At 72.1% G+C, this 55,875-nt stretch carries 53 protein-coding genes (2 of these 53 running past the window's edge); 19 read left to right on the plus strand and 34 right to left on the minus strand.

Features of this window, described 5'->3' with window-relative positions; translation table 11 throughout:
* Positions 1 to 1,312: the 5' portion of an argininosuccinate lyase gene (gene argH, locus ABZY45_RS15130; protein WP_356739966.1), read on the minus strand. It extends 122 nt beyond the left edge of the window; 1,312 of the gene's 1,434 nt are visible here — the first part of the coding sequence; it begins with the start codon at positions 1,310 to 1,312; the stop codon falls past the left edge of the window.
* Positions 1,313 to 1,571: 259 nt separating this feature from the next.
* Between argH and ABZY45_RS15135 the strand changes: the two genes are divergently transcribed.
* Together ABZY45_RS15135 and ABZY45_RS15140 are read left to right on the plus strand one after the other, a co-directional pair.
* Positions 1,572 to 2,171, plus strand: a complete 600-nt coding sequence (locus tag ABZY45_RS15135) for a pyridoxamine 5'-phosphate oxidase family protein (RefSeq protein ID WP_356739968.1) — start codon at positions 1,572 to 1,574, stop codon at positions 2,169 to 2,171.
* Between the two features lie 64 nt (positions 2,172 to 2,235).
* The gene (locus ABZY45_RS15140) at positions 2,236 to 2,937 is read left to right on the plus strand and encodes a L,D-transpeptidase family protein (RefSeq protein WP_356739970.1); all 702 of its coding nucleotides are present in this window, start codon (positions 2,236 to 2,238) and stop codon (positions 2,935 to 2,937) included.
* Between the two features lie 7 nt (positions 2,938 to 2,944).
* Here ABZY45_RS15140 and ABZY45_RS15145 read toward each other — a convergent pair whose 3' ends face one another.
* From ABZY45_RS15145 to argC, 5 genes are all read right to left on the minus strand, one after another.
* Positions 2,945 to 3,481 (minus strand): arginine repressor, encoded by a 537-nt coding sequence (locus ABZY45_RS15145; RefSeq protein WP_356739972.1) that lies wholly within the window; start codon positions 3,479 to 3,481, stop codon positions 2,945 to 2,947.
* Positions 3,482 to 3,506: 25 nt separating this feature from the next.
* Positions 3,507 to 4,703 carry an acetylornithine transaminase gene (locus tag ABZY45_RS15150; protein ID WP_356739974.1) on the minus strand — a complete coding sequence of 399 codons (1,197 nt, stop codon included), beginning with the start codon at positions 4,701 to 4,703 and terminating at the stop codon, positions 3,507 to 3,509.
* Entirely contained in the window at positions 4,700 to 5,626 is a 927-nt protein-coding gene (argB, locus tag ABZY45_RS15155) for an acetylglutamate kinase (RefSeq protein WP_356739976.1), read from the minus strand. Before argB ends, ABZY45_RS15150 begins: the two co-directional genes overlap by 4 nt.
* Positions 5,623 to 6,777, minus strand: coding sequence for a bifunctional glutamate N-acetyltransferase/amino-acid acetyltransferase ArgJ (argJ, locus tag ABZY45_RS15160; protein ID WP_356739978.1), 1,155 nt, complete (start codon positions 6,775 to 6,777; stop codon positions 5,623 to 5,625). Before argJ ends, argB begins: the two co-directional genes overlap by 4 nt.
* An 88-nt stretch (positions 6,778 to 6,865) precedes the next feature.
* Positions 6,866 to 7,894, minus strand: coding sequence for an N-acetyl-gamma-glutamyl-phosphate reductase (argC, locus tag ABZY45_RS15165; RefSeq protein ID WP_356739980.1), 1,029 nt, complete (start codon positions 7,892 to 7,894; stop codon positions 6,866 to 6,868).
* Between the two features lie 512 nt (positions 7,895 to 8,406).
* Between argC and rox the strand changes: the two genes are divergently transcribed.
* The gene (rox, locus tag ABZY45_RS15170; RefSeq protein WP_356739982.1) at positions 8,407 to 9,834 is read left to right on the plus strand and encodes a rifampin monooxygenase; all 1,428 of its coding nucleotides are present in this window, start codon (positions 8,407 to 8,409) and stop codon (positions 9,832 to 9,834) included.
* Between the two features lie 160 nt (positions 9,835 to 9,994).
* On the opposite strand, the gene ABZY45_RS15175 is transcribed toward rox, so the two are convergent.
* A complete protein-coding gene (locus tag ABZY45_RS15175; RefSeq protein WP_356739984.1) occupies positions 9,995 to 10,393 on the minus strand; it encodes a hypothetical protein in 399 nt (132 codons plus the stop codon).
* 13 nt (positions 10,394 to 10,406) lie between these two features.
* Positions 10,407 to 11,099, minus strand: a complete 693-nt coding sequence (locus tag ABZY45_RS15180; RefSeq protein ID WP_356739986.1) for a hypothetical protein — start codon at positions 11,097 to 11,099, stop codon at positions 10,407 to 10,409.
* Positions 11,100 to 11,248: 149 nt separating this feature from the next.
* Between ABZY45_RS15180 and ABZY45_RS15185 the strand changes: the two genes are divergently transcribed.
* Together ABZY45_RS15185 and ABZY45_RS15190 are read left to right on the plus strand one after the other, a co-directional pair.
* Positions 11,249 to 12,322, plus strand: a complete 1,074-nt coding sequence (locus tag ABZY45_RS15185) for a hypothetical protein (protein ID WP_356739988.1) — start codon at positions 11,249 to 11,251, stop codon at positions 12,320 to 12,322.
* Between the two features lie 84 nt (positions 12,323 to 12,406).
* On the plus strand, positions 12,407 to 13,039 hold the full coding sequence (locus ABZY45_RS15190) for an SRPBCC family protein (protein WP_356739990.1): 633 nt from the start codon (positions 12,407 to 12,409) through the stop codon (positions 13,037 to 13,039).
* 158 nt (positions 13,040 to 13,197) lie between these two features.
* Here ABZY45_RS15190 and ABZY45_RS15195 read toward each other — a convergent pair whose 3' ends face one another.
* A complete protein-coding gene (locus ABZY45_RS15195) occupies positions 13,198 to 13,596 on the minus strand; it encodes a DUF5997 family protein (RefSeq protein WP_356739992.1) in 399 nt (132 codons plus the stop codon).
* A gap of 58 nt (positions 13,597 to 13,654) precedes the next feature.
* On the opposite strand from ABZY45_RS15195, the gene ABZY45_RS15200 reads away from it, so the two are divergent.
* The 5 genes from ABZY45_RS15200 (at position 13,655) to ABZY45_RS15220 (ending at position 18,677) form a co-directional block, all read left to right on the plus strand.
* The gene (locus ABZY45_RS15200) at positions 13,655 to 14,437 is read left to right on the plus strand and encodes a LysR family substrate-binding domain-containing protein (RefSeq protein WP_356739994.1); all 783 of its coding nucleotides are present in this window, start codon (positions 13,655 to 13,657) and stop codon (positions 14,435 to 14,437) included.
* A gap of 138 nt (positions 14,438 to 14,575) precedes the next feature.
* Positions 14,576 to 15,535, plus strand: a complete 960-nt coding sequence (locus ABZY45_RS15205; protein WP_356739996.1) for an alpha/beta hydrolase — start codon at positions 14,576 to 14,578, stop codon at positions 15,533 to 15,535.
* On the plus strand, positions 15,528 to 16,715 hold the full coding sequence (locus ABZY45_RS15210) for an acyltransferase (RefSeq protein WP_356739998.1): 1,188 nt from the start codon (positions 15,528 to 15,530) through the stop codon (positions 16,713 to 16,715). Before ABZY45_RS15205 ends, ABZY45_RS15210 begins: the two co-directional genes overlap by 8 nt.
* Positions 16,708 to 18,012 carry a sensor histidine kinase gene (locus ABZY45_RS15215; protein WP_356740000.1) on the plus strand — a complete coding sequence of 435 codons (1,305 nt, stop codon included), beginning with the start codon at positions 16,708 to 16,710 and terminating at the stop codon, positions 18,010 to 18,012. The genes ABZY45_RS15210 and ABZY45_RS15215 overlap by 8 nt, the downstream gene beginning before the upstream one ends.
* Positions 18,009 to 18,677, plus strand: a complete 669-nt coding sequence (locus tag ABZY45_RS15220) for a response regulator transcription factor (protein ID WP_356740002.1) — start codon at positions 18,009 to 18,011, stop codon at positions 18,675 to 18,677. Before ABZY45_RS15215 ends, ABZY45_RS15220 begins: the two co-directional genes overlap by 4 nt.
* Here ABZY45_RS15220 and ABZY45_RS15225 read toward each other — a convergent pair.
* The 4 genes from ABZY45_RS15225 to ABZY45_RS15240 all read right to left on the minus strand — a co-directional run bounded on the left by ABZY45_RS15225 (position 18,671) and on the right by ABZY45_RS15240 (position 22,471).
* Positions 18,671 to 19,834, minus strand: coding sequence for a serine hydrolase domain-containing protein (locus ABZY45_RS15225; protein ID WP_356740004.1), 1,164 nt, complete (start codon positions 19,832 to 19,834; stop codon positions 18,671 to 18,673). The two genes, ABZY45_RS15220 and ABZY45_RS15225, sit on opposite strands and share 7 nt — an antisense overlap.
* 94 nt (positions 19,835 to 19,928) lie before the next feature.
* Positions 19,929 to 20,504 (minus strand): histidine phosphatase family protein, encoded by a 576-nt coding sequence (locus ABZY45_RS15230; protein WP_356740006.1) that lies wholly within the window; start codon positions 20,502 to 20,504, stop codon positions 19,929 to 19,931.
* 70 nt (positions 20,505 to 20,574) lie between these two features.
* Complete coding sequence (locus tag ABZY45_RS15235; RefSeq protein ID WP_356740008.1) at positions 20,575 to 21,012, minus strand: GNAT family N-acetyltransferase; 438 nt, start codon at positions 21,010 to 21,012, stop codon at positions 20,575 to 20,577.
* A 10-nt stretch (positions 21,013 to 21,022) separates the two neighbouring features.
* The gene (locus tag ABZY45_RS15240; RefSeq protein ID WP_356740010.1) at positions 21,023 to 22,471 is read right to left on the minus strand and encodes a PLP-dependent aminotransferase family protein; all 1,449 of its coding nucleotides are present in this window, start codon (positions 22,469 to 22,471) and stop codon (positions 21,023 to 21,025) included.
* Between ABZY45_RS15240 and ABZY45_RS15245 the strand changes: the two genes are divergently transcribed.
* Together ABZY45_RS15245 and ABZY45_RS15250 are read left to right on the plus strand one after the other, a co-directional pair.
* Positions 22,470 to 23,432, plus strand: coding sequence for a DMT family transporter (locus ABZY45_RS15245; protein WP_356740012.1), 963 nt, complete (start codon positions 22,470 to 22,472; stop codon positions 23,430 to 23,432). The genes ABZY45_RS15240 and ABZY45_RS15245 overlap by 2 nt on opposite strands.
* A gap of 42 nt (positions 23,433 to 23,474) precedes the next feature.
* Complete coding sequence (locus ABZY45_RS15250; protein WP_356740014.1) at positions 23,475 to 23,678, plus strand: DUF1918 domain-containing protein; 204 nt, start codon at positions 23,475 to 23,477, stop codon at positions 23,676 to 23,678.
* Between the two features lie 73 nt (positions 23,679 to 23,751).
* On the opposite strand, the gene ABZY45_RS15255 is transcribed toward ABZY45_RS15250, so the two are convergent.
* Positions 23,752 to 25,005 carry a family 10 glycosylhydrolase gene (locus ABZY45_RS15255; RefSeq protein WP_356740016.1) on the minus strand — a complete coding sequence of 418 codons (1,254 nt, stop codon included), beginning with the start codon at positions 25,003 to 25,005 and terminating at the stop codon, positions 23,752 to 23,754.
* 197 nt (positions 25,006 to 25,202) lie between these two features.
* Here ABZY45_RS15255 and ABZY45_RS15260 point away from each other — a divergent pair, with 197 nt between their 5' ends.
* Both ABZY45_RS15260 and ABZY45_RS15265 read left to right on the plus strand, forming a co-directional pair.
* Positions 25,203 to 26,063 (plus strand): 3-hydroxybutyryl-CoA dehydrogenase, encoded by an 861-nt coding sequence (locus ABZY45_RS15260; RefSeq protein WP_356740018.1) that lies wholly within the window; start codon positions 25,203 to 25,205, stop codon positions 26,061 to 26,063.
* 483 nt (positions 26,064 to 26,546) lie between these two features.
* Positions 26,547 to 27,422, plus strand: a complete 876-nt coding sequence (locus tag ABZY45_RS15265; RefSeq protein WP_356740020.1) for a zinc-binding dehydrogenase — start codon at positions 26,547 to 26,549, stop codon at positions 27,420 to 27,422.
* 228 nt (positions 27,423 to 27,650) lie between these two features.
* Here the strand turns inward: ABZY45_RS15265 and ABZY45_RS15270 are convergent, their stop codons facing one another.
* From ABZY45_RS15270 to infC, 10 genes are all read right to left on the minus strand, one after another.
* A complete protein-coding gene (locus ABZY45_RS15270) occupies positions 27,651 to 28,892 on the minus strand; it encodes a sigma factor-like helix-turn-helix DNA-binding protein (protein WP_356740022.1) in 1,242 nt (413 codons plus the stop codon).
* Positions 28,893 to 29,086: 194 nt separating this feature from the next.
* A complete protein-coding gene (locus ABZY45_RS15275) occupies positions 29,087 to 29,617 on the minus strand; it encodes an NUDIX domain-containing protein (protein WP_356740024.1) in 531 nt (176 codons plus the stop codon).
* An 87-nt stretch (positions 29,618 to 29,704) separates the two neighbouring features.
* Positions 29,705 to 31,045, minus strand: a complete 1,341-nt coding sequence (locus ABZY45_RS15280) for a transcriptional regulator (protein ID WP_356740026.1) — start codon at positions 31,043 to 31,045, stop codon at positions 29,705 to 29,707.
* Positions 31,046 to 31,404: 359 nt separating this feature from the next.
* Positions 31,405 to 33,915 (minus strand): phenylalanine--tRNA ligase subunit beta, encoded by a 2,511-nt coding sequence (gene pheT, locus ABZY45_RS15285; RefSeq protein WP_356740028.1) that lies wholly within the window; start codon positions 33,913 to 33,915, stop codon positions 31,405 to 31,407.
* Positions 33,915 to 35,042, minus strand: a complete 1,128-nt coding sequence (gene pheS / locus ABZY45_RS15290) for a phenylalanine--tRNA ligase subunit alpha (RefSeq protein ID WP_356740030.1) — start codon at positions 35,040 to 35,042, stop codon at positions 33,915 to 33,917. Before pheS ends, pheT begins: the two co-directional genes overlap by 1 nt.
* A 114-nt stretch (positions 35,043 to 35,156) precedes the next feature.
* Positions 35,157 to 36,311, minus strand: a complete 1,155-nt coding sequence (locus ABZY45_RS15295) for an ATP-binding protein (RefSeq protein WP_356740032.1) — start codon at positions 36,309 to 36,311, stop codon at positions 35,157 to 35,159.
* Between the two features lie 141 nt (positions 36,312 to 36,452).
* Entirely contained in the window at positions 36,453 to 37,292 is an 840-nt protein-coding gene (locus tag ABZY45_RS15300) for an RNA methyltransferase (protein ID WP_356740034.1), read from the minus strand.
* A gap of 163 nt (positions 37,293 to 37,455) precedes the next feature.
* A complete protein-coding gene (gene rplT, locus ABZY45_RS15305) occupies positions 37,456 to 37,839 on the minus strand; it encodes a 50S ribosomal protein L20 (RefSeq protein WP_003970214.1) in 384 nt (127 codons plus the stop codon).
* 113 nt (positions 37,840 to 37,952) lie between these two features.
* A complete protein-coding gene (gene rpmI / locus ABZY45_RS15310) occupies positions 37,953 to 38,147 on the minus strand; it encodes a 50S ribosomal protein L35 (RefSeq protein ID WP_030918579.1) in 195 nt (64 codons plus the stop codon).
* 120 nt (positions 38,148 to 38,267) lie between these two features.
* The gene (gene infC / locus ABZY45_RS15315; RefSeq protein ID WP_356740435.1) at positions 38,268 to 38,987 is read right to left on the minus strand and encodes a translation initiation factor IF-3; all 720 of its coding nucleotides are present in this window, start codon (positions 38,985 to 38,987) and stop codon (positions 38,268 to 38,270) included.
* 329 nt (positions 38,988 to 39,316) lie between these two features.
* Here infC and ABZY45_RS15320 point away from each other — a divergent pair, with 329 nt between their 5' ends.
* Positions 39,317 to 39,682: a DUF1844 domain-containing protein gene (locus ABZY45_RS15320; RefSeq protein WP_014157243.1), complete on the plus strand. Its 366-nt coding sequence runs from the start codon at positions 39,317 to 39,319 to the stop codon at positions 39,680 to 39,682.
* A 59-nt stretch (positions 39,683 to 39,741) separates the two neighbouring features.
* Here ABZY45_RS15320 and ABZY45_RS15325 read toward each other — a convergent pair whose 3' ends face one another.
* Complete coding sequence (locus tag ABZY45_RS15325) at positions 39,742 to 40,470, minus strand: SseB family protein (protein ID WP_356740036.1); 729 nt, start codon at positions 40,468 to 40,470, stop codon at positions 39,742 to 39,744.
* 86 nt (positions 40,471 to 40,556) lie between these two features.
* Here ABZY45_RS15325 and ABZY45_RS15330 point away from each other — a divergent pair, with 86 nt between their 5' ends.
* Positions 40,557 to 41,459: a serine hydrolase gene (locus ABZY45_RS15330; RefSeq protein WP_356740038.1), complete on the plus strand. Its 903-nt coding sequence runs from the start codon at positions 40,557 to 40,559 to the stop codon at positions 41,457 to 41,459.
* Here ABZY45_RS15330 and mycP read toward each other — a convergent pair.
* A complete protein-coding gene (gene mycP / locus ABZY45_RS15335; protein WP_356740437.1) occupies positions 41,443 to 42,615 on the minus strand; it encodes a type VII secretion-associated serine protease mycosin in 1,173 nt (390 codons plus the stop codon). The genes ABZY45_RS15330 and mycP overlap by 17 nt on opposite strands.
* 29 nt (positions 42,616 to 42,644) lie before the next feature.
* Positions 42,645 to 43,508, minus strand: coding sequence for a hypothetical protein (locus ABZY45_RS15340; protein ID WP_356740439.1), 864 nt, complete (start codon positions 43,506 to 43,508; stop codon positions 42,645 to 42,647).
* Between the two features lie 446 nt (positions 43,509 to 43,954).
* Between ABZY45_RS15340 and ABZY45_RS15345 the strand changes: the two genes are divergently transcribed.
* Positions 43,955 to 45,157, plus strand: coding sequence for an amino acid deaminase/aldolase (locus tag ABZY45_RS15345; RefSeq protein ID WP_356740040.1), 1,203 nt, complete (start codon positions 43,955 to 43,957; stop codon positions 45,155 to 45,157).
* A gap of 83 nt (positions 45,158 to 45,240) precedes the next feature.
* Here the strand turns inward: ABZY45_RS15345 and ABZY45_RS15350 are convergent, their stop codons facing one another.
* From ABZY45_RS15350 to ABZY45_RS15365, 4 genes are all read right to left on the minus strand, one after another.
* A complete protein-coding gene (locus tag ABZY45_RS15350; RefSeq protein WP_356740042.1) occupies positions 45,241 to 46,143 on the minus strand; it encodes a DUF2510 domain-containing protein in 903 nt (300 codons plus the stop codon).
* 75 nt (positions 46,144 to 46,218) lie between these two features.
* Positions 46,219 to 47,007 (minus strand): 3-oxoacyl-ACP reductase, encoded by a 789-nt coding sequence (locus tag ABZY45_RS15355; RefSeq protein WP_356740044.1) that lies wholly within the window; start codon positions 47,005 to 47,007, stop codon positions 46,219 to 46,221.
* Positions 47,008 to 47,013: 6 nt separating this feature from the next.
* Positions 47,014 to 48,378: an aldehyde dehydrogenase family protein gene (locus ABZY45_RS15360; protein WP_356740046.1), complete on the minus strand. Its 1,365-nt coding sequence runs from the start codon at positions 48,376 to 48,378 to the stop codon at positions 47,014 to 47,016.
* Between the two features lie 8 nt (positions 48,379 to 48,386).
* On the minus strand, positions 48,387 to 49,748 hold the full coding sequence (locus ABZY45_RS15365) for a glutamine synthetase family protein (RefSeq protein ID WP_356740048.1): 1,362 nt from the start codon (positions 49,746 to 49,748) through the stop codon (positions 48,387 to 48,389).
* 38 nt (positions 49,749 to 49,786) lie between these two features.
* Between ABZY45_RS15365 and ABZY45_RS15370 the strand changes: the two genes are divergently transcribed.
* Both ABZY45_RS15370 and ABZY45_RS15375 read left to right on the plus strand, forming a co-directional pair.
* Positions 49,787 to 50,560, plus strand: coding sequence for an FCD domain-containing protein (locus tag ABZY45_RS15370; RefSeq protein ID WP_356740050.1), 774 nt, complete (start codon positions 49,787 to 49,789; stop codon positions 50,558 to 50,560).
* 112 nt (positions 50,561 to 50,672) lie between these two features.
* Entirely contained in the window at positions 50,673 to 51,401 is a 729-nt protein-coding gene (locus ABZY45_RS15375) for a gamma-glutamyl-gamma-aminobutyrate hydrolase family protein (protein ID WP_356740052.1), read from the plus strand.
* A gap of 142 nt (positions 51,402 to 51,543) precedes the next feature.
* Here ABZY45_RS15375 and ABZY45_RS15380 read toward each other — a convergent pair whose 3' ends face one another.
* From ABZY45_RS15380 to ABZY45_RS15390, 3 genes are all read right to left on the minus strand, one after another.
* Positions 51,544 to 52,002, minus strand: a complete 459-nt coding sequence (locus tag ABZY45_RS15380) for a hypothetical protein (protein ID WP_356740054.1) — start codon at positions 52,000 to 52,002, stop codon at positions 51,544 to 51,546.
* Positions 52,003 to 52,175: 173 nt separating this feature from the next.
* A complete protein-coding gene (locus ABZY45_RS15385) occupies positions 52,176 to 52,481 on the minus strand; it encodes a hypothetical protein (protein ID WP_356740056.1) in 306 nt (101 codons plus the stop codon).
* On the minus strand, positions 52,475 to 55,875 hold the 3' end of the coding sequence (locus ABZY45_RS15390; RefSeq protein ID WP_356740441.1) for a polymorphic toxin-type HINT domain-containing protein. The gene runs 3,508 nt beyond the window's last position; 3,401 of the gene's 6,909 nt are visible here — the last part of the coding sequence; the start codon falls outside the window, past its right edge; its stop codon occupies positions 52,475 to 52,477. Before ABZY45_RS15390 ends, ABZY45_RS15385 begins: the two co-directional genes overlap by 7 nt.

Consider the following 55,875-nt stretch of genomic DNA (forward strand, 5'->3'; position numbering starts at 1 on the left):
GCACGTTCAGCACGGTGCGCACCTCCGGGGTGAGGTGCTCGGAGATCTTCGCGAACTGCTCGTCCGTCAGCTCGTCGAGCTCGATGCCCTGCTGTTCGCACACCTTCACGCACTCCCCCGCGACCTCGTGGGCCACACGGAACGGCACACCCTGCTTGACCAGCCACTCGGCGATGTCCGTGGCGAGCGAGAAGCCGGCCGGTGCCAGCTCCTCCATGCGCTCGCGGTTGACGGTGAGCGTGGCCATCATCCCGGTGAACGCCGGCAGCAGGATCTCCAGCTGGTCGCAGGAGTCGAAGACGGGCTCCTTGTCCTCCTGGAGGTCACGGTTGTAGGCGAGCGGGAGGGCTTTCAGGGTCGCCATCAGCCCGGTCAGGTTGCCGACGAGCCGGCCGGACTTGCCGCGTGCGAGCTCGGCGATGTCCGGGTTCTTCTTCTGCGGCATGATCGAGGAGCCGGTGGAGAACGCGTCGTGCAGGGTGACGAAGGAGAACTCCTTCGTGTTCCAGATGATGATCTCCTCGGCGATCCGGGAGAGGTTGACGCCGATCATCGCGGTGATGAAGGCGAACTCGGCGACGAAGTCACGTGACGCGGTGCCGTCGATCGAGTTGCCCACGGAGCCCCGCTCGAATCCGAGGTCCGCGGCGACCGCCTCCGGGTCCAGCCCGAGGGAGGACCCGGCCAGGGCGCCGGAGCCGTACGGGGACACGGCGGTCCGCTCGTCCCACTGCCGCAGCCGCTCGGCGTCCCGGGACAGCGGCTGCACGTGCGCCAGGACGTGGTGGGCGAAGAGGACCGGCTGGGCGTGCTGGAGGTGCGTGCGGCCGGGCATGGCCACGTCGGGGTGCGCCTCTGCGAGCCCCACCAGCGCGTCCTGGAGCTCGGCGATGAGGCCGCCGATGATCCGGGCGTGGTCGCGCAGGTACATCCGGAAGAGCGTGGCGACCTGGTCGTTGCGGGACCGGCCGGCCCGCAGCTTTCCGCCGAGGTCGGGGCCGAGGCGCTCCAGGAGGCCACGCTCCAGCGCGGTGTGGACGTCCTCGTCGGCGATGGTGCCGGTGAACGAGCCGTCGGCGACGGCGGCCTCCAGCGAGTCCAGCCCTTCGAGCATGCGGGCCAGCTCGTCGTCGGTCAGCAGCCCCGCCTTGCTGAGCACGCGCGCGTGGGCACGGGAGCCGGCGATGTCGTACGGCGCGAGCCGCCAGTCGAAGTGGACGGACGCGGACAGCTTGGCCAGCGCCTCGGCCGGACCGTCTGCGAAACGGCCGCCCCAGAGGCGTACGTCGCTGTTTCCGGTGCCGTTGCTCACTGCGTGCTCCTCGGGAGTGCAAGGGGGTGTGCGTCCGCCTCACGGCGCGCGACCGTTAGTGGCATAACTATGCAAGGTACTGCATGGTTTGTCAAAGCTGCGGGGCTCGACCGCGCACACGCCTCGCTCCGGGCCGACTCCAGGCCACGCGGACAGCGGCGCGACGGCTCCTGGCCGTCCAGGACCTCGCCCGCGCGCGGGGCCTGCCCGGATGGTGAAACACCCCGCTCCGCACACCTGTTCGCAGGACAATGCCGCCATGGGAAAGACACACGACCGCATCGACGGCCGGCTCAGGACCTTCATCGAGGAGCAGCCCCTCTTCTTCACCGCGACCGCGCCTCTGGACGCCGGAGGCACGGTCAACCTCTCCCCCAAGGGGGTGCGCGGCTCGTTCGCCGTTCTCGACGGACGGACCGTGGCCTACCTCGACTTCGCCGGCAGCAATGCCGAGACCGTCGCCCACCTCCGCGAGAACGGGCGCATCACGCTGATGTGGTGCGCCTTCCAGGGCCCGCCGAACATCGTCCGGGTGCACGGCCGCGGCGAGCCGGTCTTCCGTGACGATCCGCGGTTCCCCGGCCTGCTGGGGCACTTCACCGGCGTGGATCCCACCCCGCACGGGCTGCGCGCGATCATCGTGGTGACGGCGGAACTGATCCGGGACACCTGCGGCTACGCGGTGCCCTTCATGTCCTACGACGAGGACCGTTCGCTGCACGCGGACCGCTTCAGGCGCGAGGACGACGCCGGCCTGAGCCAGTACTTCGAGAAGAAGTCCGACATCGGCACCAGCATCGACGGCCTGCCGGGACTCCCCCTCCCTCTCCCCGCCATGCCCGCGCCGTCCTCGGAGTGAGGCGCTGGGCCGTACGGAGCAGGCGCGGTGGGGGCGCCGCGCCGTGCGCCGTACGGTCCGGAGCATGCGCAGACTCCTGGTGACCGCGTCGGTCCTGCTGGCTCTGGCCGGTTCGCTCGCGGCGCGGCCCGCCGCACCGCCGCCCCTTCCCGAGCGACTGGCCGACACGGGCGGCGGCACCCAGCTCATCACCGCCGAGGCCCCCGGCACGGACTCCACCACGGGCACCGTCACCTGGTGGGACCTGCGTCCTGGCGGCTGGGTGGCCGCGGGTTCGGCACCCGCGCGCTTCGGGGCGAACGGGCTCGCCGAGGGCAGGACCCGTACGCAGGGCACGAACACCACGCCCACAGGGCTCTACGACCTGCCGTACGCCTTCGGGACCGAGGCCGCGGCGCCCGGGACCCGGTACCCGTACCGCCGGGTCACCGACGCCTCGTGGTGGTGCCAGGACAACGCGTCCGCCGCGTACAACCGCTGGGTGGAGCCGCGCCCCGCCGACTGCCGGGCCGACGAGGCCGAGCATCTGATCACCTACCGCGCGCAGTACGCCCGTGCGCTCGTCGTCGGCTTCAACTACCACCGGCCGGAGCGCGGCAGGGGCGCCGGGATCTTCCTCCACGTCGACGGAAAGGGCGCGACCGCCGGCTGTGTGTCCGTGCCGGCGGTCGCCATGGACCGGATCCTGGCCTGGGCCGATCCGGTACGCCGTCCGCACATCGCGGTCGGGACGGCGTCCGGACCGACCGCGATCACCCTGTACTGAGTGCCTGTCAGCGGTCGTTCTGGGCCAGTCGCAGCAGATGGTCGGCCAGCGCCTGACCGCCGTTCGGGGCACGGCTGATCAGCATCAGCGTGTCGTCACCCGCGATGGTCCCGAGGATCGCCTGGAGTTCGGCCTGGTCGATGGCCGAGGCGAGGAACTGGGCGGCGCCCGGAGGCGTGCGCAGTACCACGAGGTTGGCGGAGGCCTCGGCGGAGATGAGCAGCTCCGCGGAGAGCCTGCGCATCCGCTCCTCCTTCGCCGAGCCTCCGAGCGGCGCCTGCGGGGTGCGGAAGCCGCCCTCGCTCGGCACTGCGTAGATCAGCTCGCCGCCGGTGTTGCGGATCTTCACCGCGCCCAGTTCGTCCAGGTCGCGCGAGAGCGTCGCCTGGGTGACGCTCAGCCCGTCGTCGGACAGGAGCCTGGCCAGCTGGCTCTGGGAGCGCACCGGCTGCCGGTTCAGGATGTCCACGATCCTGCGGTGGCGTGCCGTGCGGGTCTGCGGCACCGACGGCCCGCCGTGATCGGTGTCCTGTGCCTCGGTCATCGTCGTCGCCTCATTCTCCGGATCGTCACTCCCCGGATCGTCCGTCCCCGTAAGCCGCGTCGAGGGCTCCCGGCAGAATCCGCAGGAACTCGTCCACCTCGGCGTCACCGATGATCAGCGGCGGCATGAGCCGTACGACGTCGGGGGCGGGCGCGTTCACCAGGAGTCCGGCTCCCTGAGCCGCCTGCTGCACCTTCGGTGCGAGGGGGCCGGTGAGCACGATACCCAGCAGCAGTCCGGAGCCGCGGACGTGGGAGACCGACGGGTGCCCCAGACCCTCGACGCCGTCCCTGATCCGCTCGCCCAGCCGCTTCACGTCGTCCAGGATGCCGTCGGCGGCGAGCGTGTCCAGCACGGCGAGGCCGGCGGCGCAGGCGACGGGGTTGCCGCCGAACGTCGTGCCGTGCTGACCGGGCTTCAGCAGGTCGGCCGTGGGGCCGAACGCCACGGTGGCGCCGATCGGCAGTCCGCCGCCGAGTCCCTTGGCGAGCGTGACCACGTCGGGCTCGACGCTCTGGTGGGCCTGGTGCTCGAACCAGTGGCCGCAGCGTCCGATCCCGGTCTGCACCTCGTCCAGGACGAGCAGGGTGCCGGTGGCCCGGGTGATCTCCCTGGCGGCCTCCAGATAGCCCGCCGGCGGCACGACGACGCCGTTCTCGCCCTGCATCGGCTCGATGATCAGCAGCGCGGTGTCGGTGGTCACCGCGGTCCGGAGCGCCTCGATGTCGCCGTACGGCACGTGCGTGACGTCACCGGGCAGCGGCAGGAAGGGGGTCCGCTTGGCGGGCTGGCCGGTCAGGGCGAGGCTGCCCATGGTCCGGCCGTGGAAGCCACCGTCGGTGGCGACCATGTGCGTACGCCCGGTCAGCCGGCCGATCTTGAAGGCCGCCTCGTTGGCCTCGGCGCCGGAGTTGCAGAAGTAGACCCTGCCCTCGCGGCCGAAGAGCTGGAGGAGCCGCTCGGCGAGCGCGACGGGCGGCTCGGCCGTGTAGAGGTTGGAGACGTGGCCGAGGGTGGCGATCTGCGTGGACACGGCTTCGACCACCGCGGGGTGGGCGTGCCCGAGCGCGTTGACCGCGATGCCACCGACGAAGTCGAGGTATCCGGTGCCGTCCGCGTCCCACACGCGGGCGCCCTCGCCGCGCACCAGGGGCAGCCGCGGGGTGCCGTAGTTGTCCATCAGCGCACCCTGCCAGCGCTGTGTGATCTCCTCGTTGCTCATGACTCCCCCTCGGCGCCGGGCTGTGCGGCGGCTGTTGCGTCGGGCACGACCATCGTGCCGATTCCCTCGTCGGTGAAGATCTCCAGCAGGATCGAGTGCTGGACCCGGCCGTCGATGACGCGTGCGGTCTCGACCCCGTTGCGTACGGCGTGCAGGCAGCCCTGCATCTTGGGGACCATGCCGCTGGAGAGGTCGGGCAGCAGCTTCTCCAGCTCGGTGGCGGTGAGGCGGCTGATGACGTCGTCGCTGTGCGGCCAGTCCTCGTAGAGCCCCTCGACGTCGGTGAGGACCATCAGCGTCTCGGCGCCCAGCGCGGCGGCGAGTGCGGCGGCGGCGGTGTCGGCGTTGACGTTGTAGACGTGGTTGTCCTCGGCGGAGCGCGCGATGGAGGAGATGACCGGGATCCGGCCGTCGTCCAGCAGCGCCTGGATCGCCCCCGTGTCGATGGCGGTGACCTCGCCGACCCGGCCGATGTCGACGGCCTCGCCGTCGATGACCGGGCGGTGCTGGGTGGCGGTGATCGTGTGCGCGTCCTCGCCGGTCATTCCGACGGCGAGCGGGCCGTGCTGGTTCAGCAGCCCGACGAGCTCACGCTGGACCTGTCCCGCGAGCACCATGCGTACGACGTCCATGGCCTCGGGGGTGGTCACACGCAGCCCGGCCTTGAACTCGCTGACCAGGCCCTGCTTGTCGAGCTGGGCGCTGATCTGCGGGCCGCCGCCGTGCACGACGACGGGCTTGAGGCCGGCGTGCCGCAGGAAGACGACGTCCTGGGCGAAGGCCGCCTTCAGTTCGTCGTCGATCATGGCGTTGCCGCCGAACTTGATGACGACGGTCTTGCCGTTGTGCCGGGTGAGCCAGGGCAGCGCCTCGATGAGGATCTGTGCCTTGGGCAGCGCGGTGTGCTTCCTCGCGGCGCTCATGAGCTGTACGCGCTGTTCTCGTGGACGTACTCGGCGGTGAGGTCGTTGGCCCAGATGACGGCCGACTCGTCGCCGGCGGCGAGGTCCGCGGTGATGCGGACCTCCCGGTAGCGCATGTCGACCAGGTCGCGGTCCTCGCCGACACCGCCGTTCTTGCACACCCACACGTCGTTGATGGCGACGTTCAGCTGGTCGGGTTCGAAGGCGGCCCGCGTCGTGCCGATCGCGGACAGGACACGGCCCCAGTTGGGGTCCTCGCCGTGGATGGCGCACTTCAGGAGGTTGTTGCGGGCGATGCTCCGGCCGACCTCGACGGCGTCGTCCTCGGTCGCCGCGTTGATCACCTCGATCCGGATGTCCTTGGACGCGCCCTCGGCGTCGCCGATCAACTGGCGGGCGAGGTCGGCGCAGACGCTCTGCACGGCCTGCTCGAACTCGGCCTGCGCGGGGGTGGTTCCGCTCGCACCCGAGGCGAGCAGCAGCACGGTGTCGTTGGTCGACATGCAGCCGTCGGAGTCGACCCGGTCGAAGGTGGTGCGGGTGGCGGCGCGCAGCGCGGTGTCGAGAGCGGGTGCCTCCACGTCGGCGTCGGTGGTGAGGACGACGAGCATGGTGGCGAGGCCGGGGGCGAGCATGCCCGCGCCCTTCGCCATGCCGCCGACCGTCCAGCCCTCGCCGCCCGCGACGGCGGTCTTGTGCACGGTGTCTGTGGTCTTGATCGCGATGGCGGCCTTCTCACCGCCGTGCTCGCTGAGGGCCTGCGCGGCCTTCTCGATGCCCGGCAGGAGCTTGTCCATGGGAAGCAGCACGCCGATCAGCCCGGTGGAGGCCACCGCGATCTCGCCCGCGCTGTGACCGCTGAGGACCTCGGCTGCCTTCTCGGCGGTCGCATGGGTGTCCTGGAAGCCCTTGGGGCCCGTACAGGCGTTGGCACCACCGGAGTTGAGGACGACGGCAGTCACCTCGCCGCCCTTGAGTACCTGTTCGGACCAGAGGACGGGCGCGGCCTTGACCCGGTTGGAGGTGAAGACGCCCGCGGCGGCGCGGCGGGGGCCGTGGTTGACCACGAGGGCCAGATCCGGATTACCGCTCTCCTTGATCCCGGCGGCGATACCCGCCGCCGTGAATCCCTTGGGTGCCGTGACGCTCACTGCATCTCCTCGTTCGCTACTCCGCCCACGCAGCCCAGCGGCGCGGTTTCCTTCGTTGCCCGCGGCCCCGCGGCCGCGTGTGAGCCGCTCAAGGGGCGACTCCGATCGTGAAAAGACCTGTGTCCTCGGGGAGCCCGAGGGCGATGTTCATGCTCTGCAGGGCGCCGCCCGCGGTGCCCTTGGCGAGGTTGTCGATGGCGCTGATCACGACGATCCGCCCGGCCGTCTCGTCGTGGGCGACCTGGATCTGCACGGCGTTCGATCCGTACACGGCCGCGGTGGAGGGCCACTGGCCCTCCGGCAGCAGGTCGACGAACGGCTCGTCCGCGAAGGCCTTCTCGTACACCGCCCGCAGCGACTCGGCACTCACCCCGGGCTTCGCCTTGGCGCTGCACGTGGCGAGGATGCCGCGGGGCATGGGCGCGAGGGTCGGGGTGAACGAGACGGTGACGGGTCCACCGGCGGCGGCCGCGAGGTTCTGCATCATCTCGGGGGTGTGCCGATGACCGCCTCCGACGCCGTACGGGGTCATGTTGCCCATGACCTCGGAGCCGAGCAGGTGCGGCTTGAGCGCCTTGCCCGCTCCGGAGGTGCCGGACGCGGCGACGACGACGGCCTCGGGCTCGGCGAGCCCGGCGGCGTAGGCAGGGAAGAGCGCGAGGGACACGGCGGTCGGGTAGCAGCCGGGCACAGCGATGCGCTTGGTCCCCTCCAGCTCCGCGCGGGCCCCGGGGAGCTCGGGCAGGCCGTAGGGCCAGGTACCCGCGTGCGGGGAGCCGTAGAACTTCTCCCAGTCGGCGGCGTCCTTCAGCCGGAAGTCGGCCCCCATGTCCACGACCAGCACATCGTCGCCGAGCTGCTCGGCGACCGCGGCGGACTGCCCGTGCGGGAGGGCCAGGAAGACGACGTCGTGCCCGCCGAGCACCTCGGCCGTGGTCGGCTGGAGAACGCGGTCGGCGAGCGGCCTCAGGTGCGGCTGCAGGGCGCCGAGCCGCTCTCCGGCGTTGGAGTGGGCGGTGAGGGCGCCGATCTCGACCTGGGGGTGGGTGAGGAGCAGGCGGAGCAGTTCCCCGCCGGCGTATCCGCTCGCTCCTGCCACTGCCGCACGTACCACCATCGGAAAGCCTCCTTGTCGATGGCATGACTATACGCACCTATGCAGTGTTATGCAAAGAGTTTCAAGGGTGTACGCCTGCGGCCGGGGAGTACGCGGGAGAGGACCTCGTCACCCAGGGCCCGGCTCGGGGGAGGGACCCGCCGGACGAAGTCCGCCGTCACCGATCGGGTGACGGGAGGCGCGGCGTCGCGAACGAGGGGGCGCCGGACGAAGGGGCCGCGGGCGAAGGGGAGGCGCGTGGGCAAAAAGAAGGGCAAGGAGCTCACCTACTCCTCGCCACTCTCAAGATATAGCGCACCGGGGGCCTTGCGGCAAGGCCCCCATGGTGCCGCAGAATATCCGCTCGAAGCCGGAACCTGCGGAAATCAGGGTTTCGCGGCGTACGCGCGGTTTGTCGGCATGCCGGTCTCGTCAGGGCAGCGAGACGCCGGTGGAAACCGGCGGCGTGTACGCCCATGGGCCGCGCGGAGCGGCCGGCTGAAGAGCAAGTGCGATGAATGGGGCGGGTTTTCATGATCGACGTGATCATTGCAGGCGGCGGACCGACCGGCCTGATGCTGGCGTGCGAGCTCCGGCTGCACGGCGTGCACGTGCTGGTGCTGGAGAAGGAGACCGAGCCGACCGTGCAGTCCCGCGCGCAGGGCCTGCACGCCCGCAGCGTGGAGGTGATGGACCAGCGCGGTCTGCTGGAGCGTTTCCTGGCGCTCGGCAAGAAGTTCGAGGTCGGTGGCTTCTTCGCCGGCCTCAGCGACAGGTGGCCCGACCGGCTGGACACCGCGCATTCCTACGTTCTCGCCATCCCGCAGCAGGTAACCGAGCGGCTGCTGGCCGAGCGCGCCGCCGAACTGGGTACCGAGATCCGGCGCGGCCACGAGCTGGCCGGGCTGAGCCAGGACGGCCACGGGGTGAGCGTGGAGCTGGCGGACGGTACGCAGCTGCGCTGCCGGTACCTCGTCGGCTGCGACGGCGGGCGCAGCACGGTGCGCAAGCTGCTCGGCATCGGCTTCCCCGGTGAGCCCTCCAGGGTCGAGACGCTGCTCGGCGAGGTGGAGGCGGCCGTTCCGCCCGAGACGCTGGCCGCCGCGACGGCCGAGGTGCGCAAGACCCAGAAGCGGTTCGGTTTCGCACCCCTGAAGGACGGGGTGTACCGCGTGGTCGTGCCCGCCGAAGGCGTGGCCGAGGACCGTACGGCCGCGCCCACGCTCGACGAACTCAAGGCGCAGCTGCGGGCGTTCGCGGGCAGCGACTTCGGCGTGCACTCGCCGCGCTGGATCTCCCGGTTCGGCGACGCCACCCGGCTCGCCGAGCGTTACCGGGCGGGCCGGGTGCTACTGGCCGGCGACGCGGCGCACATCCACCCGCCGACCGGTGGCCAGGGTCTCAACCTGGGCGTGCAGGACGCGTTCAACCTGGGCTGGAAACTGGCCGCCGAGGTGAACGGCTGGGCCCCCGAAGGGCTCCTGGACAGCTACCACACCGAACGGCACCCGGTGGCCGCCGCCGTACTGGACAACACCCGTGCGCAGATGGAGCTGATGGCCGACCAGCCGGGCCCTCGGGCGGTGCGCCGGCTGATGTCGGAGCTGATGGAGATCGAGGAGGTGAACCGGTACGTGATCTCGAAGATCATCGGCATCGGCATCCGCTACGACTTCGGCGAGGGCCACGAACTGCTGGGCCTGCGGCTCCGGGACGTCGAGCTGGAGCGGGGTCGCCTCTACGGGCTGATGCACGGCGGGCGCGGGCTGCTGCTCGACCCGGCGGGACGGCTGTCGGTGGCGGGCTGGGCGGACCGGGTCGACCACGTCGTCGACGGCAGCAAGGAACTGGACACGCCCGCCGTACTGCTGCGGCCGGACGGCCATGTGGCGTGGGTGGGCGAGGAGCAGCAGGACCTGCTCGGGCACCTGCCCAGGTGGTTCGGCGCCGCCACCGTGTGACCGCGCGGGCTTCCGGGGGTAGGGACGCCTCGTAACACGGGGCAGCGGAAGAACCGGCCGGGCCCGCCAGGGCGAACCGGTCGGGGCGAACCAGCCAGGCGCGTCGGGGCAAACCGGAGGAGCGGCCCGCCCCCGGGCCGGTCGCTCCTCCCCTCGGCGTTCATCCGGTCGGGCGGCCCCGGGGCACGGCACGGAACAGGGCCAGGAGCTCCTGGGCCGGCGGGGCGTCCGCGTCGAAGAACTGCGTGGCCAGGGCGGCCGTCACCGCCGTCCCCCGCATCCGGACCTCGTGGCAGCGGAAGCAGAACGCCGCCTCGTACAGCGCGAGGCCCAGCGTGTCGTCGTACGCCCGGATGCCCCAGCCCGGCGAGAAGCCGCAGCGGTGCTGTTCGCCGGGGGGCAGGGTCTCCATCAGGGCCAGGGCTGCGGCGGCCTCGCCGTCGGCCCAGTGGCCGGCCACCTCGCCCGGATACGGGTCGCTCCGCCCGGCCGGGAGAGCGGAGATCCTGACGACCTCGATCAGCGCGGTGGCGGCCACGGCGTCCTCTGGAAGCAGCACGGTCCCGTACCCCTCATTCCGCCGAGCGGAAGTCGTCGGTCAGGACGCAGCCGTCCACCTGGGCGGGGGCCGCGCTCACGTCGCCGCTCGCCTCGAAGTCCGGATTGCAGTTCAGGACGAGCAGGTTGGACGCGGACAGGTCTGCCAGCGTGTCCGGGTCGGGTGCGATGACGGCGAAGTCCTTGCCGACACCGAACCCTCCCTCGATACCGGCGTCGGGCGAGGTCTTGACCCGCTCGGCGATGTCGGCTCGGTAGGCGTTCTGCAGCGCCCTCATACCGTCGGTTCCGGTCCAGAAGACGCGGATGTAGCCGTGGCCCCCGTCGTCGCAGGTGCCCCGGAAGCGGACACCCCAGCTCTCGTCGAACTGCTCGTCCATCGGGTAGTAGCGGGTGTCGGACGGGTCGATGCTGTACTGCTCGCAGACCGTGAACCGCTGCAGGAACTCACCGGCGGCCATGACCGATCCGGACTCCGGGAGGTTGTCGAGCATGAACCGCTGCCGCGTGCTGAGCCCGCCGGACCGCTCGCCCTCTCCCCCCGCACCACCGTTGCGCGCGCCGCCTTCCGCGGCCGGTGGGTCCACCGCGCCGCCGATCGCGCCGATCTCCGCCGGGTTCGCGCCGTCTCCGTCGTCCTCGCACCCGGCCAGGGCCACCACCGCTCCCATGACCGCCAGGGCCGCCGAGGCCCGCACCCCACGCATGTCCGCTCCCCCGCTGCTCCGCCGTCGCCTGAACCCCGGACCCTAGGACATGCACATGCCGAAGATCAAAAACGGGTGGGCGCAGGTGTCCGCGCGGTCGCGGGACCGGGACGGGCGGCCGTGTCAGTGGGGTTCGCTACCTTGCCGCCATGTCGATCACCGCACAACTGCGCGAGTCGGTGACGCTGCCGGGTGGCGGCGCACTGGTCAACGGCTGCGCCTTCGAGGTCAGCGGGGAAAGGCTGCCGCGCGCCCTCCTCCGGAACGGGCACGAGCTGGAGGTCCACGACCTCCACGAGGTGTTCGCCGGCGAGCGGGCGCCTGCCGCCGTCTTCCCCCTTCCCTGGCCTGGATGGGACCTGGGCGTTCACTCGGTCAGCCCCGACGCCACCTTCGCGGTCTTCTCGGGTCAGCGCGCGGTCCGGGCCGTCGGCCCGGGCGGAGAGACCCTGTGGGAGTACCGGCACGCCTGCTGGGGGCCCGAGATCGGCCACCCGCACACGGGGGACGAGCAGGAGGTGTGCCACGGCCTCGAACACGGCTCCTGCCAGGTGTCCGCGGACGGCCGGCTCGTCTGGGCCCATGTCGTGACGGAGCAGGACGTCGAGAACTGGCAGGAGTTCCGGGTCCTCCTGGACGCCCGGGACGGCCGGGAACTCGGCCGGATCCCGCTGGACAGCGCCGCCGCGGGCTCGCGTCATCTGCGCCACCCGGACGGCGTCCACATGGGGCTGTGCATCGGTATGGGGCAGGACGGCGTCCTGCTGCACTGGGCGCGCTGGGACGGCGAGGTGCTGACCGGCTGGGATCTGGGCCGGCGTACAGACCGCATCCTGATGGACGCCCACCCCGCGCATCCGGGCTTCCTGACGGTCGAGCACTACGGGACGGACCTGGAGCTGCACGCCCTGGACGGCACGACGATCGCCGAGGCCTGCCTCGATCCGGAGGACGACGAGGACGACCCGCCCCGCTGGGAGTACGACTGCGGCTTCGTCGACGCCAATACCGTCATCGCCTCCGTGACCGCTTCCGACGGCCTGGAGTGCGCCCGCCACCGGCTGCTCGACGGCCGCACCCTTGAAGTGCGAGGGACGGTCGATTACCCCAAGGGCCCCGTCGACAGCTACGTACGCCCGCTCGGCGACGGCACCTGGCTCACGTACGACGACACGACCGGGACGCTCAGCCGCTGGGCCGAGGCGGACGCCTGTGCCGGCTGAGGCGGTACCGACCGAATTTCGGTTACATGGGCTCGGGTGCCCGGCACCACCGAGCGGACCGGCAGGCGGAGGAAGGGAGCGGCCATGAACGAGATCCTCGACGAGATCGAGCACGTGCACCGGGAGGTCGGCACGCGCCATGTGGCGTCGGACGAGGCCGGGACGGTCCTGTTGCGGCGGACCTTCGACGCCGCGGCCCCGGACGTCTGGGACGCGCTGACCTCGCCGGAGCGGATCGCCCGGTGGTTCCTCCCGGTGACCGGGGAGTTCCGGGCCGGCGGGCGCTACCAGCTGGAGGGGAACGCCGCCGGCGAGATCCTGGAATGCGTGCCCCAGGAGCGGCTCCGGGTGTCCTGGCTGTTCGGACCCGATCCCGGCTTCAGCGAGGTGGAGGTGCGCCTGACACCGGGGAGCGGCGGTGGCACGGTGTTCGAGCTGGAGCACGCGTCCGTGGTTCCGGAGGAGTTCCGGAGCCAGTACGGCCCGGGAGCGGTCGGGATCGGCTGGGACCTGGCCCTTCTGGGGCTCGGCTGGCACCTCACGGGCGGCGGGCTCAGCCCGGAGGACGCCGTCGAGTGGCAGAACTCACCCGAGGCGAAGGCCTTTGTGGCGCGCTCGGGCGAGGAATGGGGGCGCGCCTTCGCGGCCTCCGGGGCGGACCCGGAGATCGTGACCGCCACGACGGTGGCCACGATCGCGTTCTACACGGGGGAATAGACCGCCGACAGAGACCTTCGTGCCGCGGTCCTCACGAACGGGACGGCGGTCGCCGGCCCTTCGTGTCCGGTCCCGCGGTCGGGACCGCCCGGGACGCCGGTCACCGCCCCGGCGTCCCGCGCGTGGACGGCGGCTTGGAGAGCGCCCCGGCGGGCACGTCAGTCGCGGTCGGCCTGCTCGGCGCGGGCGGCGTCGCGCTCCTTGATGCGGACCGCTTCCTTGCGGACCTCGGCCTGGGTGGCGCGTTCCTTCTGGAGCCACTCCGGGCTCTCCTGCTTCAGCGCGTCGATCTGCTCGGTCGTGAGCGGCTCGGTGACACCGCCGCGCGCGAGGCCGGCGATGGAGACACCCAGCTTCGAGGCGACGACGGGCCGGGGGTGCGGGCCGTTGCGGCGCAGCTCCTGCAGCCACTGGGGCGGGTCGGCCTGCAGCGCGTTCAGCTCGGCGCGCGAGACGACGCCCTCCTGGAACTCGGCGGGGGTGGCTTCGAGGTACACACCCAGCTTCTTCGCCGCGGTGGCGGGCTTCATCGTCTGGGTGGTCTGGTGCGACGTCATGGTGTCCAGGGTATCGAGCATGTGCGCCGCCTCCGACCACGGCCGGTAACCTGGCGGGGTGACAGGCTCGGAAGTACCCCCTGCGTTCCGGCTCGCCTACGTCCCCGGCGTGACCCCGACCAAGTGGGTGCGGATCTGGAACGAGCGGCTGCCCGGTACCCCGCTGACCCTCGTCGGAGTGCCCGCCGCGGAAGCCGTGGACCTGCTGCGCGACGGCGGCGCCGACGCCGGTTTCGTGCGGCTGCCCGTCGACCGTACGGACCTCAGCGCGATCCCGCTCTGGACCGAGACGACCGTGGTCGTGATCCCCAAGGACCACGATGCGTCGGCCGTCGAGGAGATGGCGGTCGAGGATCTCCCCGAGGAGATCGTGCTGCACCCCCTCGACGACGTCCTCGACTGGGAGCGCCCGCCGGGCCGGCCCGCGCTCGAGCGGCCCGCCACGACGGCGGACGCGGTCGAGCTGGTGGCGGCGGGGGTGGGGCTGCTCGTCGTACCGCAGTCGCTGGCCCGCCTGCACCACCGCAAGGACCTCACCTACCGGCCGCTGACGGGCGTTCCCGAGTCGCGGATCGCGCTGTCGTGGCCGGAGGAGAAGACGACCGACCTGGTGGAGGAGTTCATCGGGATCGTCCGTGGGCGCACGGTGAACAGCACCCGGGGCCGTCCCCCGACACCACCGCAGCCCAAGGCCGGGCGCGACGCCGCGAAGAAGAGCGGCACCCCGCGCAAACCGGCGGCGGGCAAGACGTCACGGGGCGGCGCCAAGAGCGCCAAGGGCGGCGGCGCGAAGAACCCCAGGGCCGCGGCCAAGCGCGGAAAGCCCCGCCGCCGGCCGTGACGGGAGGTCCGCACCCCTACCCGTAGTACTTCGGAGCTACGCGGCAGGTGCGCTCCCCGGCGGGACGCCGGTCACACGGCCCGCTCCATACCTTCGGTACCGGATTCAACGAGACCGTCCGGTACGGAAGGACTTCCCATGGCGTCCCGCCCTTGGAGCAGCCGCGCGCGGCGCGCGCTGCTCAGCGCACTCGTCACCGCGTCGGTGGCGCTACCCGTATCGGGGGCTGCCCGGCCCGCAGCGGTTCCGGCACCCGCGCCGGCCGCCCTCACCCCGCTGGACGGGGCGGGCCCCTCGGCGCTGGACGCCAGGTACGTGGCCGGCCGCGAGGAGATCCGGGCGGCGCGCGAGACGGCCGCCCTCCACGGCGACCGGCGACGGGCCGCCGCGCTCGCGGCCATGGCGGCTCCGGGGCGTACGTTCCTGATGTTCGACGGACGCGACGGTGGCCGCAGCGTGGAGGTCTTCGGAGACCTGTCCTCGGCGCGACGGATCGCCGTGATGGTGCCGGGGGCGGGCGTCGGCCTCGATCACTACTGGCGTTTACGGCGTGACGCCGGAACGCTCCTGGATGAGCTGGCCGGCGGATCGGCCGTGGTCGCCTGGCTCGGCTACCGGACGCCCGACCTGCTGAGCCCTTCGGCCCTGACCACGGGGCGGGCCGGGGAAGCCGCGCCCGGCTTGCGGTCCTTCGTACGGGAGCTGGCGGGAGCCAGGCCTGCCGCACGCATCTCGCTCCTCTGCCATTCCTACGGCTCCGTGGTCTGTGCCCGGGCCGCGTCCGGGCTCGACGTCGCGGACATCGTGCTGTACGGAAGTCCTGGGACGGGGGCCGGCAGCGCCGCCGGACTGCGTACCCGCGCCAGGGTGTGGGCGGGTCTGGGAGCGGAGGACTGGGTCGGGCATGTCCCGCACACGGCTCTGCGACTGCCGTCCCTCACGGTCGGGTTCGGGGCGGATCCGGTGTCGCCGGGGTTCGGAGCCGAGGTCTTCGACGCGGGGGACGCCGCGCACAGCGACTACCTGAGACCGGGGTCGGTCTCGCTGCGCGGCATCGCCGCGATCGTCACGGGGGCGACCGGGGGCCGTGATGCGTGACCTCGCGCGCCACGGCGGTGTACGGGAACTGGTGCGGCGGATCGAAGCGGCGACACCCCGGCACCGCGACCGAGCGGTCGACGGCCTGCGTGCCTTCGCCATCCTGGGCGTGGTGTGCGGCCACTGGCTGGTGACCTCGTTGGTCGCCGACAGCGGCACGGTGCGCGGCGCGAGTCCCCTCCAGCACATGCCCGCGCTCGCCCCCGTCTCCTGGGTGTTCCAGACGCTCGCCGTCTTCTTCCTGGTGGGCGGTCAGGTGAACACGAAGGGCTACGCCGCCGCCCGGGCCAGGGGGGAGTCGTACGGGAGGTGGCTGCGGGTCCGGATGGCACGTCTGTTCCGGCCGGTGGCCGCGGTGACCGTCGTATGGGCCGTGGCGGCCGGGGTGATGCTGGTGTCGGGCGTGGACGAGGCCACGGTACGCACGCTGGGCAAGCTGGTGTGGTCGCCCCTGTGGTTCCTGCTGGTGTTCGCCGCGCTGACCGCGGCGACCCCACTGGTGGCACGGCTGCACCCGGTGTGGCCCTTCGCCGTCGTCCTGCACGTCGACCTGCTCCGGCTGGGGCTCGACGGTCCTGCCGCGCTCGGCTGGATCGACGTGCCCGCCGGCTGGCTGGTCCCCTACTGCCTGGGCGCGGCCTGGGCCCGGGGCGGGCCGAGCGACCGCAGGACCGGCTGGACGCTGCTGCTCGGAGGCGGGGCCGCCACGGCGGGGCTGGTGTCCTTCGCCGGGTACCCCGCTGCCATGGTCGGTGTGCCGGGCGCCACGCTCTCCAATCTCGACCCTCCGACGCTCGCCGCCGTCACCTTCGGACTCGCCCAGTGCGGTGCGGCCTTGTTGCTGCTCGGACCTCTGCGGCGGGCCCTCGCGCGGCCGGCGGTGTGGGCGGCCGTGGCCCTGCTCAATCTGTCCGCGATGACCGTGTTCCTGTGGCACCAGACCGCGATGATCGTGGTCACGTCCACCGCCCTGTTCCTCGCCGGCCCCCTGCCCGGCCTGCACACGGTCCCCGACGACCTCCGCTGGGTTCTCGCCCGGCCCCTGTGGCTCCCGGTGTTCGCCCTGGCCCTGCTGGGTCTTCGGGCGGCGTTCGGGGCGTACGAGCAGGGGCGCGGCGGGCGTTCGGCCGTCGTGACGTCGAGTTCCCCCGCGCGCACCCCGGAGTCGCGTCGTGCCTAAGCTGAGCGGCATGACGGGGGCGGGGGCCTGGGGCCGGGTCGTGACGGTGGTGCGCGGGCTGCCCCGCATGCTGCGCGAGGACCTGTGGACCTCGCCCGTCGATCCGTTGCCGCCCGTGGGCGCGCCCGGCGCCCCGGTGTGGCGGCCCGCGTTCGGGATGCTGCTGACGCTGGGCGTCACGACGGTCTCGCTGTGGCACGTGCCCGATCTGGTCCCCCACGGTGCCGCCGTGCCCGAGTACGCGGTGCTCCTCGTGGTGTGCCAGGCGCTCGCTCTCCTCGCGGGCATGTGGCAGCCCTTGTACGCGTGGTGGGTCTCGCTGGTCCTCATGGTCGTCAGCGTGCGGATCGCGGAGTCAGCGGCGGCGCCCGGTGACATGTTTCCGTGGTCGGGACCCGAGATCGCGCTGCAGGGCGGCGCGCTCTTCCTGCTCACCCTGCGGGTCAAGCCGCGCAGGGCGGTCCTCGCGCTCACGCTGAGCCTGCTGGCGGGGCTGGTGGCCGGCGGCTTCACCACCCGGGCGCACAACTACGCCCTGGATGTGGGGGCCCTGGTCGTCATCGCGGCCGTGGTGATCGGCTCGGCACTGCGCGCCCTCAGGGTGGCCCGGGGTCAGCTCGTGGTGCAGTCGGGGCTGACGGAGGAGGAGCGCGCCCGCCGCACCCTCCTGGAGGAACGCAACCGGATCGCCCGCGAGCTGCACGACGTGGTCGCCCACCACATGTCGGTGATCTCCATCCAGGCGCAGGTGGCCCCGCATCTGGTCGAGAACCCGTCGGCCGAACTCCGGGAGAATCTCGCCGGCATACGGGAGAACGCCGTGGAGGCCCTCGCCGAGCTGCGCCGGGTCCTCGGGGTCCTCCGCTCGGAGGACGCGGTGGCGGACGGGGTGCGGCACGCGCCGCAGCCCACCCTGGACCGGCTGGACGAACTGATCGAGAAGGTGCGGAGTGCGGACGTCACCGTCGCGGCGCAGATCACGGGCCTGCGCCGCCCGCTGCCGCCGGGGGTGGAGCTGTCTGCCTTCCGCATCGTGCAGGAGGCCCTGAGCAACGTGCTCCGGCACGCCCCTGGGGCACGGGCCAGGGTGGACGTCGGCTACCACTCCCACGCCGTCACCGTCCGCGTCACCAACACCGCCCCGGCGTCGCCCGGATGGAAGGCGGGCCGTGGGGGCCACGGACTGCTCGGGATGCGGGAACGAACCGTCATGCTCGGCGGCGAGCTCACGCACGGCCCCACCCCTGGCGGGGGTTACGAAGTAGTGGCGACACTCCCCCTGGAGGACCTCACATGACCATCCGCGTGCTGATCGCCGACGACCAGATGATGGTCCGTCAGGGCTTCACGGTGCTCCTGAACGCAGAGCCCGGCATCGAGGTCGTCGGTCAGGCGGTGGACGGTGTGGACGCGCTGGAGAAGGCGGCCGAACTCGACCCGGACGTCGTCCTGATGGACATACGAATGCCACGGCTGGGCGGCATCGACGCCACGCGCCGCATCACCGGGGCACCCGGCGCGACCGCCCGGGTGCTCGTCCTGACCACCTTCGACCTCGACGAGTACGTGTACGAGGCACTGCGCTCGGGTGCCTCCGGCTTCCTGCTGAAGGACGCCTCGGCCGACGAACTCGCCCAGGCTGTACGGGTGGTGGCTGCCGGTGACGCGCTGCTCGCCCCGAACATCACCAAGCGCCTGATCGCCGAGTTCTCCCGGGTGAGCGCCGGGCCGCGCGCCCCCTCGCGGGAGCGCGTCGGCGACCTGACCGAGCGGGAGACGGAGGTACTGTCCCTGATCGCGCAGGGCCTGTCGAACGCGGAGATCGCGGTGCGCCTGGTGGTTGCGGAGCAGACCGTGAAGACCCACGTGAGCCGGATCCTGGTGAAACTGGGTCTGCGCGACCGGACCCAGGCCGCCGTGTACGCCTACGAGTCGGGGCTGGTGCGCCCGGCGGGTTACTGAGCCGCCGGGAGGGCGTCGTACACCGCGTCGATCAGCGCCATCTTGCGGGGGTCGTCCGCGATGTTGGGGCCCATGCGGTTCATGACGTAACCGAGCGCGATGCCGGCCTCCGGGTCGGCGAGACCGCAGGAGCCACCCGCCCCGTCGTGGCCGACGGCGCGCGGGTTGGGGCCGTACGACGAGTTCGGGCCGCTCAGCCAGAGACCGAGGCCGAGCTCCGTCTCGTGGGCGAAGCCCGCCCCCAGGACCAGGTCCCGGCAGCTGCCCTGTCCTTCGCGGACCCGCTCCGCCGCCTCCTGGGACAGGATCCGCCGGCCGTCGAGGCTCCCCCGGCCGGCGACGATGCCGTAGAGGGCGGCGACCGCGCGGGCTGTGCCGTGGCCGTTGGCCGCGGGGATCTCGGCGGCCCGCCACTCGGGGGTGTTGGCTGCGGCGATGCCGGTGCCGGGGTTGAGCAGCGAGGCGATGGCCAGGGGCTCCATCCGCGCGAACAGCGCGGCCTGTTCGCGGGAGACGGCCTTCGGCTGGACGAGTTCGGCCACCCGGCCGGCGTCCTTCTCGGGGAGACCGACGGTGAAGTCGATGCCGAGCGGCCCGGTGATCTCCTGCCGCAGGAACTCGCCGGGCAGCAGGCCGGTGGTCCGGCGGACGACCTCGCCGACGAGGAAGCCGTACGAGATGGCGTGGTATCCGGAGCGGGTGCCCGGCTCCCACCAGGGTTCGGTCGCCGCGAGCCGGGCCGTGGTCAGCTCCCAGTCGTAGAGCTCGGCCAGGGTGTGCTGGTCCCGCAGCCCGGCGACGCCCGAACGGTGCGAGAGCAGATGGCGTACGAGCACGGATTCCTTGCCCGCGGCGGCGAATTCGGGCCAGCACGCGGACACCGGGGCGTCCAGGTCCAGGAGTCCGCGGTCGACGAGGATGTGGGCACAGAGGGCGGTCGGGCCCTTCGTCGTGGACCAGACGTTGACCACGGTGTCCCGCTCCCACGGGCGGCTCCGGTCCCCGTCGGCCCAGCCGCCCCAGAGGTCCACCACCGGGATTCCGTCGAGCAGGACGGTGACCGCGGCCCCCAGTTCGTCACGCTCGGCGAAGTTCGCCGCGAACGCGTCGCGCACCGCCGCGAACCGGTCGTCACAGTGGCCATGGATCTGCGGCACGGGTCTCTCCTCGCCTCGTTGGCACGCACCATACCGACTGGTCGGACTGGCGGGAAGGCGCCAGGCCCTGTTTCCTTCCGCCGGGGGCGGCACGTCAGCCCGGCGGAATGCCGAGGCTGAGGCTCCAGCGGCCGGGCAGTCCGGTGAGTGTCACGGTGGACAGCGGGCGCACGTCGACGTTCCAGTACGTGGACGGCGGGGCCTTCAGCGCGTACACGAGAGCGGCGCGGACGACGGCGGGCTCGGCGACGGCGACGATCCAGCCCTCGCGCACCGGCCGGGTGTCCAGCCAGCCGCCTATGCGGGATATGAAGCCGAGCAGCGACTCGCCGCCGTGCGGGGCCGAGCGCGGATCGGCGAGCCAGGCGTCGATCCCGGCCGGTTCGTGGGCGGCCACGTCGGCAAGGGTCAGCCCCCGCCACCGGCCCATGTCGCAGTCACGCAACGCGGGCTGGACCAGCGGCGCGAAGCCGAGGGCGTCGCCGGTGGCACGGCTGCGGGGTGTGGGCGAGCAGTAGCGCAGCTCGGCGGCGGCCATCGGGATCAGGGAGTGCGCGGCGAGCCTCACCTCGTGCCAGCCCGTGGCGTCGAGCGGCCGGTCGTCGTCGAAGCGTTCGGCGAGCAGGGCGGAGCTGCGTGCTGCGGCGACCAGTGAGACGCGAACACTCATGGGCGCGATCGTGGAGCTGAACGCCGCGCCGGTCAAGAGGGCGACCGGGCGGCGTACGGGCGCCCTAGGGTCACTGCAACTGGAGGTCCATCCACAGGTCCGGTTCGGCGAGCGGGGCGAACCCTATCTTGGCGTAGACGCCGTGGGCATCCTGGGTCGCGAGGACCAGCCGGCGCACGCCGAGGGAGGCCAGGTGGTCCCGGGCGGTGGTGACGATCCGGGTCCCCAGGCCGTGGCCGCGGGCGTCGCGGTCGACGTACACGTCACACAGCCAGGCGAACGTGGCGTGGTCCGTCACCACCCGGAGGTAGGCCTTCTGCTCGCCCGACGTGAGGTCGTAGGCACCGAAGTTGAGCGAGCCCGCCATCGCGCGGTCCTGGTGCTCGCGGGTGCGGCCCAGCGCCCAGTAGGCGTCCGTGGAGAGCCAGTGGTGGATGCGGGCGGGGTCGAGGCGCGCCGGGTCGGAGGAGATCTCGTACCGCTGCCTGGCAGTGTCGATGTGGGTCATGGGCGCGAGGCTATCGCCCGGAAGCCGGCAGCTCGTCGCAGGCGGCGCGCAGCCTGCGTACCCCCTCCGCGATCTCGGCGGGTCCCGAGAGGCCCGCGAAGCTCAGCCTGATGTGTCCTGCCGGGGGTTCGGCGCAGTGGTACGGGCTGCCCGGTGCCACGGCGACACCGGCCCGCAGGGCGGCGGAGACCAGGGCGGGCTCGTCGGCTCCGGGGCCGGGGAGCCGCAGCCAGACGCTGCCGCCGCCCGACGGCACGTGCGTCAGGGTGAGTTCGGGAAGCCGGGTGCGCACGGCCGCCGTCACGGCGGTGCGGCGGCTGCCCAACTCCGCTGCCACGGCACGCAGATGCCGGTCCCAGGACGGGGCGCCCACGAGTTCGAGCGCGGCCTCCTGGAGTGGTCGCGGTACGAAGAAACTGTCGACGACCTGGATGGCGCGCAGCCGCTCCCTGACAGGCCCCCGGGCGGCGAGGGCCCCGACACGGAGGCTGGGTGACGTGACCTTGGTGAGGGAGCGTACGTGGATCACGACGCCGTCCGGGTCGTGGGCGGCCAGCGGCTCGGGCAGGAGCCCGGCGTCGTGGTGCGCGAGATGGCGGGCGAAGTCGTCCTCGACGAGGAAGGCGCCGGCCTTCCGGGCGGCCCGCACGACACGTTCGCGCCGCTCGGGGGCGAGGATCACGCCCGTGGGGTTGTGGAAGAGCGGCTGGCAGACGAAGACCTTGGCCCCGGTGGCCCGGAAGGCCTCCTCCAGCAGGTCGGGGCGCACCCCGTCCGCGTCCATCGGTACGGGTACGGGCCGCAGGCCGGTGGCGCGGGCGGCCGCCAGCATGCCCGGGTAGGTGGGCGACTCGACGAGCACGGGAGCACCGGGCGGGGCCAGCGCACGCAACGCGGTGGCCAGGGCGCTCTGCCCGCCCGCCGTGACCAGGACGTCGGGGCCCGTGAGGGTGCCGCCGATCTCGCGAGCGAACCAGGCGCGCAGTTCGGCGAGACCGCAGGTGGGAGGCCGGCCCCACGCGCCCGGCCGGCGGCCCGCCCGCGCCAGAGCGGCGGCCAGGGCCCGCTCGGGCTGGAGGCTGGGGTGGAGATAGCCGCCGTTGAACTCGATGACGCCCGACGGAGGCGCGGCGAGGGTGACGAGGACGCCCGACGCGTCGACGGTGCGCGGCACGACCTCGGGTCCGCCGTCGCTGCTGAGCGACACCTCCTGCCAGGAGGTGTCCCCGGCCTCGGGGAGCGGCGCGTGCGCCTCGGCCCGGAAGGCCCCGGAGCCCGGGCGGGTGACGACCAGCCCTTCGGCGGCGAGCTGCGCGATGGCCCGGGAGACGGTGACCGGGCTGACCCGATAGCGCTCGACGAGACTCCGACTGGACGGCAGCTTCCCACCCGGAGAGTAGCGGTCGAGCTCGCCCCGCAGGGAAGTTGCCAGTTCGGCCACACTGCTACGCTCTTGCATGACAGCACACGATAGTGCTACCAGCCGGACCGCGATAGCGGTCCCCGCCGTCCCGCCCGTGGTGCGCCGCGGCCCCGGAGGCGGCGTACTGCTCGCCGGGCTCGGCGTCCTCGCCTTCTCGCTGACCTTCCCCTCGACGGTGTGGGGCCTGGAGAGCTTCGGCCCCTGGTCCCTGGTCGCGCTGCGCAGCGTCCTCGCCGCGCTGATCGCGGGAGGCGCCCTGCTCGCCGGCCGGGTCCCGGTGCCCGCGCGGCACCACTGGGCGGGCCTCGCGGTCGTCGCGGGCGGCGTGGTGGTGGGGTTCCCGCTGCTGACCTCGCTGGCGCTCCAGACCTCCACGAGTTCGCACGCCGCCGTGGTGGTGGGGCTGCTGCCTCTGACGACCGCCCTGTTCTCCGCTCTGCGCACCGGTGCGCGCCCTCCCCGCGCCTTCTGGATCGCCGCGCTGGCCGGGGCGGCGGTGGTGATCGTCTTCACGGTCCAGCAGAGTGGCGGGGCGCTCTCCTCCGGCGATCTGTATCTGTTCGGGGCGCTGCTGGTCTGCGCGGCGGGCTACACCGAGGGCGGCAGGCTGGCGAGGGTGATGCCGGGCTGGCAGGTGATCGGCTGGGCCCTCGTACTCGCCCTGCCGCTCGCTGTGGCCGGAGCCGCCGTGGTACTGCCCTTCGAGCCCGTACATCTGACAACCCACGGCGTGATCGGGCTGGTCTGGGTGGCCGCCGGGTCCACCTTCCTCGGGCTGTACGTCTGGTACCGCGGCATGGCGGAGATCGGCGTACCCCGGGCGAGCCAGCTCCAGCTGGCGCAGCCGCTGCTCACCCTGGTCTGGTCGTTCCTGGCCCTCGGCGAGGAGATGTCCGCCGCCGCGCCGGTGGCGGCGGTGGCCGTCCTGGTCTGCATCGCTGTCACCCAGCGTGCGGGGAGCAGCCGCACGAAGGACGGTGAGGGCATCCGGTCATAGACTTGTCGACATGGACCGCCACCCGTGAGGAGGTCACTCCCGATGGAGGCACACGCGGGCGACCGGCTGCTGACACACGGCAGGACCGTGGGGCAGCACGACAGGGTCGCAGAGATCATCGAAGTGCTCGGCGACCGGGGCGGTCCCCCGTATCGCCTGCGCTTCGAGGACGGCCACGAGTCGATCAGGTCCCCGGGCCCCGACAGCGTCGTCCAGCACACCGTCCCCGAGGACCAGGACCGGTAGAGCGCGCGTGCGCCGGGGGCACGAGTGGTCCCCGGCGCACGCGCCCCCGGCCGCCCGGGCGCTGCGGTCGGGATCAGCGCGGGGTGCGGGCCCGCTGCTGATAGTGGTCGGCCACCACCCGGGCCATGGCCCCGATGGGGTCGCTCTTCACGTGCCGCGCGGAGAAGTAGACGTGACCGCCCACCTCCGGATGCCCTGCGGCGAGGTCGAGGTGGCGGGAGAGTTCGGCCGGGTCCTGCCAGGCCGCGGGCTGGGCTGGGTCGCCGGCCTTGTGGAGCGCTTCCCCCACGTACAACCCGACGCCGGTGCCCTTCACGGTCTCGGCCCACCACGGCAGCAGCTTCGCGTAGTCCGCGGCGGTGAAGCCGATGTTCCAGTAGATCTGCGGGCAGATGTAGTCGATCCAGCCCTCCTTCACCCACTTACGGGTGTCGGCGTACAGATCGTCGTACGTCTGCACACCGGCGGCGGTGTCGGAGCCCAGCGGATCGGTCTTGGCGTTGCGCCAGACCGCGAAGGGGCTGATCCCGAAGCGGACGCCGCTCCGCACCTCCTTGATCCGTTCGGCCGTCTCACGCACCAGCCGGTCGATGTTGTCGCGGCGCCAGGCGGCCTTGTCCGCGAAGTCCCCACCGTACTGCTCGTAGGTCCCGTCGTCGGCGAAGACCTGGCCTGCCACCGGGTAGGGGTAGAAGTAGTCGTCCCAGTGCACCGCGTCGACGGCGTAACGGCTCACCGCGTCGAGCATGGCGTCCTGGACGAACGTCCTGACCTCGGGCACGCCCGGGTTGTAGTAGAGCTTCCCTCCGTACGGCAGGACCCAGTCAGGGTGCAGCCGGGCGGGGTGGGAGGCGACGAGCCGAGACGGGTCCGTGTGGTTGGCGACGCGGTACGGGTTGAACCACGCGTGCAGTTCCAGACCGCGTGCGTGCGCCTCGCGGACCGCCGTCCCCAGCGGGTCCCAGCCCGGGTCCTTGCCCTGCACACCGGTCAGGCACTGGGCCCACGGTTCGTACGAGGAGGGCCACAGGGCGTCGGCGGTCGGCCGGGCCTGGAGGACGACGGCGTTCAGCCGCAGTTCCACGGCACGGTCCAGATGGGCGATCAGCTCGGCCTCCTGGGCGGCGGCGCCCAGGCCGGGCGCCGAGGGCCAGTCGATGTTGGCGACGGTGGCGATCCACACGCCGCGCATCTCGCCCTGGCCGGCTCTGCGGCCCCGGTGGGGTCCACCCGGCCGGCGCGCCGCCACGGCGTCGCCTGCGGTCGTCAGCGCGGCGACCGTTCCCGCCGCGCCCAGCACAAAAGACCTCCGGCCCAAACCACGCATGTGCACACCTTTCGTTCCGTTGTACCCGTGAGCCACTCCGGCAGTGCGTGACGCAGATCATGCCCGGCCCCTGACCGCACGACCCGCAGCTCGCCGGGGCCGGATCGCGGAGTAACGTCGTGGGGTCGAGGCGGGCACCGGAATCTAACGGGAACTGCCGCACGAAGATCAGCGAAAGGCACGAGGTGACGGACTCTATGGCCGACATTGCACGCGTCGGAGTGGTGGGCTGTGGCCAGATGGGCGCAGGCATCGCGGAGGTGTGTGCCCGCAGCGGCCTCGAGGTCAAGGTCGCGGAGACCACCGGCGAGGCCCTGGAGATAGGGCGTACCCGGCTGCACAACTCCCTCTCGAAGGCCGCCGAACGCGGCAAGATCACCGAGGAGGAGCGCGACGAGGCCCTCGGCCGCCTCAGCTTCACCACCGACCTCGGCGAGTTCGCCGACCGCGATCTCGTGATCGAGGCCGTCGTCGAGAACGAACAGGTCAAGACCGAGATCTTCCAGGTGCTCGACCAGGTGGTGACCCGGCCCGACGCGATCCTCGCCTCGAACACCTCGTCCATCCCGCTGGTGAAGCTCGCCGTGGCGACCTCCCGGCCGGACCAGGTCATCGGCATCCACTTCTTCAACCCGGCCCCGGTGCAGCGGCTCGTGGAGCTGATTCCCGCACTCACGACGTCCGACGAGACGATAAAGCGTGCCGAAGCCGTCGTGCACGACGTGCTGGACAAGCACGCCATCCGCGCCCAGGACCGGTCCGGATTCGTCGTCAACGCCCTGCTGATCCCGTATCTGCTCTCGGCGATCCGGATGTTCGAGTCGGGCATCGCCAGCCGCGAGGACATCGACAACGGCATGGAGATGGGCTGCGCCCACCCGATGGGACCGCTCAAGCTGGCCGACCTGATCGGCCTGGACACCGTGGCCTCGGTCGCCGACTCGATGTACGCGGAGTACAAGGAGCCGCTGTACGCCGCTCCCCCGCTGCTCCAGCGCATGGTGGACGCGGGCCGGCTCGGCCGCAAGACGGGCTCGGGCTTCTACCCGTACGACTGACCGTCCTACCGGTGGGTCCGGCGCTCACGTCGCCGGGCCCACCGGGGGCTGCCATCGGGGACGTGACGAACCGCCACCTCGACCTCGCCGCCGTGGCGCGTCCCTGATGCCCGGCCCCCGCACCGCGCCCGACACGCGGACTGACGAACCGGTGGCAAAGGGATGCGGCTGGGGCTGCGTTCCGGAGACCTGCCCGGCGCCCCTCGCCTGGTGCGGGGCGGCCGGCGCCGGAAGACCCCGCCGCGTACCTTGTGGACGTCCCACTCCGGGCCGAAGGGGTGCACCAGCTCCGCGCCGGGAAGGCCACCGGCGTGCGGCTTCGCCGTCGGCGACGAGGTGCTCAGCGCTTCGCTCACTCCGCCCTACGCCCAGTCCCCACCGGCCGATCCGCGGCGCTGATCGCCAAGCCCGCCTCGGTCTCCTGGGAGGTGGCAGGCAGTCGCTGCGTCACGCGTGCTCGGGTCCGGCGGCTCGGGAGGCGAGGTGCCGGACGAGGGCCGTCACGAGCAGTCGTTCGTTCCGGGGCGCGGGCAGGGAGAGCCACGCCTCGACCACGCCCGCCGCCCCGTGGGAGATGAACCGGCCATAGGCGTCCCCGCTCCAGCCGGGCGGACCCTCCCCGTCCTGCACCATCTGCGGATCTCGCTCCAGGAGGCCGCGCTGGGCGGCTTCGCCGAGGAGGCGCTGATCCACGAGAACCAGCTCGGCGTCATACCCGAGGACATGCCCTGGGCCCCCGCGGCCCTCATCGGCTGCGGCGTCCTCACCGGAGCAGGCGCGGTCCTGAACAGCGCGGGCGTGCAGCAGGGCGAGACCGTGGTGGTCATCGGGGCAGGCGGCGTCGGCATGAACGCGGTCAGCGGTGCCCGGCTGGCCGGTGCCGAGAAGATCATCGTGACCGACATCGAGGACGGGAAGCTGGAGCGCGCCAAGGCGTTCGGCGCCACCCACGTCGTCAACTCCCGCAACAGCGACCCCGTCGCGGCCGTCCGCGACATCGCCGGGAAGGGAGCCGACCACGTCTTCGACTTCGTCGGCGTACGACCGGTCACCGAGCAGGGCTATCAGATGCTGGGCAAAGGCGGCGGCCTCTACCTGATCGGCGTGGGCAACATGGAGGCGGGCATCGACGTCAGCAGCCTGGCCGCGCTCAGCGGCTCTCAGAAGGTCCAGGGCGTCTACATGGGGTCCTCCCACCCGAAGCGCGACATCCCCTTCTACGCCTCGATGTACCTCCAGGGCCGCATGAACCTCGACGACCTCGTGTCCAAGGAGATCAGCCTGCGTGACATCGACGCCGGCTACGAGGCGCTCAAGGACGGCACGACCGCACGCGTGGTCATCACCGACTTCTCCTGACGAACCCGTGGCGGGCGGCGGCTCCTGGCAGAGCGCCCGGTGAGCGCCGTCGGTCGGGGGCGGCCACCACCCCGTGGTGGTGGCCGCCCCCGATTTCGGCGGGTCTTTCGTCGGTTGCGCGGCGGCTTCGGCAGCGCCAGGGGCTGCGTGACCTTCGAGGCGGAGCGCCCTGTCGTGCACAGAGGCGGTCGCGACGTGGGCCGTGGCCCACGTCGTGACCCCGTCGCGTCAGAGTCCGGAGGGGGCCGCCTCGCCCTGTGCCACGCCACGGGATTCGAGGAAGGACGCGTCCCGGAAGGCTCTGAGCCCCTTCGCCCTGGTGACACCCAGCTTCTCCAGGACCTGCTCCTTCAGCAGACCGGCGCCGCGGAGTTCGGTGCAGTGCCGTGCCAGCTCCAGCCGCTCCGGATGATCGTCGGGGGCTTCGTAGAAGACCGCGTCCTGCAGCAGTTCCTTCACCGAATCGACCGATCGGCCCATCGCTCGCGCGATCTGCGCCCTGGCCATGCCCGACCTCTTGTGCCGGAGGGCCTCCGCCGCCGCACCGTATCGCTCCTTCCGCAGGTCCTCGTTGCGCTGGAGCGTGATTCCCGCCGCCTTGCGGGCACGGTGGAGGAGACTCTCGACCTGCTTGGGTGTCAGGCCCAGCTCCGCGGCGATGTCCTGATTGCGCCGGCCCTCGCCATGCAGCCGGAGCGCGTGCTCCACCTGCGCTCCGCGCAGCAGACGCTCCCGCTCGCGCTCCCGTTCCTTCCGCCGCCTGATCTCGTCCTTGAACCCACGGGTCAGGGCCGACTTCACGGACCGGGCGAAGCGGAGTCGCTCCTCCTCCTCGCGCATCTGCTCGCGTACGAAGTAGCCGTACCAGAACGGCATCCGCTCGCTCAGATCGCCGTCGCGCTTCCCGCCCCACGCGCATGCGGGGTGCTGTTCGCGCTTCCTCCACAGCGCCTTCAGGGTGGTCTCGTGCGGGGTGTAGCCGCCGTCCTCCCTCATGAGGAGTCGCTGCTCCTCCGTCAGCCCTTCCATGGCGGCTTGCGAGGCCTTCCTCAGGCCGGCCGCCTCCGCCATCGCCAGAAGCGTCTGCCAGTCCCACTTGGGCACGGTGAGGCCGAACCGGACCTCGCCGTCGCTCTCCCAGCGGTTCACCTCCGCCGCGACGTACACGGCGAAGCCGGCGGCGTTCCAGCCCCGCACGACGTCGTGCCACATCTTCGCGGCGGTGGCGGGGAGGTAGGCGGCTCTCTCCCCCTCCACGTCGTAGGCCACCGCCCGCGCGTCCCAGGGGTTGCACGGCTCGGGCACGAGCTCGGCCTCGACCTTCTGGCCGGCGTCGAATCTGCTCAGCGACTCCTGAAGGTAGTACGCCCCGGAGGCGTAGTACTCCCCTTCCGCGCGGCCGTAGTCGTCCAGCAGGATGCGGCCCGCAGGCCTGATGTACTCCCCGGCCCGGCGTATGTGGATCCCCACGGAGCCCTCCCCCTCGCACCTGTCGCACTTGACTGTCCGCCAGCTCGGATGAACATCGTCTAACCATCTCCGACCTGCGACTATCGAACGATTCTATGCCCGGACCACTCCTTGCCCGAGGTCCGGCCGACGAGCCGGGACCGGCTCCTCGCACGAGCGCCGGCCGGGATGCTCCGGCCGGCCCTCGACGAGGGTCACCCCAGCCGCATGTGATGGAGCATCAGCAGAGCGGCCGCCATGTTGGCCGCCGGGATCTCACCGCGCGCGACCATGTCCGGCACGAGTTTGAGCGGGACCCACTCCCTGCGCGTGGACTCGAAGTCGTCCGCCGGATGTCCCGTGTACGCCGCCTCGCGCGACCAGAAGAAGTGGTGCCGCGCGTCGATGAGCCCGTTGGCGGGCTCACAGGTCATCAGGGGGCGCAGTTCGCCGGGGCGCCAGCCGGTCTCCTCCTCCATCTCCCGGGCAGCCGCCTCGGCGACGTCCTCGCCGTCCTCGACCACCCCCGCTGCGAGCTCCCAGCCCCAGCTCTCGGTGATGAACCGGTGCCGCCACAGGAGCAGGACCTCGTTGGCCTCGTTGACCACCGTCGCCGCCGCGACCGCGCGGAGCCGGATGAGGTAGTGGTCCAGATGCCGTCCGTCGGGGAGAACGACATCCGCCAGGTTGACGCGGAACCAGCGGTTCTCATACACAGTTTGTTCGTTTAAGTTCGTCCACTGCACGGTGATGCCACCTTCCGACTGGTTGATGGCAACATCGGAGCAGGGACAGCCGCGAAGCGGAACGCGGCGAGGCCCCCGGGCCGAGGCTCACAGAGGCACGCGCAGCGCCCCGTCGATGAGTCCGGCCGCCGCCCGCGCGTCCTCGCAGCCGCTCGCGGCCAGCGACTCCCGTACGGAGCGCAGCCTGTCCCGCAGCCGTCGGGACTCCATGCCCCGTGCGCGTTCCGCCATCTCCGAGGCGGTGCGGGCCGCCTTGTCCGCCTCTCCCTGGAGCAGCTGGAGACGGGTCAGCAGGCCGAGCCGGTGCACCGTGCCGCGGTCGTGCGCCGGGGAGCGTACGGCCGCTGTGGCGTGCTCCCGCGCCCCGGCGAGGTCCCCGAGGCTCAGCAGCGCCTCCGCCACCTGGACGTTGACGAGGCCGGGCTGCACGTATCCCGTCTCGTCCGGCTCGTGGAGGACGTGGATGCGGTCGGCCTCGGCCTCGGCACGGTGGATGCACTCCAGAGCGCTGCGCGGGTCGCCGAGCTCGGCGTAGGCCTTGGCCTGCATCGCGTGGAGGTCCGTGGCCAGCGCGGGTGTGATGTGCGGGCCCGCGGCCCGCAGCGCCGCCTCGGCGAAGGCGACGGACCTGCGGAATTCGGCCAGGTGGAGCGACTGGTTCACGAGCAGCGCAATCACGTAACCGCCGAGGCCCCGGTCCCCACTGGCCTTGGCCAGGCGCAGGGCCTGGTGGAAGTAACGCTGGGCGAGGCCGTGGGCGTCGGAGTCGTAGGCGCAGATGCCCGCGACGGCGACCAGCCCTGCGGTCGCGCGATGGAGCCGGCGGCCCATGGCGTCGCTGTACCCGCCCCGCAGCAGCGGTGCGGTCTCGGCGTTGAGGAAACCGACGATGCGCGACCTCGTCGCGACGCCGCCCGCTTTTCGGTACATCTGCTCGTAGTGCGCTCGGGCCGCCCGGAGCATCGTTATGTCCGCCGCGCTCACGCGGGACGGCCCGGGCCGGGAGACGTCCGCGTCCTCGGGAGGGTTCTCCCACTCCCAGACCGGCACCACCGCGCCGGTTCCCGTCACGGCGGGCGCGGAGGCGAGGTGCAGGCGCTGCTGGTCGTCGGAGCGCCACAGGGCGGTCGCGTGCTCGACGAAGCCGGAGAGGTCCGCGCCCCGCTGGGCGGTGTGCGCCCCGGCGATCCCCATGCCGATGTCGTCGAGCGTGACCGCCCGGCACAGCCGGGCGCCGAGGACCTCGCAGATCAGATCGGGCACCTGTCCGCGCGGGCGCTGGCCCTTGAGCCAGCGGGAGACCGCCGTGTGTTCGTACCGCAGGCACAGCCCGCGGGCCCGGCCGGCCTGGTTGACGTGTCCGGCCAGCCCCGCCCGGGACACCCCCGCCTCGTCGATCAGGGATTCGAGCAGGATGTTGGGCTCCATTGCCCCCCCATGTGCGCGTCGCAATGAGCCTAGTGGAGCACGATTCACACGGGGTGTGAACGGAATGCCCGAACCGTCCTGCTGTGCGCTCTGCCGGGCCGGGGCCCCGCTCGGTTGAATAAGTGCCTCGCAAGAGGCGGCCGGGTCGTCGGCTCCCCCTCGTAACAGTCCGACGACCCGCACCCGCGCCGTTCGTCCTGCCGGCCTGCCCGACACTCCGTGGCAGGGCGGGCGGCGCCGGATCGCACGGCCCACTGCCCCGATGGCAGAGGGACCGTCTGCGGTCCCCAGGCCGTCCGGCGGGAACAGAAGGGGCGTATCCGGTGGCCGGATACGCCCCTTCTCACCGTCCTCGCGGACTACGCGCCGCGCAGCACCGCACCGGTGCGCCCGGCGGCCAGGGCGACCGCGCTGTCGCGGGCCGCCGATGCCTCCTCGACGGTCAGCGTGCGGTCCGCCGCACGGAACCGCAGCGCGTACGCCAGGGACTTCTTGCCCTCACCGATCTGCTCGCCGGTGAAGACGTCGAACAGCCGCAGCGATTCGAGCAGACCGCCGGCGCCTTCGCGCAGGGCCTTCTCCACCTCGTCGGCGGGCACGCCGGCGTCCACGACGAGCGCGACGTCCTGGGTCGCCACCGGGAAGGTGGAGATCCTGGGCGCCTGGAGCGCGCCGTCCACGGCCCGCTCCAGAACGTCGAGTTCGACCTCCATGGCGCAGGTCCGCTCGGGCAGGTGGAGCTCCTTGACGACGCGCGGGTGCAGTTCGCCCGCGTGTCCGAAGAGGGTCTCCTCGCCGTCGACCGTGACGTACAGCGCGGCGCAGCGGCCGGGGTGCCACGGCGCGTGCCGGTCGGCACGGACCGTCAGCTCGACGCCCGCCTCACGGGCGATGCTGCGCGCCGCCTCGACGGAGTCCGCCCAGTTCGCGGGGCGGCCCTTGCCCCACCATCCGGCCTGCTCGCGGGCGCCCGCGAGGACGACGGCGGCACGGCGCGGCTGACGCGGGAGCGCCGCGTCCAGCCCGGCGATCTCCTCGTCGGTGGGACGGCGGTCGACGGGCAGCCGTACGGCCTTGGTCTCCTCGCCGGTCGGCCTGAAGACCAGGCCGGTCTCGAAGAGCGCCAGGTCGTGGCTGCCACGGCCGTCGTTGCGCCGCAGCGCGCCGAGCAGGCCCGGCAGCAGTGTGGTGCGCAGCGCGGGCTCCTCGTCGGAGAGCGGGTTGACGAGGGTGACCGTACGGCGCCGGGCGTCGTCCTTCTCCAGGCCGAGCTGGTCGAGGACGGCCTCGCCGATGAACGGGTAGCTGAGGGCCTCGACGTAACCGGCGCCCGCGAGCGCCCGGCCGACGCGGCGGTGCAGCCGCTGGCGGTCGGTGAGCCCGCGCCCGGACGGCGGGGTCGGCAGGGTGGAGGGGAGGTTCTCGTACCCCTCCAGCCGGATGACCTCCTCGGCCAGGTCGTTCGGCTCGGCGAGGTCGGGGCGCCAGGACGGCACCGTGACGATCAGCTCGTCCTGCCCGTAGACGTCGCAGCCGACCTGCTGGAGGCGGCGTACGACGGTCTCGCGGCCGTACGCGACTCCGGCGACCCGGTCCGGGTGGTTCGCCGGCATCGCGATGGTGCGGGGTGCGGAGGGAGCGGTGATCTCCGTGACGCCGGCCTCGGCCGTGCCGCCCGCGAGGAGGACCAGCAGGTCGACGGTGCGCTGCGCGGCAGCGGCGGCGGCCTTCGGGTCGACACCGCGCTCGAAGCGCTTGGACGCCTCGGAGCTCAGCTTGTGGCGGCGCGCGGTCCGGGCGATGGCGATCGCGTCGAAGTGCGCGGCCTCGATGACGACCTCGGTGGTCCCGGTGTCCTCGGCGTGGTCGGCGATCTCGGTGTCGGCGCCGCCCATGACGCCCGCGAGGCCGATCGGCCCGCGGTCGTCGGTGATGACCAGGTCCTGGGCGTCCAGGACGCGCTTGGCGCCGTCGAGCGTGGTGAGCTTCTCGCCCTGCTCCGCGCGGCGCACACCGATGGGGCCCTGGACGCGGGTCCGGTCGTAGGCGTGCAGCGGCTGGCCGAGCTCCAGCATCACGTAGTTGGTGATGTCGACGGCGAGCGAGACCGTACGCATCCCGGCCTTCTGCAGCCTGCGCTGCATCCAGATCGGGGAGCGCGCCTCGGGCTGCAGGCCGGTGACCGTACGCGCGGTGAAGTTGCCGCATCCGATCGGGTCGGACACCTTCACCGGGTAGCCGTGCGCGTTGGGCGGGGGCACGTCCAGGAGCGCCGGATCGCGCAGCGGCAGCCCGTACGCGATGGCGGTCTCGCGGGCGACACCGCGCATCGAGAGGCAGTAGCCGCGGTCCGGGGTGACGGCGATGTCGAGGACCTCGTCGACGAGCTCCAGGAGCTCGATCGCGTCGGTGCCGGGCTCGTACTCCGGCGGCAGCACGATGATGCCGTGCGTGCCGTCGTCGCCCATGCCGAGCTCGTCGGTGGAGCAGATCATGCCGTGCGAGGTCTTGCCGTACGTCTTGCGGGCGGCGATCGCGAAGTCACCGGGCAGGACGGCGCCGGGGAGGACCACGACGACCTTGTCGCCGACGGAGAAGTTACGGGCGCCGCAGACGATCTCCTGCGGCTCGCCGGTGCCGTTGGCGGTGCCGACGTCGACGGTGCAGAAGCGGATGGGCTTCTTGAAGCCCTCCAGCTCCTCGATGGTCAGGACCTGACCGACGACGAGAGGGCCCTTGAGGCCGGCGCCGGTCTGCTCGACGGTCTCGACCTCGAGGCCGACGGACACGAGCTTGGCCTGTACGTCACGGCCGGACTCCGTCGCCGGCAGGTCGACGTACTCCCGCAGCCAGGAAAGCGGGACGCGCATCAGATCTCCATCCCGAACGGCCGGGTGAACCGGACGTCACCCTCGACCATGTCTCGCATGTCCTCTACGTTGTGGCGGAACATCAGCATCCGCTCGATGCCGAACCCGAAGGCGAATCCGCTGTACTTCTCGGGGTCCACACCGCAGGCGACGAGCACCTTGGGGTTGACCATGCCGCAGCCGCCGAGCTCGATCCAGCCCTCGCTGCCGCAGGTGCGGCAGGGGCGGTCCGGGTTGCCGACGGACTCGCCGCGACAGACGTAGCAGACCATGTCCATCTCGGCGGACGGCTCGGTGAACGGGAAGAAGTTCGGCCGCAGCCGGGTCTTCATGTCCGCGCCGAAGAGCGCCTGGACCATGTGGTCGAGGGTGCCCTTGAGGTCGGCCATGGTGAGCCCCTCGTCGACGGCGAGCAGCTCGATCTGGTGGAAGACCGGGGTGTGCGTGGCGTCGAGCTCGTCGGTGCGGTAGACCCGGCCGGGGCAGACCACGTAGACGGGAGGCTTGCGGCTGAGCAGCGAGCGGGCCTGGACCGGCGAGGTGTGCGTACGCAGCACGACACCGGACTCGTCGTTCCTGGCACCGTCGGCGCCCTGGACGAAGAAGGTGTCCTGCATCTGCCGCGCCGGGTGGTCGGGCACGAAGTTCAGGGCGTCGAAGTTGAACCACTCCGCCTCGACCTCGGGGCCCTCGGCGATCTCGTAGCCCATGGCCACGAAGACGTCGGCGACGCGCTCCATGATGGTCGTCAGGGGGTGGCGCGCACCGGCCGGGGTGCGGTCGTAGGGCAGCGTGACATCCACCGCCTCCTCGACCAGCACGCGGGCGTCACGCTCGGCCTCCAGCTCCGCCTGGCGGGCGGCCAGCGCCTTGGAGACCGCGCCGCGGGCCTGGCCCACACGCTTGCCCGCCTCGGCCTTGGCCTGCGGCGGCAGCGCGCCGATCTCCCGGTTGGCGAGCGACAGGGGCGAGGTACCACCGGTGTGCGCGGTCTTCGCCTGGGCGAGCGCGTCGAGGTCGCCCGCGGCGGCGAAGGCGGCGAACGCCTCGTCCCGCATGCGCTCGATCTCTTCCGGTTTCAGTGCCTCGACCTCGACTGGGTCGTACGACTTGTTCGGTGCCGACATCTCTTCCCGTGCTTCCGATTGGCTGGTGGCGACCCTGGTTCGACGACTGAGGACGCAAAGGTGCCAAAAGTCGAGTCTACGGGCCACCGGAGGACGAAGGAGCCCGTGGGCCGCTCAGGCCAGGTAGGCCGGCGCGCTCACGGGCAGGATAAATCGGAACTCGGCGCCCCCGCCGGGCGCCCGGGCGACGGTGATGGTGCCGCCGTGCGCCTCGACGATGCCCTTGACGATGTAGAGGCCCAGGCCGGTTCCGCCGCGTTTGCTCCCCCGCCAGAAGCGGGTGAAGACGCGGGCCATCGACTCCTCGGGGATGCCGGGACCCTCGTCGCTCACGGTGACCGCCGTTCCGCTCTCGTCGCTCTTGCCCGGTGCGGGCGCAGGGGCGATCTCGATGGTGACGGTTCCTTCGCCGTGGCGCACCGCGTTTTCCAGGAGGTTGCCGAGGACCTGGTCCACCTTGTCCGGATCGGCCCAGAGCGCGGGCAGCGGCTGCCGGGTGTGCACCAGGAAGCGCTCCGGAGCCAGGCCGGTCGCCATGAGGGCCTGGATGTGGCGCTCGACGGCGGCGGACACGTCCACGGGCTGGCGTCGCAGCTCCAGCCTGCCGGAGTCGATGCGGGAGATGTCGAGCAGCTCGGCGATGAGCCGGGTGACGCGGTTGGCGTCGGCGTCGACGGTCTCCAGCATCAGCCGCTTCTGGTCGTCGGTGAACCGCTCCCACTTGGCCAGCAGGGTGGCGGTGAAGCCCTTGACCGAGGTGAGCGGCGAGCGCAGTTCGTGGGCGACGGTCGCGATCAGCTCGGCGTGGCTGAGCTCGGTGCGGCGGCGGGCCTCGGTGCCGCGCAGCGAGACGACGAGCCGGCTGACCGGTCCGGTCGGGGTCTCCCTCACGTAACGGGCGGAGACCAGGACCTCACGGCCGCCGGGAAGCAGCAGATTCCGCTCGGGCTGGCCGACCCGGGTGGCGAGTCCGCCGTACGGGTCGGTCAGCTCCCACCAGCGCCGGCCCTTCAGGTCCTCCAGCGGCAGCGCCTGCTCCAGGGAGCTGCCGAGGGCGGCGGCCCCGGGGGTGGCGGTGATCCGGGCGGCGGCCCGGTTGAAGCAGATGACCGTGCCGTTCTCGTCGGCGACGACGAGGCCGTCGGGCAGGTCGTCGGGGTCGATGCCCGTGCCGGGGTCACCGGTGGCCCGGCTCGCGCCGGCCCCGTCGGAGAGGGCGCGCGCGGCGGCCGTGCGTGCCTCTCGCGGCCTGCTCGTGCCGACAGCCATCTTCCCGTACCCCACCTCTCGAACCGGTGCAGTGGGCCCCCGAGTCCGTCACCCTACTAGGCGCCGGCGGCCGGGCGACACCCTGTGGGCGGCCACCGCCAGGGTGTGGCCCGTATCGATCGGCGAGGCGCCCTCGGGGGATCAGCCGGTACGGCGGGGGCGCTGCGCCCGCGCGGAGGCGTAGAGGCACACGGCGGCGGCGGTCGCGAGGTTGAGGCTCTCTGCCTTGCCGTGGATCGGGACCCGGACCACCGCGTCGGCCAGGGCGCGGGTCTCCTCGGGCAGGCCCCACGCCTCGTTGCCGAAGACCCAGGCGGTGGGCCCGCCCATGGTGCCCGCGTCGAGTTCGTCGTCGAGGTCGTCCTCGCCCGCGCCGTCGGCCGCCAGGATGCGCACCCCGGCGTCACGCAGCCCCCGCACGGCCTGCTCGACGGGTACGCCGACGGCCACCGGCAGATGGAAGAGCGAGCCGACGGACGCCCGGACCGACTTGGGGTTGTAGAGGTCCACCGAGGCGTCGGTGAGCACCACCGCGTCCGCGCCGGCGGCGTCCGCGCAGCGCAGCACGGTCCCCGCGTTCCCGGGGTCGCGTACGTGGGCGAGGACGGCGACCAGGGTGGGCTTCGCCGCGAGGATGTCCCCGAACGGGGAGTCCAGGAAGCGGCAGACGCCGATGAGCCCCTGGGGGGTGACGGTCTGCGAGACGTCGGCCAGCACGTCGCTGTCCGCGAGGTGGACGCGGGCTCCGGCGGCACGGGCGGCGTCGATGATGGCGGTGTACCGCTCGGCGGCCTCGACGGTGGCGAAGAGTTCGACCAGGGTGGGCTCGCCGTCCCGGCCCCGGTGGGCGGCGGCCTCGCGTACGGCCTGCGGCCCCTCGGCGATGAACCTGCGCTCCTTGCCGCGGAAGTTGCGTCTGGCCAGCCGGCGTGCGGCGGCGACTCGCGGCGATCGCGCGGAGATCAGTTCGGGGGTGCCCATGGTCGGCGGCGAGCCTCTCTGCGTAAGTCAGCTTCTCTGCGTACGTTTCTCTGCGTACGGCTGACTACGTACGCGACACGTGGTGCAACGCACCGGACCCGCAGACGGCATGCGCCTGCGGGTCCGGCTCAAAGCGCTGGGACGCTTGGAAGTGCTGCCTGGATCAGGCGGCCTTCGGGGCGTTGACGTCGCTCGGGAGGGCCTTCTGAGCGACCTCGACCAGGGCGGCGAACGCGTTGGCGTCGTTGACCGCGAGCTCGGCCAGGATCTTGCGGTCCACCTCGATGTTGGCGGCCTTCAGACCCTGGATGAGGCGGTTGTACGTCATGCCGTTCTGGCGAGCGGCCGCGTTGATGCGCTGGATCCAGAGCTGACGGAAGTCGCCCTTGCGCTTCTTGCGGTCGTTGTAGTTGTAGACCAGGGAGTGGGTGACCTGCTCCTTGGCCTTGCGGTACAGGCGCGAACGCTGACCGCGGTAACCGCTGGCGGCCTCGAGGATCGCCCGGCGCTTCTTGTGGGCGTTTACTGCCCGCTTGACGCGTGCCACTTTTAACTCCTTGCAGCGGGGCCGGGTGGTCGGAAGTCAGACCTCACCTGGCCCGGAAACGAATAGGTCCCGGTCGGATCGAGGGCGCCTCCGGGTTCACCGGAGGCCGCGCCTCACTTGCCGAGAAGCTTCTTGATCTTCTTGGCGTCGGCCGGAGCCACGACGACCGTGCCGGTCAGCGAGCGGGTCTTCTTGGACGACTTGTGCTCGAGCAGGTGGCGCTTGCCCGCCTTCTCGCGCAGCACCTTGCCGGAGCCGGTGATCTTGAAGCGCTTGCTGGCACCGCTGTGCGTCTTGTTCTTCGGCATCGCGCCGTTATCTCCTCGTCAGTGGCGCCCCTCACGGTGCGGGCACCGGACTGCAGGGGCGTCAGATCTTTGGGTGGTTCCCGAGGGACCCGGGGGCGCCTGGATGGCTGCCCCCGGAGGTCACGCCTCGGAAGGTGTGTCGGCCGGAGCCTCGGCCGCTGCGGCCGGAGCCTCAGCGGTGTCACCCTCGGACTCGGCGTCGGGGGTCGGTCCCTGACGCTCCGCCTTACGGGCGGCCTGGGCCTCGCGGGCCTCGGCCATGGCTTCGGTCTTCTTCTTGTGCGGGCCCAGAACCATGATCATGTTCCGGCCGTCCTGCTTCGGGTTGGACTCGATGAAGCCGAGGTCCTCGACATCCGAAGCGAGACGCTGGAGCAGTCGGAAGCCCAGCTCGGGGCGGGACTGCTCACGGCCACGGAACATGATCGTGATCTTGACCTTGTCCCCCTGCTTGAGGAACCGGACGACGTGACCCTTCTTGGTGTCGTAGTCGTGCGGGTCGATCTTCGGCCGGAGCTTCATTTCCTTGATGACCGTGTGCGCCTGGTTCTTGCGCGCCTCACGGGCCTTCATGGCCGACTCGTACTTGAACTTCCCGTAGTCCATGAGCTTGCACACGGGGGGACGGGCTGTCGCCGCCACCTCGACCAGGTCGAGGTCGTACTCCTGTGCGAGCTCCAGGGCCTTGGCAAGCGGAACAATCCCGACCTGCTCGCCGCTGGGACCGACAAGTCGCACCTCGGGAACGCGAATCCGGTCGTTGATGCGGGGCTCGGCGCTGATGGATCCTCCTCGGTAGCACCACGCGACCGCCTGGCGGACAGCCGCGTAACGTCTTATGTATGACCAACCGAGCCGGGAAAGCAGAAATGCCCCGGACGGGACACAGGCGGGGCTCCTGGAAATACCGGAACACCGCCGCGTGCAACCGCGGGGCGCATCGGGCGGCCCCATCGTCCGTACGGAACGATGGCTGCCACCTGACCGGTGACCCGCCGTCCCGGAGGACGGTCAGGTGGGAGATCGGAGCCTCCACTTGCGGGCCGAGCACATAGGTGTCCGGCCGGTCGTTACACAAGGTTAGCAGCCCGCCGACGCGTGCGCTAATCCCGTGTCCCGGGGCGCTCCCGCGGGAGAGGCGTGCGCGGCCTGGCCTTATCGTGTGGGGCATGAGCGACGCGACCACTCCCAGCACCGAGAACCCCGGCTTCGACGACATGGCCCGCGACATCGCGGAGGTCCCCGCGGTCGAGGTGATCGTGACCGTCGCCGTCAACCTGATGAGCGCGGCAGCCGTGAAGCTCGGTCTGACCGAGGAGGGCGAGCAGCACAAGGACCTGGACGAGGCGCGCAAGCTGGTCCAGGCCCTGGCCGGACTGCTCGACGCGAGCGCCACGGAGATCAGCACCTTCCACGCCTCCCCGCTGCGCGACGGTTTGAAGTCGCTCCAGCTCGCCTTCCGCGAGGCCTCGCTCGTCCCGGACGAGCCCGGCCACGGCCCGGGAGAGAAGTACACGGGCCCGGTCTACGGCTAGAAGCCACGGCTGACGCACACGAGCCCGCCGCCTGGTCACAGGCGGCGGGCTCGTCTGCGTCAGCGGCTGAACAGCGGCTCGCCCGGGGCCTCGGCTCCGGCGGGCAGCAGCGCGAGATCGATGCCGCGCACCAGGCGGGCCCGGAGCACCTCGCTGGCCGACAGCGCTTCGGCGACCCGGCGGGCGGCCTCGGCGACCACCGCGCCCTCGGCGAGGACCAGGGCCAGGGTGCCGTCGGCCGGCCCCGGGCCGAGGTGCGCGCGGAGCACGGCGGGCTCGGCGGCGACCGCCTCCCGTACGGCGGCGACGACGGCGGGGTCGTCGAGCGGGTCCGCGCTGACGCGGTTCTCCGCCAGGGCCCGCAGCGCCGGCCCGGTGAGCTCGAAGGCGACGGGCCCCGCGAGGTCGAGCACCACGGTGTCCGCCTTCTCGTGCGCGGCGGCCTGCAGCGCCTGGTGCAGGGGTACGGCGACGGGCCGCGCCTGCGGGTCCCAGCGGGCCAGCGAGGCGGTGGAGGTGAAGGCGGGCAGCGCACGCCGGTCACCGGCCTGAAGCGTCGGCACGGCCATGTCGCTGGTCTTCTCCCGGCGCAGGCCGTTCTCGTCCTCCTCGACCTCGCCGAGGACGGCGACGACCGGGACGAGCAGCCGGGCGTCGCGGAGCGCCGTCAGGACCGGGCCGACGGCCGTACGGTCCCCCGCCCACGCCGCGAGGGCGGCCGTCAGCTCGGGGGCGGCGGTGCCGTCGTCGTCTGAGAAACCTGGGTCCGGGATGTTCTTGAGCTCCACACGACGAGCGTAGTGGGTGGCGTCTCCCACCTGGGCGACAGGTCGGTCACAGGGTGCTGCCAGGTGCGCTGCCTAGCGTCCGGCCCATGCCCCGTCACAGAACCCGCAGGTCCACGCTGTCCGCCTCGGTGACCGCCGGCCTTCTCCTGGCCTGTTCCGCCGTGGGTGGCGCGTATCTGGTGGGTCGTTCCGCGGATGACGCTCCGGCCGCCGTGGCCGCCGTATCCTCCGCGTCGAGCCCGCCGGCCACGACGGGCGTGAGCGAGGAGCCCGAGGTGGATCTCGACGCGGAGCTGGCCGAGGCGCTGGCGGTCCCGGCGGACGGCGCCGATGTCTCGGTGTCGGTGCTGGACACGGAGACGGGAGCGCACGCGACGTACGGCGACGGCACGTACGACACCGCCAGCATCGTCAAGGTCGACATCCTGGCGGCGCTGCTGCTGCTCGCGCAGGACGAGCACCGGGAGCTGAGCGGGGCGGAGCACGCGTACGCGGAGGCCATGATCCGGCGCAGCGACAACACCTCGGCGACCGAGCTGCTCAAGGTGATCGGCGGCGCCGAGGGCCTGGACGCGGCCAACGAACGCCTGGGCCTGACCGAGACCGGGGCCGTGCACGCGTGGGGGCTGACCCGGACCACGGCCGCCGACCAGGTGCGGCTGCTGGAGGCGGTGTGCGGTGCGGGGACGGTGCTGACGGATGCCTCTCGCGCCTATCTGACGGAGCTGATGGGCGAGGTCGAGGCGGACCAGCGGTGGGGGGTGTCCGCTGCGGGAAGCGGAGCGGTGCTGAAGAACGGCTGGATGCCCCGGACCACGACAGGGCTGTGGGACGTCAACAGCATCGGGCGGGTGGAGAGCGGCGGGCACACCCTGCTGGTCGCCGTGCTCTCGCGCGGGCACACGACGAAGGAGGCGGGCATCGCCCTCGTGGAGTCCGTCGCCAGAACCGCGGCCGGCGTGACGGGGGCGGTCAGCGGGACCGGCTGACGGAGTTGCCGCCGCGCCACAGCACCACGGCCAGGGCGAGGAGTACGGCTCCGAGGCCGCCCGCGGCCGGGGCGAGCCAGCCGGCCGGGTCCTCGTCCTCCGGCTCGGGGGTGGGGCCGGCTCCGAAGTACTGCTTGCGGTAGCCGGCCGTGGCGGACCTGGCCTCCGTACCGTCGGGGCTCAGTTCCGCCCCGGCCTCGATGGCGGCGGCGGGGTCGACCAGGCCGTAGCCACGGGCGTCGTCACGGCCGCCCTCGGGGGCGTTGCGTGCGGTGTCGGCGAGCAGGGTCTTGATCTGGGCGGGCGAGAGCCCCGGATGGGCGGCGCGCACGAGGGCGACGGCCCCGGAGACGAAGGCCGAGGCGGCGGAGGTGCCCCACTCGATGTAGTAGTGCTGGTCGGGGTTGGCGACGACGATGTCGACGCCGGGGGCGCTGACGGTGGCGTACCAGCGGCGGGTCGAGAACGAGGCGTGCGTGCCGTACTTGTCGACGGCGGCGACGGCGATCACCCCGGGGTAGGCGGCCGGGTAGGAGACGCGGTCGCCCTTGTCCCCGCTGTTGCCGGCCGACGCGACGACGGCCACGCCCTTGCCGAGGGCGTACTGGATGGCCGCGTCCTCGCCCGGCTCCGGGTGCGCGGACTTGCTGTCGTCGCCCAGGGAGAGGTTGATGACGTCGGCGCCCTGGTCGGTCGCCCAGCGGATGCCGTCCGCGAGCGCCGTGCCGCGTGACTCACGGGCCTTGCCGCGGGAGGAGTCGTTGGACTCGAGGATCACCCGGACAGGCAGGATCTTCGCCTCCGGAGCGACTCCGAGCACCCCGTCGGCCCGGCCGGGGCCGTTGCCCCGGCCCGCGATGATGCCGGCCATGGCGGTGCCGTGCAGGGCCCATGCGCTGTCGCCGCGCCCCGCGCCGAAGCCGATGAGGTCCTTGCCTGGCAGGACCTGGCCCGCGAGGTCGGGGTGCTGGTCGTCGACCCCGGTGTCCAGGACGGCGACGGTGACGCCCTCGCCCTTCGTCGTCCGCCAGGCCTGGTCGGTGTGCAGGGCCTCCAGGCCCCACTGCTGGTCCCGGATGGCGTCCGCGCGGGCCGGGACGGCGGGGATCAGCGCGAAGGCGGTGGCCGTGGTCACGGCGGCGAGCGCGCGGAACAGGCGGGGCCGGGGCGTCGTGGCTGCTGCGGTCACTCCGGCTTCTCCGTGAGGTCGGTGACGGTCCTGCGCAGTGCGCGCTCCACCCGGTCGGCGATGCCCTTCGCCTCATGCCCGAGTCCGGCCTGGGCGACGGCGGTGGTGGCCCCGGCGGCCATGGCCTCGGCGACGGGCTGCGGATCGGCGACCGTCCGGCCGTCGGCGAAGCCGGAGACGGCGAACACCACGGCGGGGGCCTCGGTCAGCACATGGACGGTCCAGCTCGCGCGCTGACGGTCCGTGAAGTTTGCCGCGACGGTGTTCTCGGCCGGATAGGCACGGGGCATCAGGTCGGAGCGCGCGGCGAGCTTCTGGGCGGTGAAGCGGGTGCTCAGCGCGCTCATCGCCTGGGCGTCCGCCTCCGTGAAGACCATCCCGACGGTGGTGACGCTGCTGCGGGTCGCGTCGGAGTAGGTGGCGCGCAGCAGCCGTTCGCAGCCGACCGGCCGGAGCGCCTCGAGGAGCAGGGGGTCCAGACCGGCCGCGCACTCGCTGTCGCCAGCGACGGCCACCCGGGTCCACACCCGGTCGGTGGCTCCCGGACCCGCGCCCTCGCCCTTGAGCGTGCGCGGGAAGAGGGTGTCGACGGGCACGCTGTGCCAGACGGAGCGGCTCACGGTGTACGCGCTGTCGTCGCCGGGCTCGGCGGCGGAGTCCCCGGTGAGCCAGCTGCCGGTGACCGCGCCGCCGATGAGCCCGAGGCCGAGCACGGCACAGGCCGCGGCCGCCGCGGTCCTGAGCGGGCGCCTGGCCGGTACGGGACGGAGCCGGGTGGTGGTCTCGGCGGGGGTCTCCGCGTAGGCGTAATAGGCGCCGGGCGGGGCCGGGGCGGCGCCGGGGCGGGGGGTCAGGTCCACAGCGCCGACGGGCCTGCGCCGGGTCGCGGCGGGCTGTGCGGGGTGGCCGGGGGGCGCGGACGGCGGGGCGCCGGGAGGCGTAGGCGGTACGGCGCGCAGCCGGGTGGTCGTCTCGGCCGGTGTGGGCTCCGTACGCGGCGCGGGAGGAGTGGGCTCCGTACGCGGGAGGGGTGGTGCCGGGGCGTGTCCGGGGAGCGGCGGCGGGGCGGGCGGGACGCCCGGGCGGGGCGGCACTGGAGCGCGCTGCGCTTCGGTACTCATCCGTCCCCCTGGTCCACGTCCCCGTACCGCCCGCGGACCGGCGCTTCGCACGGGCCCGTCGTTCGCTCGCGTGACGTTCACTCTACGGGGTGGAGGGCGCCCCGTGGGACGGGGACGGAGGGTGCGGGACGATCTGCACCGAACGTCCCCTACCCAGTGGTACGGCCGTCTGGCAAGCTGCGGCCATGACTGCCCGCGCCGCTGACCGGACCCGTTACGATCGGGCCACCGCCCATCTCGACGCCCCGGTGGCCGTCGTCGATCTGGAGGCCTTCGACTCCAATGCCGACGATCTGGTGCGCCGGGCCGGCGGCAAGCCGATCCGGGTGGCCAGCAAGTCGGTACGCTGCCGCGCCCTGCTGGAGCGGGTGCTCGCGCGCCCCGGGTTCGCCGGGATCATGTCGTTCACCCTCGCGGAGTCGCTGTGGCTGGCCCGTTCCGGCTTCGAGGACGTGCTGCTGGCCTATCCGTCGGCCGACCGCGCCGGCTACGCCGAACTGGCGGGGGATCCCAAACTCGCGGCGGCGGTGACCGTGATGGTCGACGATCCGGCGCAGCTGGAGCTGATCGACGCGGCGCGCTCCGGTGGCACCGAGGAGATCCGGGTCTGCCTGGAGCTGGACACGTCGCTGCGGCTGCTGGGCGGCAGGGTCAGGATCGGCGCGCTGCGCTCCCCGCTCCGCTCCCCCGCCCAACTGGCCGAACTGGCCCGCTCGGTGGAGCGCAGGCCGGGTTTCCGGCTGGTGGGGCTGATGGCGTACGAGGGCCATGTCGCCGGTGTCGGGGACTCGTTGGCGGGCCGCCCGCTGCGCTCGCGCGCGGTGCGGCTGATGCAGGCGGCGGCGCGCAGGGAGCTGGCGACCCGGCGGGCGGAGGTCGTGCGGGCGGTACGGACGGTGGCGCCGGACCTGGAGTTCGTGAACGGGGGCGGTACCGGCAGTGTGCAGCACACCGCCGCCGAGGCCGCGGTGACCGAGATCGCCGCGGGGTCCGGGCTGTACGTGCCGAGGCTGTTCGACAACTACACGTCGTTCACCGGCCGTCCGGCCGCGCTGTTCGCCCAGCCGGTGGTGCGCCGTCCCGGCGTGGGCGTGGTGACGGTGCTCGGCGGCGGATATCCGGCGTCGGGGGCGGCGGGCCCGGACCGGCTGCCGGTGCCGTATCTGCCGGAGGGCCTGCGCTACGACCCGCAGGAGGGCCCCGGAGAGGTGCAGACCCCCCTGCTCGGCTCGCCCGCGGACGATCTGCTGATCGGCGACAAGGTGTGGTTCCGGCACGCCAAGGCCGGTGAACTGTGCGAGCGGTTCGACGAGTTGCGGCTGATCGAGGGCGATCGGATCACGGCCACCGTGCCCACGTACCGCGGTGAGGGCCGCACCTTCCTCTGAGGCTCCCCGGCCCCTCCTCCGAGGCTCCCCTGTCCTCCCGCTGAGGCTTCCCGGTACGGACCGGGCGGCGTGATCCCGGGGTGTCAGGGCGCCACGGTGCTGCCCACACCGCCGTTCGTGGCGTCACCGACCGGGCGGATGCCCTCGGTGACGGTGTCCATGAGGGAGAGCGGCAGATCGTCCTGACCCGCGTCGAACGCGAAGCGCACGATGACCGGGGTCTCGCTGCCCACCGCGGAGGGGAAGACGAGCGACTGCACGTAGCCGCCCGGCCCCTTGCCCGTGGTGACCTTCCAGCGCACCAGATGCCCGGTGCGTCCCGCCACGGTGACGGACTCGGACGCCAGTTGCTCGTGGGACCTGATCCCTCCGTGCGGGCGTCCGCCTGCGAAGTCCTCGCCGTAGGCGTTGTCCGCGGCCGTCTCGATGTCCTGCTCGGCGAGGTCCTTCATGTCCGTGAGATCGGTGCCGCCCGCCGTCCGGACCGTGACGGTCCCGTGGTAGCAGTAGCTCCCCGAGTCGCCGGGGCAGGTGTACGACCCGACCGTACGCATCGTGGAGGAGTCGTCGAGGGTGTGTTCCGGCTTCTCCCAGCCGTCGGGGACGTTCAGGGTGACGCCGTTGAGCTGGTCGACCAGCACGGAGGGGTCGTCCTGCGGGCCGCCGGCGGGTGAGGGGGTGTCCGCGCTCGCGCTGACCGTGGCGGTCGGCGAGGGTGCGCTTCGCGGGGCGTCACCGTCCTCCTCGCCCAGCACCAGGAAGCCGGCGACGGCCGCCGCCACGACCGCGAGGCCCGCCGCGGCGAGGACGACGGTCCTGGCCGCGCGGCGGGCGCCGGCGGGTGCGGGGCTCCCGGGCGGGTGGGGCACCGACAGCGGCGAGGGGACCGCGCGGGCGTGCGCGGTCCAGGCCGTGCCGTCCCACCAGCGCTCGGTGCCCGGCATGTTCACGTCCGGGTACCAGCCGGGCGGGGTCGAGTGACTCATGGGACCACTGTAGGGACGGCGGCCGGGGCGCCGGGTCCGGATCGGGCCCGGCGCGGCAGGATCCGGGCCCGGGTCCTAGAGCGGGGTCACGTACGCTCCCGAGATCCCGCCGTCGACGAGGAAGTCGGTGGCGTTGACGAAGGAGGAGTCGTCGCTGGCCAGGAAGGCGACGGCGGCCGCGATCTCCGTCGCCTCGGCGAACCGGCCGAGAGGGATGTGCACGAGCCTGCGGGCGGCGCGTTCCGGGTCCTTCGCGAACAGCTCCTGGAGCAGCGGTGTGTTGACCGGCCCCGGGCACAGGGCGTTGACGCGGATGCCCTCGCGGGCGAACTGCACCCCGAGTTCCCGGGACAGCGCGAGCACTCCTCCCTTGGACGCGGTGTAGGAGATCTGCGAGGTGGCCGCGCCCATCCTGGCCACGAACGAGGCGGTGTTGATGATCGAGCCGCGCCCCTGGCGCCGCATGTAGGGCAGCGCGGCCTTGCAGCAGAGGTAGACCGAGGTGAGGTTGACGTCCTGGACGCGCTTCCATGCCTCCAGACCCGTGGTGAGGATGGAGTCGTCGTCGGGGGGCGAGATGCCCGCGTTGTTGAAGGCGATGTCGACGGATCCGTAGGTGTCGTCCGCCGCCGCGAAGAGCGCGTCGACCTGGCCGGGGTCGGTGACGTCGACGCGTACGAAGGTGCCTCCCACCTCCTTCGCGGCGGCCCGGCCCGTGGTCTCGTCGATGTCGCCGCAGACGACGTGGGCCCCCTCGGAGGCCAGCCGGCGGGCGGTGGCCAGGCCGATGCCGCTGCCGGCGCCGGTGATGACGGCGGTGCGGCCGGTGAGACGGCGGCAGATGTTCCCGGTGTCGGTGCTCATGTGTGGTCAGGCCTCCGTGCCGATGAAGACGTTCTTGGTTTCGGTGAAGGCCGCGAGGGCGTCGGGCCCCAGTTCACGGCCGAGCCCGGACTGTCCGTACCCGCCGAAGGGGGTCCAGTAGCGGACTGCCGAGTGGGAGTTGACGGACAGGTTCCCGGCCCGGACCGCCTGCGACACCCGGAGCGCGCGGCCCACGTCACGGGTCCAGATCGAGCCCGCCAGTCCGTAGTCGGTGGCGTTGGCCAGTCGTACGGCGTCCTCCTCGTCCTCGAACGGCAGGACGACGGCGACGGGGCCGAAGACCTCCTCGGTGGCGACGGCCGCGTCCGGAGCGACACCGGTGAGGACGGTGGGCGGGAACCAGAAACCGGGGCCTGAGGGCGCGCTGCCCCGGATGCCGTCCGCGTCCTCGGGGACGAGGGCGCGGACGCGCTCCAGCTGGGTCCGGGAGATCAGCGGGCCCATCTGGGTCTTCTCGTCGGAGGGGTCTCCGACGACGACCGAGGCGATGGCCGGGACGAGCAGTTCGAGGAAGCGCTCGTACACGGGCCGCTGGACCAGGATGCGGGTGCGGGCGCAGCAGTCCTGGCCGGTGTTGTCGAGGAAGGACATGGGTGCGCAGGCCGCTGCGGCCTCGACGTCGGCGTCGGCGAAGACGATGTTGGGGCTCTTGCCGCCGAGTTCGAGGGTCAGCCGCTTCACCCGGTCCGCGCACCTGGCCATGATCTGCCTGCCCACCCGGGTCGATCCGGTGAAGACGATCTTGGCTACGCCGGGATGGTCGACCAACGCGCCGCCCGTCACGTCCCCCGCGCCCGGCAGCACCTGGAAGAGGTGCTCGGGAAGCCCTGCGTCGAGGGCGATCCGGGCCAGTTCGAGGGCGGTGAGCGGGGTGGTCTCGGCCGGTTTGAGGATGACCGCGTTGCCGGCGGCGAGCGCGGGCGCGGTGCCCCAGGCGGCGATCGGCATGGGGAAGTTCCACGGGGCGATCACCCCGACGACGCCGAGCGGTTCGAGGAGGGTGAGATCGATCCCGCCGGGGACGGGGATCTGGCGCCCGGTCAGGCGTTCCACTCCCCCGGCGGCGTAGTCGAGCAGGTCCCGGACGTTGGCCGCCTCCCAGCGGGCGTTGCCCAGGGTGTGGCCCGCCTCCGTGACCTCCAGCAGGGCGAGGCGCTCGGCCTGTTCGTCGACGAGGACGGCGAACCGGCGCAGCAGCCGCGCGCGGTCGGCCGGTGCCAGGGCGGCCCAGGTGCGCTGGGCCGCGGCGGCTCGGGTGACGGCGGCGGACACCTCGGAGGCGGTGGTGGCGGGGACGGTGGCGACGAGCGCTTCTGTCGCCGGGTTCAGGACGCGGTGTTCGTGGATCACGGGGTGCCTCACAGGCGTTCGAAGGAGCGGCGGAGTTCCCAGTCGGTCACCGCGGCGTCGAAGGCCTCCAGTTCGACGCGCGCCATGTTGCGGTAGTGCGCCACGGTCTCGTCGCCGAAGGCGGCGCGGGCCGTCGCGCTGCTCTCCCAGAGCTCGGCGGCTTCGCGGAGTGTGGTGGGGACCTGGTCGTATCCGGCGGTGTAGGCGTTGCCCTCGCAGGCCTCGGGGAGTTCCAGCTCGTTCTCGATGCCGTGCAGTCCGGCGGCCACGAGCCCTGCGACGGCGAGGTAGGGATTGACGTCCCCTCCGGGCAGCCGGTTCTCGAAGCGCATCGAGCGGCCGTGTCCGACCACGCGCAGGGCGCAGGTGCGGTTGTCGTGCCCCCACGCGACGGCGGTCGGGGCGAAGGAGCCCGGCTGGAACCGCTTGTAGGAGTTGATGTTCGGCGCGTACAGCAGCGAGAAGTCGCGCAGGGCCGCGAGCTGCCCGGCGAGGAAGCGCCGCATCACGGGCGACATGGCGCCGTCCTCGCCCGCCATGACGCTGCGCCCGTCGGTGTCCCGGAGGGAGAGGTGGATGTGGCAGGAGTTGCCCTCACGCTCGTTGTACTTGGCCATGAAGGTGAGGGCGACACCCTCCTGGGCGGCGATCTCCTTGGAACCGGTCTTGTAGACCGCGTGCTGGTCGCAGGTGACGAGCGCCTCGTCGTAGCGGAAGACGATCTCGTGCTGGCCCGGATTGCACTCGCCCTTCGCCGACTCGACGGTGAGGCCGGCGGACGCCATCTCGTTGCGGATGCGGCGCAGCAGCGGCTCTACGCGGCCGGTGCCGAGGACGGAGTAGTCGATGTTGTACTGGTTGGCCGGGGTGAGCCCGCGGTAGTGGCGGTCCCACGCCTGCTCGTAGGTGTCCTTGAAGACGATGAATTCGAGCTCGGTGCCGACATGGGCGGTCAGACCGTGCGCGGCGAGCCGCTCCAGCTGCCGCCGGAGGATCTGGCGGGGCGCGGCGAGGACCGGTGAGCCGTCCTCCCAGGCGAGATCGGCCATGACCAGCGCCGTCCCCTCGTGCCAGGGGATGCGGCGCAGGGTGGTGAGGTCGGGGTGCATCGCGAAGTCGCCGTAGCCGTTCGACCAGGAGGACATGGCGAATCCGTCGACGGTGTTCATGTCCGTGTCGACGGCGAGCAGGTAGTTGCACCCCTCCGTGCCGTGTTCGAGCACCTCGTCCAGGAAGAACGGCGCGGCGAACCGCTTGCCCTGAAGCCGTCCCTGCATGTCGGGGAAGGCGAGGACGACGGTGTCGATCTCGCCCCTCCCCACGAGCTCGCGCAACTCGTCGACCTGGAGCGGGGGTGTTCGGTCTGCCACGGGATACTCCTCGTTCGGTCAGCCGGAAGGCTTAAGGTATGGGAGAAAACCATTGGGGGGAAGGGAATCGGGACGTGGCGGAGGAGACCGTGGAACCAGGGGCCTCCGGCCCGTTGCTGCCCGCGCTGCGGCCGGTCCGCGCGGGCAGCGGCTTCGAGGAGGCCCTGGAGCAGATCCTCCAGGTGGTCCGGCTCGGCCTGGTGCCCGCGGGTGGACGGCTGCCGGCCGAGCGTGAGCTCGCCGCCCTCCTCGGGATCAGCCGCGTCACCCTGCGCGACGTGCTGAAAGTGCTCCAGGACCAGGGGCTGGTGGAGGCGCGGCGCGGCCGCTACGGCGGCACGTTCGTGCTTCCCCGCACCGGCCCGGCCGACGGGGACGAACTGCGCCGGCGGGTGGCCGGCGTCGACATCGAGGACGTCCTGCTGTTCCGGGAGGTGCTGGAGGCGGGGGCGGCGGGCCTGTGCGCCTCGCACGGCCTCGGCGGCGAGGGGGCGGACCGGCTCCGGACGGCTCTGGCGGCGACACACGAGGCACCTCTGCCCGACTACCGCAGGCTCGACACCCTCTTCCACCTGACGATCGCGGAGCTGTCCGGGTCCCCCTCCCTCACGGCCCGTTACGCGACCGTCCGGGCGACGGTGAACGACCTGCTGGACTGCATACCCCTGCTGGTACGGAATCTGGAGCATTCTCAGCAGCAGCACACGGCCCTCGTCGAGGCGGTGCTCGACGGCGACGAGGAAACGGCGCGTGCGGTGGTGCGCGAGCACTGCGCGGGGACCGCGGCACTGCTCCGGGGCTTCCTGGCTTGATCTTGCCCTTCCGGATCACCGCTCTTGCGCGGTGGCGCTCCACGAACAAAGGTATGACGCGACACCATTGCACCGGGCCGGTCCGCAGACCGGCCGCCGGAGGGACCGCACCATGCACGAACCGCTCATCGGCGTCACGACCTATCTGGAGCCGGCGGCTCGCTGGGGCGTCTGGGAACTCCCCGCGGCGGTGCTCCCCTCCGCCTATCCGCGGCTGGTCCAGCGATCCGGCGGCCTGGCCGCGCTGCTGCCGCCGGACGACCCGGCACGGGCCGCACAGGTCGTCGCCCGGCTGGACGGCCTCGTGATCGCGGGCGGCGCGGACGTCGATCCCGGACTGTACGGCGCGGAGCGCGACTTCAGGACCGGCCCGCCGGCCCACGAGCGCGACACCTGGGAGGTGGCCCTGCTGCGCGCGGCGCGCGAGGCGGGCGTCCCGGTGCTCGGGATCTGCCGGGGGATGCAGTTGCTGAACGTCGCGCTGGGCGGGACCCTGACCCAGCATCTGGACGGCCACGCGGGCCCGTTCGGCAAGGCGGGTGTCCTGGGCGAGCACACGGTGACCCCGGTCCCGGGCACGCTGTACGCCTCGCTCGTGCCCGATGAGGCGTCCGTCCCGACGTACCACCACCAGGCCGTGGACCGGCTCGCGCCCGGGCTGGTGGCGTCGGCGCACGCCGCGGACGGCACGGTGGAGGCGATCGAACTGCCGGGGCCGCCATGGGTGCTCGGCGTGCAGTGGCACCCCGAGATGGGCGACGACCCACGGATCATGCGGGCCCTGGTGGACGCGGCCCGCACGCGCGCGGGGGCGCCGCAGCCGGTCGCGGACCGGGCCTGAGGGAACCTTCGCACGTCCCGCACGCGTGATGTGGCCCCCTGGCTCCCCGCGTCTCGCACGGGTGGCCTGGCCCCCGGCTTCGCGCATTCGCGCACACGACCTGGCCCCCTGCTACGCGCACGGAGCAGGGGGCCGGGGCGTGTCAGACCGCGTCCGGCGGGAATCCGTGGTGCGCGCCGCCGGGTACGAGCACCCGCCAGGCCTCCATCGCGCCGGAGCAGTCGGGGAACACCGTGAGCCTGAAGCCGGGCGCCCAGGTCACGGTGAACTCCCCGGCCTCGCCGACGGTCACGGCGTCCACGGTGGGGCGCAGTTGCCCGAGTACCCCGTCGAGCGTGGCCGCACGGGCGTCGTACACCGTGCGGAACTCGTCGAAGGCGGTGGCTCCCGCTCCCTTCTGCGCGTATCTCATGTCGGCGGACCCGAGAACGGTCTTTCCCTCGTGCGCGATCCGGAAGGGGCACTGCACATGGACCATGACCTTCTCGCCCGCCGAGCCGGCGAACTCGATCACGCCCATGTCCGCGGCCCTTCCGACGGACCGGACCACAGCGCCCTCCAGGAGCGTGGTGATCGCGCCGGCCGGTGTCTCAGCAGCCACGGGACAACCTCCTTCCTACTTCGACGACGCGCCGGTGCCGTCACCCTGCCCCGGGTCCTCACCGGGTCCGGCCGAGCCCCAGAGAGGCACGGCACCCTCGGCCCAGGAAAGGGAAGCCGGGGATGCCGCGTCCGAGGCCGGGAGGTGGGCGGCCCCCTGCCGGCCTCGAACTCTCAAGGGCTGTCGGCTCCACCTTCTCCGCCCCGTGCCGACTGGTCGAGCCACTCGTCGAAGCTCTCGACCAGCGACGCCGTGACCGCGGTCGTCGGAGCCGAGGCCAAGGCGTCCCGGACCACTTCGACCGTCTCCCGATCCAGGTGGAGGGTGAGCCAGAGCATTGGGTCGACCAGCGTCGGCTCGATCCCCGCGCCCGACTGCCGGACCAGGCCGGCCAGCTCGACGGCGCGGCGCTCGTCGAGCCCCGGCATGTCGATGCTCCAGTAGGGGAAATCCGCTTCCTCGTCGTTGCCCATCAGCATCCGATCGCGGTCAGGAGAGCATCCGTCGTCGCGGTGCGCGTGGCCTTCTGGCCCAGTGCCTCCACCGATTTGGCGATCTTCCATGTTCCGCCGTTGTGCGAGCCGTCCCCGTTGCCGATGTCCTGCGTGATGAACGACTTCTTGTTGGTGAACACCAGCTGACCTCGCACCTTGTAGTTGGTCTTGGTGTAACCGAGATATTTCGCCAGGTCGGTCGCCTGCTTGTTGGTCAGTGGTTGGTTTCGCCCCTGCACCTGAGTGGGCAGCGGGTCGTCATTGTGCACCAGGACCGGTGCTTCGCCGGCGACCACGTAGTAGGTGTGGATGTCGTCGACCGTGAGGTCGTGCGTGCGCTGCCGCTGCTGATACGCCCGCGTGCTGTCGACCCTGACAGTGCTGCCGTCGGCGGCGCGCAGGGTCATGCCGGGCTTCAGCACGCCGGCGTCCACCCAGGCCCCCTCGGAGGGTGACCAGAAGGGGTGCGTCGTCGTGGCGCTCAGCGGGGCCGGAACCTCACCGTCCTCCCCGGTGACGGTGACGTCGACAAAGTGCTTGTCGTCCTCGGTCACGATGGTGGCGACGACCGCCCGCACGGTCGTCTCGCCGGTCGCGGGGTCGGTGACGACCACCTTGTCGCCGACGCCCACCTCTTCGATGGGCCTGGTCGAGCCATCCGCCATCAGGACACGGGTGCCCGGGACGAAACTGTGAAGCGCACCGGCCGCCAGGCATTCGATGGGAAGGACGTCTCCCTTCTTGATCCCGGCTTTGACGCTCTTGAAGACGACCTTTCCGGCCTTGCCCACCAGGCCCGTGGCCAGCGAGATCCCGACGTCGATCGCCGCCGCCTTGCAGGCGCTGCCCGATCCCCTGGCACAGCCGACGTAGTCGTCGACGCCCAGCACCTCCAGGATCCCGGGGCCGTCGCGGTCACCGAACCAGCCGAGTTCTCCGATCGCGTTGCAGAACTCGGACCCCGCGTTGCTCAGGCCTGTGCACTGCGTTGCCCGGGCCCAGTTCTGCAGGTTGTGCTCGTAGTCCAGTCGCTCGTGGTAATAGGGGAAAGTCTCGGCGAGTTCGGCCTGGGTCGGTATGTAGACGCCCTGGATGGTGATCGAGTCACCCTTGCGCTGGATGATGATCGGTTTCTTGCCGTAGGTGCCGTTCTTCCTGGCCTTCTTCGACATCGCGACAGCGGTGTCGTAGCAGGAGGAGATCCGCTGGCAGTTGTTGGAGCCGGGGCCGATGACGCCGTCGGTGTCACCCTCGACGCCGGCGCAGATGCCGTCCGCCCCGCCACCGGGCGCGCCGTGGATGCAGCCCAGACCGCTGGGGTCGCTGAAGGTGAGAGGGCTGTTGTTGCTGTAGGCGTATCCGTTGAGTGCCTGCGAATCCTCCGGCGTGAGCAGGGGGTCGACGGAGAGGAACCGGCCTGTTGCCGGATCGTACTCCCGGGCGCCGATGTGCTGCAGTCCTGTCGATTCGGAGTCGTCGGTCCCTCCGAGGAACCCGGCGGTGCCGGGCCAGTTGGCGGGTCGCGTGCCGCGGATGCCCCCGAACGGGAGCGTCCGCCGCTGGGTCAGTTGCTGGTTCGACTCCTCCACCGCCAGCTGGCCGGAGCCCTGGTGGTCGGCGAGGGTGAAGGAGACAGAGCCGTCGTCATCGATCACCGCCTGGTGGCCGCCTCCGAGATCGACCGTTCGGGTGGCCTCGGGCTCGGTGCTTCCCTTGGCCACGGTGATCTGTGTGGGGCCCAGGTAAAGGGTGGTCTCCGTCGCGGTGCGAGCGACGAGGCGGTTCCCGTCGGTGTCGTAGACGTACTCGGTGACCTCGTCCGCCTTGCCTTCCACGGGCTGGGTCACCTTGGCAAGATGACCTTCGGCATCCCATTCGAGCTTTTGGGAGGTGCCCGCGAGAGTACGCCGGTCGGTGTTGCCGGCCGGGTCGTAGCCGTAGGTGTCCTGCGCGGTGCCCGTCGGACCTGTCTGGGTGACCGAGGTGACACCGTGCGGACGCGGTTCCCCCGGCTCGGGATAGCCGTAAGTGCGTACGGTGTCCTTCGCCGTGTCACCGGTGACGTCGTGCAGCGTCTCGGTGAGCCGGTTGCCCACCTTGTCATAGGCGTACGAGTGCCAGTAGGGCGCGGGGCCGCCGACCGTGCCGCCGCCGGGGGCGGGAGCGCAGGTGGCCGTGGCCTGGGTCCAGGCGGTCGTCATCCGGCGCAGGTGGTCGTAACCGAAGCACTGGGTGTCGGTGCCGGACCGGGAGACGTCCGAGACGGAAAGGACATTGCCCGCCGCGTCGTAGCGGTAGGTGTCGTGACGGTCGACACCCGGAACGTCCTCCCGGTCCACGCGGGCGGTGGCAAGGCGCTGTGTGCCCCATTCGTAGGTGTTGGTGGCCCAGACCTTCTTGCCGCCGTCGTTGGAGAGCTCGAACTGCAGCGGCTTGCCGGTGAGGCTGTAGCTGGTGGTGGCGTCCAGGCCCTGGCTGCCGCTCAGGGCAGTGGGCCGCAGGGTCCGCTCGTCGTAGGTGAACGCAACCGTGGTGGCGGACAGCGCGCCTGCCGCAGGGAATCCGGTCGTACGGACGGAGCCGTCCACGTTGTAGGCGGTAGCCGACAGATAGGTACCGGCGAGTGCGCCCTCGCTGTCCGGCACGGTCAAGGTCGAGCGGAGCGTCCGGTACAGCCGGTCGTAGGCGACCACCTTGCTGGTGTATGCCTCACTGCCGACGTACCGCGTGGACTCCGCGACATGGCCCTTGGCTCCGCTGACCGTGTCGTAGACCCATGAGGCCCGCAGAGGACCGGCGGCGCTGTTCTCCCGCAGTTCGGTCTGGCGGCCGAGACCGTCGTAGGCGTAGTACAGGTCGGTCTCCCGGTCGTCCGAGGACGAGACGACCTGACCGTGGTCGTCGTACGTGCTCGAGCCGGCGCCCTTGTCCGGGTCGGTCGTCGCGGTGAGGCGGCCGAGCAGGTCGTAGGTGTAGGTCCAGGTGTTCCCGGCCGGGTCGGTGAGCTTCGAAAGCTCACCGCGCGAGTTGTAGGAATAGCGGGTCGAGTCGTATGCGGCGTCCGCGGACCGAGCGTGGTGCTGACGCAACTCCGTCGTCTGCCCGCGGGCATCCACGAGTGTGGTGGTCGCGGTGCCGCCCACAGGAGGGATGACCGTGGTGCGATCGCCGCCGTAGTCGGTGCGGGCGGTCCCGATCACCGTCCCGCCGTCGCCGTTCCCCGCGATCTGCGTGGTGACGGTGGGGCGGCCCAGACCGTCGTAGGTCACACGGGACTGAGTCTCGACCGCGAGTGCGTCCGTCGGCGTGAACAGCGTTCCCGAGGGCGCTCCGGTCGAGTAGTACGTCGCGAACGTCTTCGAGTTCAGGCCGCGCTCGT

Source organism: Streptomyces sp. NPDC006516, from assembly GCF_040611875.1.
Lineage (GTDB): Bacteria > Actinomycetota > Actinomycetes > Streptomycetales > Streptomycetaceae > Streptomyces.

Bases quoted from the DNA above. Each gene is read 5' to 3' on its own strand.
- ABZY45_RS15135 (WP_356739968.1), top strand. From the start codon at position 1,572: ATGGGAAAGACACACGACCGCATCGACGGCCGGCTCAGGACCTTCATC.
- ABZY45_RS15140 (WP_356739970.1), top strand. From the start codon at position 2,236: ATGCGCAGACTCCTGGTGACCGCGTCGGTCCTGCTGGCTCTGGCCGGT.
- ABZY45_RS15145 (WP_356739972.1), bottom strand. From the start codon at position 3,481: ATGACCGAGGCACAGGACACCGATCACGGCGGGCCGTCGGTGCCGCAG.
- ABZY45_RS15150 (WP_356739974.1), bottom strand. From the start codon at position 4,703: ATGAGCAACGAGGAGATCACACAGCGCTGGCAGGGTGCGCTGATGGAC.
- argB (WP_356739976.1), bottom strand. From the start codon at position 5,626: ATGAGCGCCGCGAGGAAGCACACCGCGCTGCCCAAGGCACAGATCCTC.
- argC (WP_356739980.1), bottom strand. From the start codon at position 7,894: ATGGTGGTACGTGCGGCAGTGGCAGGAGCGAGCGGATACGCCGGCGGG.
- rox (WP_356739982.1), top strand. From the start codon at position 8,407: ATGATCGACGTGATCATTGCAGGCGGCGGACCGACCGGCCTGATGCTG.
- ABZY45_RS15180 (WP_356739986.1), bottom strand. From the start codon at position 11,099: ATGCGTGGGGTGCGGGCCTCGGCGGCCCTGGCGGTCATGGGAGCGGTG.
- ABZY45_RS15185 (WP_356739988.1), top strand. From the start codon at position 11,249: ATGTCGATCACCGCACAACTGCGCGAGTCGGTGACGCTGCCGGGTGGC.
- ABZY45_RS15190 (WP_356739990.1), top strand. From the start codon at position 12,407: ATGAACGAGATCCTCGACGAGATCGAGCACGTGCACCGGGAGGTCGGC.
- ABZY45_RS15195 (WP_356739992.1), bottom strand. From the start codon at position 13,596: ATGACGTCGCACCAGACCACCCAGACGATGAAGCCCGCCACCGCGGCG.
- ABZY45_RS15205 (WP_356739996.1), top strand. From the start codon at position 14,576: ATGGCGTCCCGCCCTTGGAGCAGCCGCGCGCGGCGCGCGCTGCTCAGC.
- ABZY45_RS15210 (WP_356739998.1), top strand. From the start codon at position 15,528: ATGCGTGACCTCGCGCGCCACGGCGGTGTACGGGAACTGGTGCGGCGG.
- ABZY45_RS15220 (WP_356740002.1), top strand. From the start codon at position 18,009: ATGACCATCCGCGTGCTGATCGCCGACGACCAGATGATGGTCCGTCAG.
- ABZY45_RS15230 (WP_356740006.1), bottom strand. From the start codon at position 20,504: ATGAGTGTTCGCGTCTCACTGGTCGCCGCAGCACGCAGCTCCGCCCTG.
- ABZY45_RS15235 (WP_356740008.1), bottom strand. From the start codon at position 21,012: ATGACCCACATCGACACTGCCAGGCAGCGGTACGAGATCTCCTCCGAC.
- ABZY45_RS15245 (WP_356740012.1), top strand. From the start codon at position 22,470: ATGACAGCACACGATAGTGCTACCAGCCGGACCGCGATAGCGGTCCCC.
- ABZY45_RS15240 (WP_356740010.1), bottom strand. From the start codon at position 22,471: ATGCAAGAGCGTAGCAGTGTGGCCGAACTGGCAACTTCCCTGCGGGGC.
- ABZY45_RS15250 (WP_356740014.1), top strand. From the start codon at position 23,475: ATGGAGGCACACGCGGGCGACCGGCTGCTGACACACGGCAGGACCGTG.
- ABZY45_RS15255 (WP_356740016.1), bottom strand. From the start codon at position 25,005: ATGCGTGGTTTGGGCCGGAGGTCTTTTGTGCTGGGCGCGGCGGGAACG.
- ABZY45_RS15260 (WP_356740018.1), top strand. From the start codon at position 25,203: ATGGCCGACATTGCACGCGTCGGAGTGGTGGGCTGTGGCCAGATGGGC.
- ABZY45_RS15280 (WP_356740026.1), bottom strand. From the start codon at position 31,045: ATGGAGCCCAACATCCTGCTCGAATCCCTGATCGACGAGGCGGGGGTG.
- pheT (WP_356740028.1), bottom strand. From the start codon at position 33,915: ATGCGCGTCCCGCTTTCCTGGCTGCGGGAGTACGTCGACCTGCCGGCG.
- pheS (WP_356740030.1), bottom strand. From the start codon at position 35,042: ATGTCGGCACCGAACAAGTCGTACGACCCAGTCGAGGTCGAGGCACTG.
- ABZY45_RS15295 (WP_356740032.1), bottom strand. From the start codon at position 36,311: ATGGCTGTCGGCACGAGCAGGCCGCGAGAGGCACGCACGGCCGCCGCG.
- ABZY45_RS15300 (WP_356740034.1), bottom strand. From the start codon at position 37,292: ATGGGCACCCCCGAACTGATCTCCGCGCGATCGCCGCGAGTCGCCGCC.
- rpmI (WP_030918579.1), bottom strand. From the start codon at position 38,147: ATGCCGAAGAACAAGACGCACAGCGGTGCCAGCAAGCGCTTCAAGATC.
- ABZY45_RS15320 (WP_014157243.1), top strand. From the start codon at position 39,317: ATGAGCGACGCGACCACTCCCAGCACCGAGAACCCCGGCTTCGACGAC.
- ABZY45_RS15330 (WP_356740038.1), top strand. From the start codon at position 40,557: ATGCCCCGTCACAGAACCCGCAGGTCCACGCTGTCCGCCTCGGTGACC.
- ABZY45_RS15345 (WP_356740040.1), top strand. From the start codon at position 43,955: ATGACTGCCCGCGCCGCTGACCGGACCCGTTACGATCGGGCCACCGCC.
- ABZY45_RS15350 (WP_356740042.1), bottom strand. From the start codon at position 46,143: ATGAGTCACTCGACCCCGCCCGGCTGGTACCCGGACGTGAACATGCCG.
- ABZY45_RS15355 (WP_356740044.1), bottom strand. From the start codon at position 47,007: ATGAGCACCGACACCGGGAACATCTGCCGCCGTCTCACCGGCCGCACC.
- ABZY45_RS15370 (WP_356740050.1), top strand. From the start codon at position 49,787: ATGGGAGAAAACCATTGGGGGGAAGGGAATCGGGACGTGGCGGAGGAG.
- ABZY45_RS15375 (WP_356740052.1), top strand. From the start codon at position 50,673: ATGCACGAACCGCTCATCGGCGTCACGACCTATCTGGAGCCGGCGGCT.
- ABZY45_RS15385 (WP_356740056.1), bottom strand. From the start codon at position 52,481: ATGCTGATGGGCAACGACGAGGAAGCGGATTTCCCCTACTGGAGCATC.